Annotated in this window: 47 protein-coding genes and 2 pseudogenes; 20 read left to right on the top strand and 29 right to left on the bottom strand. The window is 57.2% G+C overall.

Annotated elements, in window-relative coordinates:
- Nucleotides 1–21: 21 nt before the first annotated feature.
- From M5B43_RS08775 to M5B43_RS08750, 6 genes are all read right to left on the bottom strand, one after another.
- On the bottom strand, nt 22–1,422 hold the full coding sequence (locus tag M5B43_RS08775) for a DUF1254 domain-containing protein (protein WP_248749721.1): 1,401 nt from the start codon (nt 1,420–1,422) through the stop codon (nt 22–24).
- Nucleotides 1,423–1,661: 239 nt separating this feature from the next.
- On the bottom strand, nt 1,662–2,027 hold the full coding sequence (locus M5B43_RS08770; RefSeq protein ID WP_248749851.1) for a response regulator: 366 nt from the start codon (nt 2,025–2,027) through the stop codon (nt 1,662–1,664).
- Between the two features lie 262 nt (nt 2,028–2,289).
- On the bottom strand, nt 2,290–4,497 hold the full coding sequence (locus tag M5B43_RS08765; RefSeq protein WP_248749720.1) for a hypothetical protein: 2,208 nt from the start codon (nt 4,495–4,497) through the stop codon (nt 2,290–2,292).
- Nucleotides 4,446–5,807: a hypothetical protein gene (locus M5B43_RS08760; RefSeq protein ID WP_248749719.1), complete on the bottom strand. Its 1,362-nt coding sequence runs from the start codon at nt 5,805–5,807 to the stop codon at nt 4,446–4,448. Before M5B43_RS08760 ends, M5B43_RS08765 begins: the two co-directional genes overlap by 52 nt.
- 305 nt (nt 5,808–6,112) lie before the next feature.
- Entirely contained in the window at nt 6,113–6,253 is a 141-nt protein-coding gene (locus M5B43_RS08755) for a hypothetical protein (protein ID WP_248749856.1), read from the bottom strand.
- A 135-nt stretch (nt 6,254–6,388) separates the two neighbouring features.
- Nucleotides 6,389–10,006, bottom strand: coding sequence for a hypothetical protein (locus M5B43_RS08750; RefSeq protein ID WP_248749718.1), 3,618 nt, complete (start codon nt 10,004–10,006; stop codon nt 6,389–6,391).
- A gap of 276 nt (nt 10,007–10,282) precedes the next feature.
- Here M5B43_RS08750 and M5B43_RS08745 point away from each other — a divergent pair, with 276 nt between their 5' ends.
- The 5 genes from M5B43_RS08745 to M5B43_RS08725 all read left to right on the top strand — a co-directional run bounded on the left by M5B43_RS08745 (nt 10,283) and on the right by M5B43_RS08725 (nt 16,850).
- Nucleotides 10,283–13,780 (top strand): response regulator, encoded by a 3,498-nt coding sequence (locus M5B43_RS08745; RefSeq protein ID WP_248749717.1) that lies wholly within the window; start codon nt 10,283–10,285, stop codon nt 13,778–13,780.
- A 15-nt stretch (nt 13,781–13,795) separates the two neighbouring features.
- Complete coding sequence (locus M5B43_RS08740; protein ID WP_248749716.1) at nt 13,796–14,611, top strand: protein-glutamate O-methyltransferase CheR; 816 nt, start codon at nt 13,796–13,798, stop codon at nt 14,609–14,611.
- Entirely contained in the window at nt 14,608–15,207 is a 600-nt protein-coding gene (locus M5B43_RS08735; protein ID WP_248749715.1) for a chemotaxis protein CheB, read from the top strand. Before M5B43_RS08740 ends, M5B43_RS08735 begins: the two co-directional genes overlap by 4 nt.
- Nucleotides 15,201–16,394, top strand: a complete 1,194-nt coding sequence (locus M5B43_RS08730) for a hybrid sensor histidine kinase/response regulator (protein ID WP_248749714.1) — start codon at nt 15,201–15,203, stop codon at nt 16,392–16,394. Before M5B43_RS08735 ends, M5B43_RS08730 begins: the two co-directional genes overlap by 7 nt.
- Nucleotides 16,395–16,472: 78 nt before the next feature.
- Nucleotides 16,473–16,850 (top strand): response regulator, encoded by a 378-nt coding sequence (locus tag M5B43_RS08725; protein ID WP_003217591.1) that lies wholly within the window; start codon nt 16,473–16,475, stop codon nt 16,848–16,850.
- Between the two features lie 272 nt (nt 16,851–17,122).
- Here M5B43_RS08725 and M5B43_RS08720 read toward each other — a convergent pair whose 3' ends face one another.
- The 4 genes from M5B43_RS08720 to M5B43_RS08705 form a co-directional block, all read right to left on the bottom strand.
- The gene (locus tag M5B43_RS08720) at nt 17,123–18,793 is read right to left on the bottom strand and encodes an ATP-binding protein (protein WP_248749713.1); all 1,671 of its coding nucleotides are present in this window, start codon (nt 18,791–18,793) and stop codon (nt 17,123–17,125) included.
- Entirely contained in the window at nt 18,790–20,292 is a 1,503-nt protein-coding gene (locus M5B43_RS08715) for an ATPase domain-containing protein (RefSeq protein WP_248749712.1), read from the bottom strand. Before M5B43_RS08715 ends, M5B43_RS08720 begins: the two co-directional genes overlap by 4 nt.
- Before the next feature lie 142 nt (nt 20,293–20,434).
- Entirely contained in the window at nt 20,435–21,493 is a 1,059-nt protein-coding gene (locus tag M5B43_RS08710; protein WP_248749711.1) for a tetratricopeptide repeat protein, read from the bottom strand.
- Nucleotides 21,494–21,569: 76 nt separating this feature from the next.
- On the bottom strand, nt 21,570–22,463 hold the full coding sequence (locus tag M5B43_RS08705; RefSeq protein WP_248749710.1) for a bestrophin family protein: 894 nt from the start codon (nt 22,461–22,463) through the stop codon (nt 21,570–21,572).
- A gap of 229 nt (nt 22,464–22,692) precedes the next feature.
- Here M5B43_RS08705 and M5B43_RS08700 point away from each other — a divergent pair, with 229 nt between their 5' ends.
- The 5 genes from M5B43_RS08700 to M5B43_RS08680 are packed head-to-tail and all read left to right on the top strand — an operon-like array spanning nt 22,693 to nt 28,248.
- Nucleotides 22,693–24,339 carry an AMP-binding protein gene (locus M5B43_RS08700; protein ID WP_248749709.1) on the top strand — a complete coding sequence of 549 codons (1,647 nt, stop codon included), beginning with the start codon at nt 22,693–22,695 and terminating at the stop codon, nt 24,337–24,339.
- Nucleotides 24,340–24,361: 22 nt separating this feature from the next.
- A complete protein-coding gene (locus M5B43_RS08695; RefSeq protein WP_248749708.1) occupies nt 24,362–25,129 on the top strand; it encodes an SDR family NAD(P)-dependent oxidoreductase in 768 nt (255 codons plus the stop codon).
- Between the two features lie 12 nt (nt 25,130–25,141).
- On the top strand, nt 25,142–26,326 hold the full coding sequence (locus tag M5B43_RS08690; protein ID WP_248749707.1) for an acetyl-CoA C-acyltransferase: 1,185 nt from the start codon (nt 25,142–25,144) through the stop codon (nt 26,324–26,326).
- Nucleotides 26,327–26,335: 9 nt separating this feature from the next.
- Nucleotides 26,336–27,463: an acyl-CoA dehydrogenase gene (locus tag M5B43_RS08685; RefSeq protein WP_248749706.1), complete on the top strand. Its 1,128-nt coding sequence runs from the start codon at nt 26,336–26,338 to the stop codon at nt 27,461–27,463.
- A gap of 11 nt (nt 27,464–27,474) precedes the next feature.
- Complete coding sequence (locus tag M5B43_RS08680) at nt 27,475–28,248, top strand: enoyl-CoA hydratase (RefSeq protein WP_248749705.1); 774 nt, start codon at nt 27,475–27,477, stop codon at nt 28,246–28,248.
- Between the two features lie 118 nt (nt 28,249–28,366).
- On the opposite strand, the gene M5B43_RS08675 is transcribed toward M5B43_RS08680, so the two are convergent.
- The 12 genes from M5B43_RS08675 to arnC form a co-directional block, all read right to left on the bottom strand.
- Nucleotides 28,367–29,518: an acyl-CoA dehydrogenase family protein gene (locus M5B43_RS08675; RefSeq protein ID WP_248749704.1), complete on the bottom strand. Its 1,152-nt coding sequence runs from the start codon at nt 29,516–29,518 to the stop codon at nt 28,367–28,369.
- 3 nt (nt 29,519–29,521) lie between these two features.
- Complete coding sequence (locus tag M5B43_RS08670; RefSeq protein ID WP_248749703.1) at nt 29,522–30,625, bottom strand: enoyl-CoA hydratase/isomerase family protein; 1,104 nt, start codon at nt 30,623–30,625, stop codon at nt 29,522–29,524.
- A 133-nt stretch (nt 30,626–30,758) separates the two neighbouring features.
- Nucleotides 30,759–31,469 (bottom strand): HPP family protein, encoded by a 711-nt coding sequence (locus tag M5B43_RS08665; RefSeq protein WP_248749702.1) that lies wholly within the window; start codon nt 31,467–31,469, stop codon nt 30,759–30,761.
- Between the two features lie 164 nt (nt 31,470–31,633).
- Entirely contained in the window at nt 31,634–31,822 is a 189-nt protein-coding gene (locus M5B43_RS08660; RefSeq protein WP_283099424.1) for a type VI secretion system contractile sheath small subunit, read from the bottom strand.
- 321 nt (nt 31,823–32,143) lie between these two features.
- Complete coding sequence (locus M5B43_RS08655) at nt 32,144–33,766, bottom strand: glycosyltransferase family 39 protein (RefSeq protein ID WP_248749700.1); 1,623 nt, start codon at nt 33,764–33,766, stop codon at nt 32,144–32,146.
- A gap of 3 nt (nt 33,767–33,769) precedes the next feature.
- Entirely contained in the window at nt 33,770–35,149 is a 1,380-nt protein-coding gene (locus M5B43_RS08650) for a UDP-glucose/GDP-mannose dehydrogenase family protein (protein WP_248749699.1), read from the bottom strand.
- Entirely contained in the window at nt 35,146–35,559 is a 414-nt protein-coding gene (gene arnF / locus M5B43_RS08645; protein WP_248749698.1) for a 4-amino-4-deoxy-L-arabinose-phosphoundecaprenol flippase subunit ArnF, read from the bottom strand. Before arnF ends, M5B43_RS08650 begins: the two co-directional genes overlap by 4 nt.
- Entirely contained in the window at nt 35,556–35,903 is a 348-nt protein-coding gene (arnE, locus tag M5B43_RS08640) for a 4-amino-4-deoxy-L-arabinose-phosphoundecaprenol flippase subunit ArnE (RefSeq protein WP_248749697.1), read from the bottom strand. The genes arnF and arnE overlap by 4 nt, the downstream gene beginning before the upstream one ends.
- A complete protein-coding gene (gene arnT / locus M5B43_RS08635) occupies nt 35,900–37,555 on the bottom strand; it encodes a lipid IV(A) 4-amino-4-deoxy-L-arabinosyltransferase (RefSeq protein WP_248749696.1) in 1,656 nt (551 codons plus the stop codon). Before arnT ends, arnE begins: the two co-directional genes overlap by 4 nt.
- Entirely contained in the window at nt 37,552–38,436 is an 885-nt protein-coding gene (gene arnD / locus M5B43_RS08630) for a 4-deoxy-4-formamido-L-arabinose-phosphoundecaprenol deformylase (RefSeq protein ID WP_248749695.1), read from the bottom strand. The genes arnT and arnD overlap by 4 nt, the downstream gene beginning before the upstream one ends.
- Complete coding sequence (gene arnA, locus M5B43_RS08625; protein ID WP_248749694.1) at nt 38,436–40,427, bottom strand: bifunctional UDP-4-amino-4-deoxy-L-arabinose formyltransferase/UDP-glucuronic acid oxidase ArnA; 1,992 nt, start codon at nt 40,425–40,427, stop codon at nt 38,436–38,438. Before arnA ends, arnD begins: the two co-directional genes overlap by 1 nt.
- The gene (gene arnC / locus M5B43_RS08620; RefSeq protein WP_248749693.1) at nt 40,424–41,458 is read right to left on the bottom strand and encodes an undecaprenyl-phosphate 4-deoxy-4-formamido-L-arabinose transferase; all 1,035 of its coding nucleotides are present in this window, start codon (nt 41,456–41,458) and stop codon (nt 40,424–40,426) included. The genes arnA and arnC overlap by 4 nt, the downstream gene beginning before the upstream one ends.
- Before the next feature lie 467 nt (nt 41,459–41,925).
- On the opposite strand from arnC, the gene M5B43_RS08615 reads away from it, so the two are divergent.
- Together M5B43_RS08615 and M5B43_RS08610 are read left to right on the top strand one after the other, a co-directional pair.
- Nucleotides 41,926–42,741 carry a M949_RS01915 family surface polysaccharide biosynthesis protein gene (locus M5B43_RS08615; RefSeq protein WP_248749692.1) on the top strand — a complete coding sequence of 272 codons (816 nt, stop codon included), beginning with the start codon at nt 41,926–41,928 and terminating at the stop codon, nt 42,739–42,741.
- A gap of 114 nt (nt 42,742–42,855) precedes the next feature.
- The gene (locus M5B43_RS08610; protein WP_248749691.1) at nt 42,856–43,770 is read left to right on the top strand and encodes a tyrosine-type recombinase/integrase; all 915 of its coding nucleotides are present in this window, start codon (nt 42,856–42,858) and stop codon (nt 43,768–43,770) included.
- A 5-nt stretch (nt 43,771–43,775) separates the two neighbouring features.
- Here M5B43_RS08610 and M5B43_RS08605 read toward each other — a convergent pair whose 3' ends face one another.
- Entirely contained in the window at nt 43,776–44,039 is a 264-nt protein-coding gene (locus M5B43_RS08605) for a DUF2790 domain-containing protein (protein WP_248749690.1), read from the bottom strand.
- Nucleotides 44,040–44,150: 111 nt separating this feature from the next.
- Nucleotides 44,151–45,353, bottom strand: coding sequence for a multidrug effflux MFS transporter (locus M5B43_RS08600; protein WP_248749689.1), 1,203 nt, complete (start codon nt 45,351–45,353; stop codon nt 44,151–44,153).
- Nucleotides 45,354–45,692: 339 nt separating this feature from the next.
- Here M5B43_RS08600 and M5B43_RS08595 point away from each other — a divergent pair, with 339 nt between their 5' ends.
- From M5B43_RS08595 to M5B43_RS08585, 3 genes are all read left to right on the top strand, one after another.
- Nucleotides 45,693–46,292, top strand: coding sequence for a hypothetical protein (locus M5B43_RS08595; protein WP_248749688.1), 600 nt, complete (start codon nt 45,693–45,695; stop codon nt 46,290–46,292).
- Between the two features lie 687 nt (nt 46,293–46,979).
- Complete coding sequence (locus M5B43_RS08590; RefSeq protein WP_248749687.1) at nt 46,980–47,966, top strand: tyrosine-type recombinase/integrase; 987 nt, start codon at nt 46,980–46,982, stop codon at nt 47,964–47,966.
- Nucleotides 47,967–48,027: 61 nt separating this feature from the next.
- Entirely contained in the window at nt 48,028–48,462 is a 435-nt protein-coding gene (locus M5B43_RS08585; protein ID WP_248749686.1) for a hypothetical protein, read from the top strand.
- A 10-nt stretch (nt 48,463–48,472) separates the two neighbouring features.
- On the opposite strand, the gene M5B43_RS08580 is transcribed toward M5B43_RS08585, so the two are convergent.
- From M5B43_RS08580 to M5B43_RS08565, 4 genes and pseudogenes are all read right to left on the bottom strand, one after another.
- Nucleotides 48,473–48,760 (bottom strand): nucleotidyltransferase domain-containing protein, encoded by a 288-nt coding sequence (locus M5B43_RS08580; protein WP_248749685.1) that lies wholly within the window; start codon nt 48,758–48,760, stop codon nt 48,473–48,475.
- Nucleotides 48,760–49,401 carry a hypothetical protein gene (locus M5B43_RS08575; protein WP_248749684.1) on the bottom strand — a complete coding sequence of 214 codons (642 nt, stop codon included), beginning with the start codon at nt 49,399–49,401 and terminating at the stop codon, nt 48,760–48,762. The genes M5B43_RS08580 and M5B43_RS08575 overlap by 1 nt, the downstream gene beginning before the upstream one ends.
- Nucleotides 49,398–50,090: an HNH endonuclease gene (locus tag M5B43_RS08570; protein WP_248749683.1), complete on the bottom strand. Its 693-nt coding sequence runs from the start codon at nt 50,088–50,090 to the stop codon at nt 49,398–49,400. The genes M5B43_RS08575 and M5B43_RS08570 overlap by 4 nt, the downstream gene beginning before the upstream one ends.
- A 565-nt stretch (nt 50,091–50,655) precedes the next feature.
- A pseudogene (locus M5B43_RS08565) lies at nt 50,656–51,126 on the bottom strand (IS3 family transposase); the annotation flags it as partial.
- A gap of 95 nt (nt 51,127–51,221) precedes the next feature.
- Here M5B43_RS08565 and M5B43_RS27240 point away from each other — a divergent pair.
- Together M5B43_RS27240 and M5B43_RS27235 are read left to right on the top strand one after the other, a co-directional pair.
- The gene (locus M5B43_RS27240) at nt 51,222–51,851 is read left to right on the top strand and encodes a helix-turn-helix domain-containing protein (RefSeq protein WP_283099420.1); all 630 of its coding nucleotides are present in this window, start codon (nt 51,222–51,224) and stop codon (nt 51,849–51,851) included.
- A gap of 40 nt (nt 51,852–51,891) precedes the next feature.
- Nucleotides 51,892–52,284, top strand: coding sequence for a transposase (locus M5B43_RS27235; protein ID WP_283099419.1), 393 nt, complete (start codon nt 51,892–51,894; stop codon nt 52,282–52,284).
- A 5-nt stretch (nt 52,285–52,289) separates the two neighbouring features.
- Here M5B43_RS27235 and M5B43_RS08555 read toward each other — a convergent pair.
- Nucleotides 52,290–52,535, bottom strand: a pseudogene (locus tag M5B43_RS08555) (transposase); the annotation flags it as partial.
- Nucleotides 52,536–53,028: 493 nt separating this feature from the next.
- On the opposite strand from M5B43_RS08555, the gene M5B43_RS08550 reads away from it, so the two are divergent.
- From M5B43_RS08550 to M5B43_RS08540, 3 genes are all read left to right on the top strand, one after another.
- A complete protein-coding gene (locus M5B43_RS08550) occupies nt 53,029–54,216 on the top strand; it encodes an ABC-three component system protein (RefSeq protein ID WP_248749682.1) in 1,188 nt (395 codons plus the stop codon).
- A 74-nt stretch (nt 54,217–54,290) separates the two neighbouring features.
- Entirely contained in the window at nt 54,291–54,917 is a 627-nt protein-coding gene (locus M5B43_RS08545; RefSeq protein ID WP_218833833.1) for an ABC-three component system middle component 1, read from the top strand.
- On the top strand, nt 54,914–57,286 hold the full coding sequence (locus M5B43_RS08540; RefSeq protein WP_248749681.1) for an AAA family ATPase: 2,373 nt from the start codon (nt 54,914–54,916) through the stop codon (nt 57,284–57,286). Before M5B43_RS08545 ends, M5B43_RS08540 begins: the two co-directional genes overlap by 4 nt.
- Nucleotides 57,287–57,671 lie beyond the last annotated feature (385 nt).

Below are 57,671 nucleotides of genomic sequence, written 5' to 3'. Positions count from 1 at the left end.
ACGTTGCTCTTGCTTGGGCGGTTATTTCAACGGTGTCAGCGGCGGCAACGTCCACTGGCCGTTAGCCACCTCTGGCTTGGGCAGGTAAATTCGCAGGATCGCGTAGAACGGACCGGGTGGCGCCGGCAACCAGTTGCTCTGCTCGGCCTTTGGTGGCTCGTGGTGCTGCAGCGCCAGGGTCAGGCCGCCGTCGGCGTCGAGCTTGAGGTTAGGCAGCATCTGCGAGTTGATTTGGTAGCGTTTCTTGTGGTTGGGCACCAGCAGTTTGGTCTTGCCCTCGTACATGGTCAGTGACCAGAAGGCATCGGCGGGCGGCAGTTGGTCCTTGGCAAAGTGCACGGTGTAACTGTGGCGTGCGCCGTTGGCGGGTTTGCCTTCACTGTCGACCACGTAGTTCAAGTACGTCGCTTCATCGGCGGAGTGACTGAAAATACCCAGATCGGCACCGGCGTAGCGGTACAGGTAATTGTTCTGCAGGTGGTCGCGGCTACCGTACAGGTCAGTATTGGACACCTGGTGGGTGTCGACCTTGGCCTTTTTGAACGCAGCAAACTCGGCCCGGCCGTCGGCGATCCCGTCTTCCAGGGCTTTACGCTGTTCAGCCGTCAGTTGGTTGACCTTGAAAGGAGCGCCTGGGGCGATACCGATCTTGGCAAAGCGGGCCAGCAGGTCCTTTTCACTGTCCTGAGGCGCCGCGAAGGCCAGCATGAAGTTCAGGTAGCGGAACAGTTGCGGGCCTTCGGTCATGGTGGCCATGGGCTTGGGCCATTCGATCTTCGGCACCTTGGCTGGCGCGGCCTGCTTCACGTAGCTGCTCAGGGACTGCACTTTGTAACCGCTTTGGATCTGCTTGACCTTGCTCAGGTCCTTTTCATCAAACAGCTGTGTCCGGTACCGGGCATAGGCAATATTGCTTTCGCTGTAAAGCACGCGGTCGATATCGACCGGCTGCTGGCCCTTCCAGTCGGGACCGGCGATCATGTAATGACCACCATTGTTACCGGTGCTGCGGGTGCCCAAGTAGGCAAAGTTCTGGCTATAGAGGTCGATCAACTGAACCGAGTAGTAGCGGTTGTCTTCGACCTTGGGCAGGGTCAGCACCAGGGGCTCTTTGCGCAGGTCCATCCACACGAAGGAGTTGGCGGTGTCGGGGTTGGGGCTTGCCACCCCGGTTTCCTTGGGCGTAACGACCTGGGCGGTGTTGGCGATATGATTGAAAGGCGCCTTGAAGCGCGCGCCGCCTTTATCCACGGCCTGGGTGTAAAGCGTCTTGTACATCTCTACCACAGGGAAACCGTAGAGGTAGGCTTCCTTGGCGATGGCCCGCGCTTCGCTCGGGGTGGCCGTGAAGTCGGCCCAGGCGCCGGTGCTCATGAGTATCGAGAGGCTCGCCAACAGCAGGCGCGTCGGTTTTCCAATCATGTTGTTGCGTCCTTCCTGAGTGCTTTTTAAAGGGCGGGGAATCAAAACGCTGAGTTTCCAGTTTTATTTGCCGAACGTCACGTTAATCCCTGCAAACAAGCTGAACTGACACTATAGCCACTGCACATGTCGAGGTCGTTGCGAACGCGCAGAGGGCCTCGCAGGGGCTGCGATGGCCAATGAAGTCAAGACAGTCGGTGGCGTGCCGCGGTCGCTGGGTGGCGTCGAAAATGATCGGCTCAGGTAGACGGCAGTATCGATTTGACTTTGTCGCGCAACTGATCGATCGAGAAGGGTTTGCCAATCACGCTCATGCCGGCGGGCACATCGATGCTGTCGGCATAGCCGCTGGCGAACAGAATCGGCAGGGTGGCGCGCAATTCGCGGACTTTGGTGGCCAGTTCTTTGCCGTCCATATCGGGCAGGCCGACGTCGGTCATCATCAGGTTGATGATCTGGTCGGTATTTTCAACCATCTCCAACGCTGCCTGCGCATCCGCAGCTTCAAGCACCTCGAACTCCAGTTCTTCGAGGACATCGACGATCAGCATGCGCACAATGGCGTCGTCTTCGACTACAAGGATGGTGGAGGGCATAAAGGGTATTCCTGAAAAATGGAGAGAGTACGGGGGTTGCACAATCGACTGGCAGCTTACTAGTGAGTGTTGCGCTTGCATGCAAGTTCCCACCGGCATTGCCTATTGTGCTCATTGTGCCGCGTAAAGTCTCATGGGTGCATCGGTAGCTACACAAGTTATTCCCCTGTGGCGAGCGCTGCCCCCCCAGTTGTGTAGATACCTATGCTCATGGGTGAAACCTTCGTTGAAAAACAAGCGCGCCAACACTCATTGGCGCGCTGTACAGCCCTTACAAGGCAGCCTCTAACAGCTCTTTGTAAACGCTGTTGACCGTGTCCATATCGCTGGCGGCAAAAACGCTGGTTTCATAGACACTCCCTTCCTTACCCGTGCTGTGCGGACTTAAAGTTTTCCCAAGTCCGCCACTGTTGAGCGCTTTTTCCATGCCCTCCTGCATCGATTGCAACGTTGTGAATTTGGCCAACCCGGCATTGGGGTCGTAGAAAAACCAGCTTGTTTTGCCACCTTCGACCTTTATCCCCGCGATCATTGCATGGTCCTTGGTTGCGATTCTGATGGTTTTCGAGGTTGGGGAGTTGGTCAGTTCGTCGATGATCTCCAGGTGACCTTGCTGCTTGAAAGGTTTGCCCATGTGAAAAGCCGATTGGTCCCCAACGACCCGGTGTAAGTTCTGCATCTCCTGGATAAATTCAGCCGCTTTTGTGTCCGCCGGATTTCTCGCCGCGCGGTAGAGATTTTGCATCAGCTCGTCTTCTTTACCGAGCATGATCGCCAAGGCCATGAGGTTGGATAAACCTGCGCATTGGCCCTTGGATGTTATGTCAATACGCGCCAGATAATCGATCTGCGACACCGGGGTGAAATGCACATCGGGAGCGCGCACATCATTTTCCAGGAGCCATGATACGTATTTGGCCTCCTCGATTTTTCGCGCTGTGACTTCCCTCACCAGCGTGCCCATTTGTTCAGGGGGCAAGTGATTATTTAACGCAATATTGACTAAATCCTCGGAAGACATATTGGCATTAAAGCCTGGCAGGTCATGAGGAGAACCCTGAGCCAAACCTCGCTGATAAGCGGCAGCATTCGCCGGCGATTGGGCGTGGGTCAGAAGATGTCGAAAACCAGCGTTATGAGTGCCTGTGGAGCGGAGTATCATTGACGGCGCGCCCAAGGGCGAAAAATTCCTGATCGGCGCCCCAAATACGTTGTTCTTGACCATGTCATAGTGATAGTAGCGATTATTCCTGAATACGGCGACCGTACGGACGTTGCGGTCTGCAGCGGTATAAGTACCAATCAATGCGGTCCCGTGTTCCTTGCCCACTGCCTTGAGCACATCGTAACTGCCGGTAGCACCGCGCATTGCGTTCACGGCCTTGGTGGTTTTGTTTCCGAGAAACTGCAAGCCCTTACCGGCCAGCCGCACCCCTCCGACGGCTGCGTCAACCACCCCACCCAACGGGTTGAGGGCGCCGAAAGTCGCCCCACCGATGACCTTGACCGCGCGTGCGCTTTTGCTGAGGGTGGAAGCCGTGGTGCTGGCAATCTTGAGCACTTTACCAGCGGTTGCCACACCTGCCGTCAGGACGCCGAACAGGTCCAGGCCCAAGTCAAGCAGCCCCGAGCCAATGTTACCTGCACGAAAGTTTTGGACAGCGGAATAAAACGGCACCAAGTCCAGCAAAAAATTCTGGAACGCATCGGCCCGCTTCATATTCTTATCGTGGTAAGTGAGGCCCATCGCCTGTTGTCGGATAGCATCATCATCAAGATTGATATGCTCCACGTAAGCATCCGCGATGAGTTGACTGCGGGCAGAGCTGAAGCTGTCAGGTACTGGTTTGCCTGCCGATCCTGTTTCCTTGCCAAGCGCGTCCGCGCCCTTGGAAGGTTTGAACCCTGTGGTTTCGTAAGTGTTCTTGCCCTCAGTTCTCGTCCTGCGCTCTACGCTGTGTTTGGAAAGGCTTCGTATCGAGCCTTCGTTGAAGCTGATTTCATAAGCATTTGTCTTGCCGTCGCGCTCGATGCGCACCCACATCCTTTCGTCTTTTGGATGAACGGTTTTCGCAAAAAAACCCTCGCCTGCGACCGTGAGTTTTCGTTGAAAAAAACTGATCTTGCCCAACTCGAAGTCCTTTCGCTCTTCCAGGGGCAGTTGGGAGATAAGATGCCTTATGGCGGTATGCACGGCGACTTTCTTTTCCTTGATGGCCTCCTTGAACTCCTGAATGAACGACTCCCGCACACCAAATGAGGGGATGGCATTCAACGTGTCCAAAGGAATACGCGAATCATTGCTGCTGTAGCGAAGTGGTCCTTTCAAGTCCATCATCACGATGTCCCGAAGCGAGTGCGGCCCGACCGGGCCGGGTTCATAGTAGACGTCTCCCCACGGCCGGCGTCTCTGATACGACACGTGAATCAACCTTTTATCGTAGAGCGCCTCCAGGCCGGGAAAGCGCTCGTTGAGCACGGTGTCGGCTTTGAGCGCACGGGAAGGCAGGTCTTTTCGAACCCTTCAGTCGCCGAGGCCGTCAATGCAGTGCGCGCCTCGAATTCTCTGAGCAAGGCAGTCAGTTCTTCGGCGGTGTAGAGGTGATCGGCTTTTTTGACCAGCACGCCATGCACAACACCCCAGTCGATCAGCGCTTCACGTTGCGCATCGTGAGTGACTGAACCGTCGGCCAGGGTGGCGTTCTCGGCCTCGAGCATAACCTGTGCGAATGTCATGCTCGCCACCCGGCCGGGGGTCTGGGCTTCAATGGCCGCGGCGGCAACGGCCAGGTTGACCCAGGCCGGGCTGCCATAGGTCACGGTGGAGGGAATGTCCTTGATCAGGAACACCGGTGCCCGCGATGCCAGCAACAAATAAGCAGCAGCGCCGGCCAGGCCGGGGCTGGTCTTGCCTTGGGCTACCAAGTGCTTGGCCAACCCATCGACCACTTTGTCTGCGGTTTGGCCCCAGTGGTCTTCGTGGGCCAGATCGAAGCCTGCCACCAGGTTGCGGTTCGTCTCAGTGATGGACTCGGGGTCCAGCTGCAAGGTCATCGCTGCCAGGAGATGGTCCATGGCGCTGCTATCTGTGGCGACGTGCTGCATACCTTCTTGCAGGCTCTTGCCCAGTAATTGCGCTTGGGGAGAACTGATCAGTGCGTTCACGGTTTTGACCGAATCGCCCAAGACCTCGGGCGCCAGGGTGGTTTGCCTGCGTAAATACTCCAGCAACGAACCAGGGGTTTGCTTGACGGTTGGCTGATTCGGCGCAGTGGCGTAGTCGAGGGCCAGGTTGCGCAAACGCTGCTGGTCATCGGCGCTCATCGGCACGGGCCAGCCCAGTGCGCCCTCCAGGTTGCCCAGGGGATGAATCTGGGCGCGGTCGAGCACCGCCACCGAGAGGCCGGACACCTTGAAGTGACTGTTCGGTAACGGCAGCCCGAGGCTTTGTATAAATGACTCAAGCGTGGTGCGAGCCCCCAACACGGCGCGAGCCGCCGAATCCGGATGAACCTCCATCGAGGTGGCTTTGAGCGCCGCCAACACGTCATGGGCGGGTGCGTCCGGGCCCAGGCGCTGGGCGATCTCGGCCAAGGCATTGCCGAGCGTCTTCAAATTGTGACGGGTGCCCAGCTGCTCGTTGAGATCAAGGTTGCTGACCTCGGTAGTGCCCGGGAGTTCGAGAGGTTCTGGGGGCGTGAGCGGTGTGTGTGGGAAGGAGATGATGGGGGGCGGCTTAGGTAAATGTGCAAAGATATCAGGCTGATGATTTTGCAATATTGTCGTCATACAAAGCACCTGGTTCGGAAAGAAAATTCACGTGTGCCTAAGACCGCTCGCGGGTCCAAGCACGTATTGATGTGTGTGAAGAAGCTTTGGCGAGGTTCCGAACCTGCTTCGTAACACTGTATGAGACTCACCTTCGATGCCCTGGCCCGACAGGCAGGCGAGCAGACTCAGGGCCGCCTGGACACGTGTGTTTAGACGGGGGAGCGTGCCTGGCACCCCTGAACGCGCAGAAGGTGACAAGGCCGCCGATTCGCGGTGGTGAGATCTGTTTCAAGATACTCGGGGCTGCCAAGCAACGCCCACAGTCAGCGCGCCAGGCCCATGCGGTCGGTAGGTTTTGCTTCCAGATCAACGCACAAACATAGCGTCAGGGCCTTTGCTGCATCGGCGGCTTCAAGCACCTTGAACGCCAACGCTTCGAGTACATCGACAATCAGCATGCGCATGGGGTGGGGCATTGCGAAGGGAATGTGAGCAAATCTCGCGTTGAGTGCAGCGCATCGCGTTCGTGGCGTGTATAGGGAGAGAACGTCAATGGCAGTGCGCAACAATGCCATTGACGCAAGTGACTCAAACGAAGGTCAAAGATTTGCGTTGATCAGGGCGTACGGGTTGTTGTACGGCACGGTGTCGGTAAAGCTCTGTTCTTTGAAATAACTGACGTTGAATTCCGGTACGCCGCTGGCAACGTCGACAGGATTAAGCGTGCCGGCGGACCACCCGCTGTTCAAAGAGACTTCCAGCCCTCGGCGCATTGAGGCTTCATCCGGGAATGTCGCCAATCCGAAGTTGGGGTTAAAGAAAAACCATTCCTTCTCGTTGCTTGGGGTCAGGGTGACGCCTGCGAGCAGCCCATGATCTTTGGTGCTGATCGCCAAGAGTGTCGGAGGTGTTGCCTTGCCGAGTTCGTCGATGATGCCGGTGTGCGGTAGTTGGCTGAAGGGTTGCGTGCCGTGATACTGACCACTCAGCACCTGATGCATTTGGTTCAGTTCTCTACGAAAGGCTTTGACGTTGGGGTCGTCAGCATTCCCCACTGCTTTCATAAAGTTATTGATGAACTCATCCCTTCGGCCGTGCAGGATAGCCAGCGCCATGGTATTCACGATGGCTGCACACTCTCCATTTGAAGCCAGGTCCGTTTGGCTGAGGTAAAGGTTTTGCGGCATCGCGTAGGCTTTACCACCTTGGGCAACCATCTCATTTTGAAAAGCTTTGTAGTGCTCAAGGCTAGTGTGCGCCATGCGTTTCTGTATCTCCTTGGCCAATGTGCCTACTGCTTCAGGGTCAGTGACCTTCGTGACCGCCAGATCCCTTATTTCCGATTGCTTCATCGTCGGGTGATAGCCTGGGATATCTTCGGCCCGGCCCGAGTCAAAGCCTCGCATGTAGGCAGCGCTATCATTTTTCTGGGCGGTCTCTAATGTGTCTCTGAACATCCCGCGGCTGGTGGTTGGATTGGGCGCAGCATACCTGGCTAGCCAGTCAATGAAGTTGCTGTTTATCTGACCATTGGCGGCAACCGTTGCAGGTGTGAAATCAACCAGTGCAGCTCCGTAAGGTTTCTGCACGATCGGGCCATAGGCGTGCCACTTGCCGTCTCGAAACACAGCACCGCCTTCGACCGTCTGCTCTGCCACCTTGTAGGTGCCGATTGCGACGATGCCTTCCTGTTTACTGGCGGCTTTAAGCAGGTCATAACTACCCGTTGCGCCTTTGAGCATGTTCACGCACTCGGCCCCCTTAGTAGCCATTTTATGTAGCAGGGTCCCAACCCCCGTTATCCCGCCAACCAGCCCGCCGAGTACGTTGAGTGAATCAATTGCCATTGCGCCGAAGAACTTTGCTGCCTTCGCGGCCTTGGCGCCGCCGCTCAAGGCCCGCCCGCCCTTGAGCGCGGCGTTGCCGGCTTGCGCAGCTTTGCCCACGCCAAAGGTGAGGAATCCTAAGGCATCGAAGGCCAGGTCAAAGACTGCGTCCCCATAGTTGCCTTGTCGAAGGTTGTCAACGGCAGACCAAAATGGAATCAGATTGAGCAGGAACTCACCCACCTGGCTATCGCCCATCCGATCATGTTCGAAGGACGTAACGCTCTTGGCGTAATTGAGTAACTCCTTACTGTCGAGGTCCATTTTTTCCAAGTAAAAATTGGCAATCGCATGGGTTCGGCTGGAGTCGAAGCTATTGGGAATCGCATCACTGGCAGGTTTTTCTGCAGAGTCAGGGGCGGGCGAGTTAGTGAAAGGGTGATAAGACCTTGATATCGCGTAGAGCTGTTCTGCGGCCTCATTACTTTTTTCAAGGGGGAGCAGGCCAGGGAAGTCTGAGATGCGCTGGTTTTTTTTCTCGATACTGCCGGCGCCGCCGCTGGTGCTGATGTGGTAAAGGTTTTCCACGCCCTCTCGGGTGGTTTTCACGTACAAGGTACGGTCACGTTTCACCAACTCTAATCGACCGTCCTTTGTTTTGCGGTAGTCATCGCAGTAGAAGTATTCAAGTTTGCCGAGTTCAAAATTTTTGCGATCCTCCAATGGCAACTCGCTGATCAGGTGTTTGACCATCCCATGGTGGCCTTTCTTTTGAGCCGTTATGGCTTTTTCATATTGGTCCGTGAAACTCGAGGTGACGTCGCACTTTTCGGTGCGTGCAAAGCGGTTGAATGCATTGATCGGAATCCGTTTGTCGTGGGTGACCCATGCCCAATCCGCCTCTAGAGGCTTGCCCTCCAGCAGAATATCGAGCATGGAGCGGCCTCTCGGATCACCGCGACCATTCCCGCTGAAACGCTTGGCCAATACTCGGGCTTCGAAAACCGCCGGATCAACGTCGGGAAACTCAGCTTTCAGGCAGTCAAGCGCCATCTCAGTGCGATTGGGAATGGGGACTTGCAGGGAAGATGAGATATTCATCAACGTTTCTAGATGATTGTTGTAAGCCTCCCTGACCTGTTCGATTTGCGAAGGTGTCGGTTCGATGTTTTCGCGACTCAGCAGGTTTCGGGACACACCCCATAGTATCAAGGCATCGCGTTGGGCCGCTTGAACGGCGTAGGTATTGGCCGGGAGGGGCTCGGCTGCAATCAGCACTTGGGCATAGGTCATGCCGGGGACCCGGCCAGGCGTGTGGGCTTCGATTTTAGCGGCGGCGATGGTCAGTTGCGTCCACAGGGGACTGCCGAATTTCACACTGGGGGGGATGTCTTTGATGAGCAGTTGTGGAGCCGCCCGGGACAACAAGAGGTGCGTCACCAGTTTCACGTTATTCGGTGTCGCTCGGTTTTTCTGGATGAGGTGAGCACTCAGCTTTTCAAGCACGGATGAAGGGGATTGCCCCCATTGCTCGGGGGCCGCCAGGTCGAAGTCGGTTATTTTGTTGCTGACTTGCCCTCTGATGCTCCAGACGTCCAGCACGGTGTGAATAGCGGCCAATATATAGTCGTACACACTGGTGTCTGATGAGACGCCACCCAAGTGCGCTTGCAGGGCTCGCCCTAATTCCTGGGCCCTGGGCGAGTCGAGTAACTTCAGCAACGCCGCGCTAGGGTTTTGCAGGTCGCTTTGTGTCACCGAACTGCCGTTCAGCAAATATCCCAACGTGCCCTTGTCAACGTCCGGTAGCGGCAGGCCGGGTATGCCCGTGTTGTGACTGAACATGAACTGGTAGATCTTTTGCTTATCCTGCTCTGTCATCGGTATTGGCCAGGAAAGTGCTCCACCGAAATTTCCCAGAGGGTGCTGCGCGGTTTTTTGCTCCAATACGCGTGCGAGCGCCCTGGCGTCATCGATTTGACGTGGCAAATCAAAGCCGAGGTCGGTGATGACGGTAGCCAGCGTTGGCGGCGTAGTGTGCGCTGAGGCGTAGGATGAATCCGGGTGAGGTTCCAGAGTGGTTTTGTTCAACCAGGATAAAAGCGCGTAATCAACCCAGGTTTTGGGAACCTCAACGTTCATCCTTCTTGTAAGGCTTTTAGTCACCGAGGGGTCAAGCTTCTGAAGCAGTTCAGCCACTTTCCGCACATTTTCCTGGTCTGCCAGTTGTCTGCGCAGGGTGGCGGGAGTCGGCGTTTGAGCCGCGGGAGTGGAGTGGGCATTTGTCGCAGCTGGCGCGCCTGAGGCGCTTTGTGCTTCCGGTTCAGGGGCTTTGACAACAGGGAGGACGGGGACGTCTACGGAGTGTCTTGCTACAAGAGTCATGCTCATTGGGGGGGCCTTGGTGGGTCAAAAAGGACGCCTTCCAAAAGATCTTCCGTGTTCCTGAGGCGCACTTATGAGTGCCAGGGCAGCCGAAGTACGTTCCGATTCCGTTCCGGGCATTTGTTTGAACGTATGTAAATGAGCTGATGAAATAGGCCTGACTCCGTACGAAACTCGTCACGCACTGAGCAGGCAATCGCTTCAAATCAACGCACAAACATAGCCTTGACCCTTGTTCTTCGGGCAAACTTCCCTTTTTCCGCACCTGGCCAAGGCATGCCCATGACTCCTGCGTCGTCTGTCGATGAAAAGAGCTTTCGTAAACTCCTGAGCCGTAACGTGGCCCTGCCGCTAAGTGTGGGCGTGCTCAGCGCAGTATTTTTCGTCGTGCTGATTACCTATTTGCTGTCGGTGATCCAGTGGGTGGAGCACACCGACCGAGTCATCAATAACCTCAATGAAACGTCCAAGCTCACGGTCGACCTGGAAACCGGCATGCGTGGTTTCCTGATCACTGGCGATGAGCATTTCCTCGACCCGTACGAAGTGGCCAAGCCGCGGATCATTGCCGACCTGCGTAACTTGCAGGAGCTGGTAGCGGATAACCCCCAGCAGGTGGATCGCCTCAAGCGCTTGGAAGCGTTGCAGATCGAGTGGAACAAGTACGCTCAGTCGATGATTGACATGCAACGTGAGAACGGCGACTACCGCAACGCGGTCAAGGCCGGCCGTGGCAAGCGTCTGACCGATGAGATCCGCAAGGAATACGATGATGCGGTGGCGATGGAGCAGCAGTTCCGTATAACCCGCAACGAAGATGTCACCCGTACCACCGTGGTCAGCGTCACGCTGTACCTGGTGTTTGTACTCGGGTTAAGCGGCTTTCTTGCCTATGTCGGCAGGAAGAACTTACTCGCACTTTCAGAAAGTTACAGCGCAAACATCCTGTCGCAACAGAAGATAGCGCGACGCCTGGAACAGCAAGCCTGGTTGCGCAACGGCCAGACTGAATTGGCTGAGCAAGTGCTTGGCCAGTTGAGTCTGAACATGCTCGGTCGCAATATTCTGCAGTTCTTCGCCCAGTACATGGGCTCGGCTGTCGCGGCTCTCTATGTGCGCGAAGAACATGGTGGCCTCAAGCGCGTGGCCACTTATGGCTTCTCCCGCGAGCAGGAACAGCAGGAACAGTCGATCTACAGCGACGAAGGCATCGTTGGGCAGGCCGCCCAGCTCGATCGCCTGATTCGCCTGGACGATGTGCCGGTGGACTACTTCAAGGTCAGTTCCGGCCTGGGTGAAGGCTCCACGCGCAGTGTGCTGGTGATGCCAACCAGCGATGACGACCGTGTCAACGGCGTGATCGAGTTGGGCTTTCTGCGCCCGCTAGAGGAGCGCGACGTTGAGCTGCTGGAACTGATCGCCGGCAATATCGGCACCTCTATTGAAGCCGCCCGTTATCGCCAGCGTTTGCAGGAGGTGTTGGCCGAGACCCAGCAGCTCAACGAAGAACTGCAAGTGCAGCAGGAAGAACTCAAGACCGCCAATGAAGAGCTGGAGGAGCAGTCGCGCATCCTCAAGGAATCCCAGACCCACCTGGAAACTCAGCAAGCGGAACTTGAACAGACCAACGAGCAGTTGGCTGAACAGACCCAGACCCTGGCCGAGCAGCGCGACGCCATGGACCGCAAGAACGTCGAGCTCAACCAGGCGCAACTCGAACTGGAAGACCGCGCCGATGAGCTGCAACGCTCGAGCAAATACAAGTCTGAATTCCTTGCCAACATGTCCCACGAGCTGCGCACGCCGCTGAACAGCTCATTGATCCTGGCCAAGTTGCTGGCGGAGAACCCCCAGGAAAACCTCAGCGCCGAGCAGGTCAAGTTTGCCGAGTCGATTTATTCGGCCGGTAATGACCTGCTCAACCTGATCAATGACATCCTGGATATTTCCAAGGTGGAAGCCGGCAAGCTGGAAGTGCGCCCGGAGAACTCCAGTGTCGTGCGCCTGGTGGATGGCCTGCGTGGCCTGTTCGAGCCGCTGGCGGCTGAGCGCAAGCTGGGCTTCCAGGTGGAGGTACAAACAGGTGCGCCGCCCCTGCTGTTTACCGATCGCCAGCGCCTGGAGCAGATCCTCAAGAACCTGCTCTCCAACGCGATCAAGTTCACCGAACAAGGCGAGGTCAGCCTGACGGTGTCCCGCGCACCAGGGGAGGGCGTTGCCTTTACCGTGCGCGACTCCGGGATAGGCATCGCCCAGGACCAACAGGAAAGCATCTTCGAAGCGTTCCGCCAGGCCGATGGCACGTCCAATCGGCGTTACGGCGGCACCGGCCTGGGCCTGTCCATTTCCCGCGATCTGGCCACGCTGCTGGGGGGCTACATCAGTGTGACCAGTGAGCCGGGCAAGGGCAGTATTTTCACCCTGGTGTTGCCGGAGCAGTATGTCGAGCGCGAGGCCGATGCGCCGCCGATCGAGCAACCCCGCCAACCCGTGGTGGTCCCGGCACCTGCACCCGTGAAAGTTTCGCCGTTGTCGGTGGCGGACGCCCACCTGATCCCGCGCTTTGCCGATGACCGTGACAAAGCGCCGTTCAGCACCCGTTGCATCCTGGTGGTGGAAGATGAGCCGAACTTCGCGCGCATCCTCTTCGACCTGGCCCATGAGCTGGGCTACCACTGCCTGGTCGCTCACGGTGCCGACGAAGGTTACAGCCTCGCCGAAGAATACATCCCCGATGCCATCCTTCTGGACATGCGCCTGCCGGACCATTCCGGGCTGACCGTGTTGCAGCGTCTCAAGGCGCACGCCAATACCCGCCACATCCCGGTGCACGTGATCTCCGTGGAAGACCGTGTGGAAGCGGCCATGCACATGGGCGCCATCGGTTATGCGGTCAAGCCGACCACCCGCGAAGAGCTCAAAGACGTGTTTGCACGCCTGGAAGCCAAGCTGACCCAGAAGGTCAAGCGTGTACTGCTGGTGGAGGATGATGACCTGCAGCGTGACAGTATTGCCCGCTTGATCGGCGACGATGACATCGAAATCACCGCCGTAGGCTTTGCCCAGGAAGCCCTCGAACTGCTGCGCAACACGGTCTATGACTGCATGATCATCGACCTCAAGCTACCGGACATGCTCGGCAACGAGCTGCTCAAGCGCATGGCCACCGAGGACATTTGCTCGTTCCCACCGGTGATCGTCTATACGGGACGCAACCTGACCCGCGACGAAGAGGCAGAGCTGCGCAAATATTCGCGCTCGATCATCATCAAGGGCGCCCGTTCACCCGAGCGTCTGCTGGACGAAGTCACGCTCTTTCTGCACAAAATCGAATCCCAGCTGTCACATGACCGCCAGAAGATGCTCAAGACCGCACGCAGCCGCGACAAGGTCTTCGAGGGGCGCAAGATCCTGCTGGTGGACGACGATGTACGTAATATCTTCGCCCTGACCAGCGCCTTGGAACACAAAGGCGCGGTGGTGGTCATCGGGCGTAATGGCCATGACGCCATCGATAAACTCAATGAAGTCGACGACATCGACCTGGTGCTGATGGACGTGATGATGCCGGAGATGGACGGTTACGAGGCCACCGCCTTGATCCGCCAGGACCCGCGCTGGAAAAAGCTGCCGATCATCGCCGTGACGGCCAAGGCCATGAAGGACGATCAGGAGCGTTGCCTGGCGGCAGGTTCCAACGACTACCTGGCCAAGCCGATTGATCTGGACCGTCTGTTTTCGCTGATTCGCGTATGGCTACCCAAGATGGAGCGCATCTAAGTGGAGCAGTGTTTTTTGGACAAAAGCAGCGATATCGAGCTGCGCCTGTTGATTGAGGCGATTTACCTCAAGTACAGCTATGACTTTCGCGACTACTCCGGCGCGTCGGTTAAACGGCGCGTGGCCCATGCATTGCGCCAGTTCGACTGCGCGACCATTTCCGCGCTGCAGGAGCGGGTGCTCCACGACCCATCGGCCTTCATGCAGTTGCTGCAATTTCTGACGATCCCGGTGAGCGAGATGTTTCGCGATCCGTCGCACTTCCTGGCCATTCGCCGGGAAGTGGTGCCTCTGCTCAAGACCTACCCGTCGATCAAGATCTGGATTGCCGGCTGCAGCACGGGCGAGGAGGTGTACTCCATGGCGATCCTGTTACGTGAAGAAGGGTTGCTGGAGCGTACGATCATCTACGCCACGGACATCAACCCGGCGTCCCTGGATAAAGCCAAGCAAGGCATCTTCTCCCTGGAGAATGTGCGCGCCTACACCGCCAATTATCAGCAGGCCGGCGGTCAACGTTCGTTTGCCGACTACTACACGGCGGCTTACGATTACGCGATCTTCGATAAAAGCCTGCGCGAGAACGTCACCTTCGCCGATCACAGCCTGGCGACGGATAGCGTCTTCTCAGAAACTCAATTAATTTCATGTCGTAATGTATTGATTTACTTCAATAAAAAATTGCAGGACAGGGCGTTTGGATTGTTTCATGAGTCGCTGTGCCATCGCGGCTTCCTGGTGCTGGGCAGCAAGGAAACCCTGGATTTTTCCGCCTACAGCAAGCAATTCGAACCCTTGGTCAAACAGGAACGGATCTACCGAAAATCATGAGCGGTGTCGCAACCAGCCCGATTCGCGGGATTGAAGCCATCGTCGTCGGCGCTTCCGCCGGCGGCGTCGAGGCGTTGCTGACTATTTTCAGCGGTCTGCCTGAAGGTTTCGGCGTGCCGATCATCGCCGTGCTGCATTTGCCGGATGAGCGCCGCAGCCAACTGGCGGAAGTCTTCGCACGACGCCTGCGCATCCCGGTGAAAGAAGCGTGCGACAAGGAAACGATCGAGGCGGGCACCTTGTATTTCGCCACGCCCGGTTATCACTTGTCGGTGGAGCTGGACCGCAGCCTGTCCCTGAGCCAGGAAGACCGGGTACACCACTCCCGCCCGGCCATCGACTTCCTGTTCGCCTCGGCCGCCGATGCCTATGGCCCAGGCTTGCTGGCGATCCTGTTGACCGGCGCCAACCATGACGGCGCGCGCGGGTTGGCCCATGTCAAGCAATCGGGCGGCAACACCGTCGTCCAGGACCCCCAGGAAGCGCGAATTGCCGTGATGCCCCTGGCCGCCCTGGCGCTGCACACGCCTGACCATATTCTTCCTTTGAGCCGTATCGGCTCATTGCTGGCTTCCCTGGAACCCCTCCCATGTTAAGTACTGTCCAGGCCAAACTGCTGATTGTCGACGATCTGCCGGAAAACCTGCTGGCCCTCGAAGCGCTGATCAAGCGTGAGGATCGCCAGGTCTTCAAGGCATTGAGCGCCGACGAAGCGTTATCCCTGTTGCTGGAACATGAATTCGCCATGGCGATCCTCGACGTGCAGATGCCCGGCATGAACGGTTTCGAGCTGGCCGAATTGATGCGCGGCACCGAGAAAACCAAAAATATCCCGATTGTGTTCGTCAGCGCCGCCGGCCGCGAACTCAACTACGCCTTCAAGGGCTATGAAAGCGGTGCGGTGGACTTCCTGCACAAACCGCTGGATATCCACGCGGTCAAGAGCAAGGTCAATGTGTTCGTTGACCTGTACCGCCAGAGCAAGGCGATGAAGCTGCAAGTGGAAGCCCTGGAGCGTAGCCGCCGCGAGCAAGAGCTGTTGCTGACGCGCCTGCAAGCCACCCAGGCCGAGCTGGAGCAGGCCGTGCGCATGCGCGATGATTTCATGTCGATTGTCGCCCATGAAGTCCGTACGCCCCTTAACGGCCTGATCCTGGAAACCCAATTGCGCAAAATGCACCTTGCCCGGGACAACGCCGCCGCGTTTACCCTCGACAAGATGCACGCCATGGTTGACCGCGATGAGCGGCAGATCCAGAGCCTGATCCGCCTGATCGAGGACATGCTGGACGTGTCGCGCATCCGTACCGGCAAGCTGTCGATTCGCCCGGCGCGTTTCGACCTGGCGCAACTGGTGCGCAACCTGGTGCAAAACTTCGCGCCGCAAGTGGCCGCCGCCGAGTCGTCCATGCAGTTGGTCGCCGATGAACCCGTCGAAGGCTATTGGGACGAGTTCCGCATCGAGCAGGTGGTGACCAACCTGCTGACCAACGCCTTGCGCTATGGCGCCAAGAGCCCGGTGGATGTACGCGTGTATACCGAGCATGGCGAGGCGCGCGTCGAAGTGCGTGACCGAGGCATCGGTATCAGCGAAGACAACCAGAAGCGTATTTTCCAGCAGTTCGAGCGGGTCTGCGCTAACCATGCCACTTCGGGCCTGGGGCTGGGGTTGTTCATCTCTGAGCAAATCGTCGCGGCCCATGGCGGCACGATCGAGGTCGAAAGCCGCATAGGCGAGGGCGCCTTGTTCCGGGTGTGCCTGCCACTTCAGGCGCCGCAATGAAATCAATCGTCAGCTGGACGCAACCTCTGCGTGACCCGATGGTCGTAACTGCAGCAATTGACCGGACAAAGGCTTCCCATGAGTGAAGATGCACAAGATGTCGTTCTGATCGTCGAGGACGACGAATCCATTATGTTTGTGTTGGGTGAATACCTGGCGGGCTTGGGCTATCGGGTCTTGAAGGCGATCGATGGGGAGCAGGCCTTTGAAATCCTCGCAACCAAACCGCACCTGGACTTGATGGTGACCGATTACCGCCTGCCGGGTGGGATTTCCGGCGTGCAGATTGCCGAGCCTGCGATCAAGTTGCGCCCGGAATTGAAAGTGATCTTTATCAGCGGCTACCCGCAGGAAATTCTCGACTGCAACAGCCCGATCACGCGCAACGCGCCGATCCTGGCCAAGCCGTTTGATCTGGATACGTTGCAGGAACATATCCAGCGTTTGTTAGCCTGATAACGCGGCGTCAAACCAGGGCGCCGCGCATTCCATCGGCTTAAGCTTCGAGCTTCTTGGCATTGGCGCTGAGCTCACTGCCAGGCGTATAGGCGAACTGCCAACCTGCTTTGACGGAATTTTCCTGGTCGATGCCGATTTAAGTGTTTTTTTCATGCGTTGCTCGTGAACGTTTCGTGGAAAAAACAGGCGTCGATTCCAGCTTTTCTTTATGAAGCCGTGACAATTAGTTGCAACACGGGTGTTGTCGCGAGCGTAGGGACGCGACGCATCTACGCCTGGATCATCTCCCGCACCTTCGCCGTCAACAAATCAAACGTAAAGGGCTTGGTGATCAGCTGCATCCCTGGGTCCAGGAACCCGCCGCGCACCGCAGCGTGTTCGGCATAACCGGTAATGAACAAGACCTTGAGCTCGGGACGGAGCTGGCGGCCGATTTCCGCCAACTGCCGACCGTTCATCCCGGGCAAACCGACGTCGCTGATCATCAGATCAATGCGCTGATCGGATTCTATGATCGGTACCGCCGTATTCGCATCGGCGGCCTCGACAAACCCGTAGCCCAGCTCGTTGAGCACTGCGCTGACCAACACCCTGACTGCGGGGTCATCCTCGACGATCAACACCGTTTCACCCGCATTGGCGAAGGGCAGTAATGTCGGGTTGAGGGGTTGCTGCGTTTTCATTTCGCCAACAAAACGCGGCAGGAACAGACTGACGGTGGTGCCTTTGCCGACTTCGCTGTGGATCGTCACATGGCCACGGGACTGGCGAGCAAAGCCATAGATCATCGACAACCCCAGGCCGGTGCCTTGGCCGATGGGTTTGGTGGTGAAAAACGGATCGAATACGCGGCCTATCAAGTGATCCGGGATACCACAGCCGGTGTCGCTGACGCTCAGCTCCACATAATCGCCGGGCGTCAAGGTGCCATAGGCGGCGGTGAACACGCTGTCCAGGTGGCGGTTGGAGGTTTCAACCACCAACGTGCCGCCGCCGGGCATGGCATCACGCGCGTTGATCACCAGGTTGAGCAGGGCGCTTTCCAACTGGTTGGGGTCCGCCTCGGCAGTCCAGAGCTGTTCCGGCAGCCGCATGTCGAGGGCGATGCTTTCGTTGATGCTGCGCGCCAGCAACTCGCCCATGGATATCACCAACTGGTTGATCTCCACGGGTTTGGAATCCAGCGACTGGCGGCGGGAAAACGCCAGCAGGCGGTGGGTCAGGCCGGCCGCGCGGTTGGCCGAGGTGACGCCCAGGTCGATCAGGCTATCGAGGTCATCCAGTTTGCCCCGGGCCACACGCCTTCGCAGCAACTCAAGGCTGCCGATAATCCCCGTCAGCATATTGTTGAAGTCATGGGCGATGCCGCCGGTCAACTGCCCGACGGCTTCCATTTTCTGCGATTGGCGCAGGGCTTCCTCGTTGTTGCGTAGCTGCGCCGTGCGTTCTTCCACTTGCTGCTCCAGGGTTTCCAGGGTGCGTTGCAAGCGCAGTTCACTTTCGCTCAAGTCAATCAACCGGTCGCGGGCCTCGTATTGCCGCCGGCGCCCACGCAGGGCCGCACTGACGAGACTGATCAGTGTGACCGGATGAAACGGCCGCTCCAGAAACGTCACGTTGCCCAGCAAGCCACTGAGGTGGGATGACCCGTTTTGCTCGCCGCCGCCGTGATGGGTCATCAGCACAATGGGCATATCAGACCAGGCGGGCTGTTGCTGCAAATACCCCAGCAGGGGCTCAAGGTCTACGCCACGCAGCGCTTCGGCGGCAATGATAAGCAAGCCGGCACCTTGCTCGAGTGCCTCGCACAACAGCGTCAGGTTGCTGGCAATGATGCCGTTATAACCGGCCTGGTTGAGCATCATCAGCGCCAGGGAGCCATCACGGCCCATTGGCGCCAGCACGATGGCGCGCTCGGAGACGGGAGACGGGCCTGTCACTGTCCCTCTTCCTTGAGCAGGGGCGAGCCGGTGCCCGTGAAGGTCGGTATGCCGCGCAACACGCCCTGGAAGTTATCGAGGGGCTCACCCACGGTCATGCCACGACTGTCGATACGGTATTCGCGAATCGTCGATTCATGGGTGCCGGTGCGTTTTTTGATGATGGAAATGGCGCGACGCACCTTGCCCAATGCCTCGAAGTAACGCAGCAGAATGACGGTGTCGGCCAGGTAAGTAATATCGACCGGGGCTTGCATATCGCCTACCAGGCCATGCTGGGCGACGGTCATGAAGGTCGCCGCACCACGGCGGTTGAGGTACAGCAGCAACTCGTGCATGTGCAGGATCAGCGCGTTTTCTTCCGGCATGGCGGCTTGGTAACCGTTGATACTGTCGATCACCACGGTTTTGATCCCGCGTTCATCGACGCAGCGCCGCACGCGATGGGAGAACTCGCCGGGGGACAACTCGGCAGCGTCCACCTGTTCGATGAGTAAGTTGCCGGTGGCCTGCAAGGCGGCGAGGTCAATGCCTATGTTTTTCATGCGCTCGAACAACAGGCCCAACTCTTCATCGAAAATGAACAGCGCGGCTTTTTCGCCACGGGCCACGGCGGCGGCGGCGAAGATCATTGAGATCAGTGACTTGCCGGTACCGGCCGGGCCCAGGATCAGGCTACTGGAGCCCGTCTCGACACCACCCCCCATCAGCGCATCCAGTTCACGGATGCCGCTGCTCAAGGTCTGACGGACGTAGCCACCGCGGTGTTCGGCGGCCACCAGGCGTGGGAACACGTGGATACCGTCGCCCATGATGGTGAAGTCATGAAAACCACCGCGGTATTTCTGGCCACGGTATTTCACCACACGCACCCGACGGCGTTCGGCGCCGTAGGCGGGGGTCAGTTCCTCCAGGCGAATCACCCCGTGGGCCACGCTGTGCACGGTTTTATCCAGGGATTCGGTGGTCAGGTCGTCCAGCAGCAGGACCGTGGTGTCGTAGCGCACAAAGTAGTGTTTGATCGCCAGGATCTGCCGACGGTAGCGCAACGAGCTTTGCGCAAGCAGGCGGATTTCAGAAAGGCTGTCGATCACCACGCGGGTGGGTTTGACCCGTTCGACCACTTCGAAAATCTGCCGCGTGGCCTCGCCCAGTTCCAGGTCGGAGGAGTACAGCAGGCTCTGTTGGTGATCCGCGTCCAGCAGGCTCTCCGGCGGGGTCAGCTCGAAGATGTGGATATGGTCATTCAGATGCCAGCCGTGGGACTCGGCTCCCTGGCGCAATTCGCGCTCGGTTTCGGACAAGGTGATATACAAGCAACGTTCACCGTTTTGCGCGCCGGCCTGTAGAAAGTGCAGCGCGACGGTGGTCTTACCCGTGCCAGGTTCGCCTTCCAACAGGAACAGGTGGCTGCGCGATAGCCCGCCGGAAAGAATGTCATCCAGACCTTCAATGCCGGTGGCCGCCTTTTCACTGAACAGCGCTGTGGATGTAGACAAGAAGTGCCCTCGGTCACGTACAAGTAAAGGAGCGCACCGCCGTGGTGCGCCATATTTACTTGACCGTGGTGGCCTGTGGCGGTTCAACGTTTTGCACTATTTGTACAAGCCAGGGCGACTTGTACGGGTTTTGGAGACGGGTCTATAAGCCTTGCTGCAACGCCGGATCGTCTGGGTTCTGTTGCTCCAGCTGGGCGAGCAACACTTGGACGTTCTGTAGTTGCCCCGTTTCTTTCCAGTAGTTGACCAGCAACACACGGGCTTTGCGGTTGGCGGGGTGACGCTGGACGATGTCTTCCAACTGACGCTGGGCCGCTTCCAGTTCCTCCTGAGCGTGCAAGGTCGTGGCCAGGTCGTAACGGTAATCCTGGTTGTCCGGCTCCAGCTCCACCGCCTTGGACAGGCCGAGCAGGGCATAGGGGCGTTCGCCATGGTGCAGCAACCACATGCCCAGCGCGTGTTGCAGGTAGGCTGACTCCGGGTGTGCCGCCAGTTGGCGTGCCAGCAGTTGGCGCGACTCTTCGGTCTTGCCTTGCTTGTCCAGCAATTCGATCTGCGCTACCACGGCTTGCAGGTTGTCCGGTTGCAAACGCATCGCCTGCTCCAGGGCATTTTGCGCATCCGGCAGCAGGGCACTGTGGATGTACAGGCGTGCCAGTTGAATCCAGCCTTCGGCGGTTTCCGGCTGGGCCTTGAGCTGGGTCACAAACTCATCGAGCACTTGCTGCAATGGCCCGAAATACAGGCCCAGAGTGTCCGGCGACAGACCGAGCAAGGCGTTGGCGGCGGTAAAGCGCACGTCCTGTTCGGGGTCATCCAGTACCGGGCCGAGCAACAGGGTGCGCTGGCCGCTGGGCACCAGGCCGACAATGCTATGAATCGCCGCTTCACGTACCAGCGGGGATTCATTGGCCAAGTCCTTATCTGCCAGCTTCAGGGCTTGTGGGCTGGGGTAGTTGGGCAATTCCGCATGCAGGGCAGCACGGCGTTCAGGGGACAGGTCCGGGCGGCCCAATTGTTGATACAGCACGCGTGCCGCCCCTGGCTCACCGTTATGCGCCTGTCTCAAGGCTTTGGCGTAACCATGGGCAATGGCCGGCGGCACCGCCACGGGGGCGGAGCGGGAGAAAAACCAGGTGACCAACACAATCAACAACAGGGCGCACAGGCCGATGATGGAGTAACGGCGTGACTTTGACATGCAGGCGTCCGAAGGCTTAAGCAACTATTACAAAGCCATCAGCTTCGGCCAGACCAGGGCGAGTGTCAAACCGGCGTCAAGTCAACACGTATTCCACCGGCTCCAGGGCCGGGGGCAAGTCGCTTTCGCCGACGGCGGCAAGGATTTCGCGCTCCAGGGTGCGCACGATTGCATTGCATGGCAGGTCGTTTTCGTCGAAACCAAACGGGTCTTCCAAGTCACCGCCGATTTCATCGAGGCCAAAGAAGGTGTAGCTGACGATGGCAGTGAATACCGGTGTCAACCAGCCCAGCGGTTCGGCCATGGCAAACGGCAACAGAATGCAAAACAGGTAAATGGTGCGGTGCAGCAGCAGGGTGTAGGGGAACGGCAACGGCGTACTCTTGATCCGCTCGCACGACGCCTGCACCTGGCTCAGGCCGACCAGCCGTGTTTCCAGTTGGGTGTAACGCCAGTCGCTGATCACGCCTTGCTCGGCCAATGAGGAAAACCGTGCCCCGAGTGTTTGCAGCACGCTGTCGGGAAGATTGGGGTGGTTCGCTTGCACGGCCGTCCAGGGGCTGATGGCACGCGCCTCGTCTTCATGGCGCAAGCGTGCGACCAGACCATGAGCAAAGCCGCACACGCCACGCAACAGGCTGGCCCGCACGGCCGTGTCGCCCAGCACCTGGGTTTCACGAATCAACGAACGCACCTCAATGACCATTTGCCCAAGTTGCTTGCGGCCTTCCCACCAGCGGTCGTAGCAGGCGTTGTTGCGAAAGCTCATGAAGATCGACAGCGACAACCCCAGCAAGGTGAAGGGCGTGGCGTTGACCTTGGAGAAATAGGCGGGGTGCAGGGTTTCCACCAGTACGATCACCGAAGCCAGTAAGGTGACCATCAGGCTGCGCAAGGCGATGCGCTTGGCAATCGACCCCTTGAGGGAAAACAGGATGCCTAGCAGGTTGGGTTTGGGGCGGACAATCATCGCAGGGAAACTTCTTCGGTGGCGCAAGCGCTGAGGTTAGAAGGTGGCGGGCAGGGCGTCCAATCACTTGCACTGACGGGGTCATCGGCGAGATCAATGATTGGCCAAACCAGTCAGCCATGTTGATGGCTTTGACCATTGTCGCTCAAACGCTCTAGAGCGACTATTTCAAACACGATTCACTGCCTCAAAAACATCCTGACAATAAAAAACAGAAGGATTTGAAGCCATGCGTGAGTATTTGGCCGCCACGACCGAGTTCGATTACCAGCACACCGCCGACGCCGCACTGGCCGGCAACCTGCAGGCCCTCAACGCCTGCGTGGAGTGCTGCGACCGGCACGCACTGCCCGGGCGTATCGCGTTGTTCTGGGAGGGCAAGGACGGGCGCAGCGCCACCTCTACCTTTACCGACCTCCAGGACCAGGCCGCATGTTTCGCCAATTTTCTCCTGGCCCAGGGCGTCAAGCGTGGTGACAAGGTGGCCGGCTTGCTACCGCGCACGGCCGAATTGCTGGTGGTGGTGTTTGCCACATGGCGCATCGGCGCCGTCTACCAGCCGCTATTTACTGCCTTCGGCCCCAAGGCCATTGAACACCGCGTGAACAGTTCCGGCGCCGCGCTGGTCGTCACCGATGCGGTGAACCGTCCCAAGCTCGCTGAAGTAGCAGGTTGCCCGACCATCGTGACCGTCACCGGTGCCAAAGGCGAGGGCCTGGTACGCGGCGACTTCAGTTTCTGGGCCGAGTTGAACCACTACGCCAACGTCTGCGAGCCGGTGTTGCTGGGCGCAGACGACCCTTTCTTGCTGATGTTCACGTCGGGCACCACCGGTCCATCCAAAGCGTTGTCGGTACCGCTCAAGGCGATTGTCGCGTTCCAGAGCTATACCCGCGACGCGGTAGACCTGCGCCCTGAGGATGCGTTCTGGAACGTGGCGGACCCCGGCTGGGCCTACGGCATCTATTTTGGTGTCACCGGGCCGTTGTCCATGGGGCACCCGATTACCTTCTACGATGGCCCGTTCTCCCTGGAAAGCACCTGCCGGGTCATCAACAAATACGGCATCACCAACCTGACCGGTTCGCCGACTGCGTATCGCCTGCTGATTGCCGGTGGCGAAGCGTTTGCCCGTTCGATCAAGGGCAAGTTGCGGATTGTCAGCAGCGCCGGCGAGCCGTTGAACCCGGAGGTCATCCGCTGGTTTGCCGACAACCTGGACGTGACCATCCACGACCACTACGGGCAGACCGAACTGGGCATGGTGTTGTGTAATCACCATGGCTTGGCACATCCGGTGCACGTCGGCTCAGCGGGGTTCGCCTCGCCAGGGCATCGCATTGTGGTGCTGGATGACGACCATCAGGAATTACCCGCCGGCCAACCCGGCATTCTGGCAATCGACCGCGAACAATCGCCGATGTGCTGGTTTGCGGGGTATGACGGCGTGCAGACCAGGGCCTTTGTCGGCAAGTATTACCTCAGCGGCGACACGGTGGAACTGAACCCCGACGGCAGCATCAGTTTTGTCGGGCGCAGCGACGATGTCATTACGACGTCTGGTTACCGCGTGGGCCCGTTCGACGTGGAGAGTGCCCTGGTTGAACACCCGGCCGTTGTTGAAGCGGCGGTGGTGGGTAAGCCCTGTCCTGAACGCACCGAGCTGGTCAAAGCCTTCGTGGTGATCAGCGAACACTACCGTGCTACCCCGGAGTTGGCCGAAGAACTGCGCCTGCATGTGCGCAAGCGCCTGGCCGCCCACGCTTACCCGCGAGAAATCGAATTCGTCAGCGACTTGCCCAAGACCCCAAGCGGCAAGCTGCAACGCTTTATTTTGCGTAATCAGGAAATGGCGAAGGCACAGGCCATCGCTTGATCCGCTATTCAAGGAAACCATGATGCAGATTGAAAACAAGGTATTTCTGGTCAGTGGCGGTGCTTCGGGCCTCGGTGCGGCCACCGCTGAAATGCTCGTGGCGGCGGGTGCCAAGGTGATGCTGGTGGACCTCAATGCCGACGCCGTGACGGCCAAGGCCCGGCAGCTGGGGGCCAACGCCCGCAGCGCCGTGGCGGATATCAGCCAGGAAGCGGCGGCCGAAGCGGCGGTGCAGGCCGCTGTGGCGGCGTTTGGCGGCCTGCATGGCCTGGTGAATTGCGCCGGTGTCGTGCGCGGCGAGAAGATCCTCGGCAAGGCCGGCCCCCATGGGCTGGCCAGCTTCGCCCAGGTGATCAACGTCAACCTGATCGGCAGCTTTAACCTGCTGCGCCTGGCCGCTGCCGCCATCGCCGAAACCGAAGCGAATGCCGAGGGTGAGCGCGGGGTGATCATCAATACCGCCTCGGCGGCGGCATTCGACGGCCAGATCGGCCAAGCGGCGTATGCCGCCTCCAAAGGCGCAATCGCCAGCCTGACGCTGCCCGCCGCGCGTGAACTGGCGCGCTTTGGTATTCGGGTCATGACCATCGCCCCGGGTATTTTCGAAACCCCAATGATGGCCGGCATGACGCCTGAAGTGCGCGGCGCCCTGGCCGCAGGCGTGCCGTTCCCGCCACGCCTGGGCAAACCGACCGAGTACGCCGCCCTGGTGCGGCATATCATTGAAAACAGCATGCTCAATGGCGAGGTCATCCGTCTCGACGGTGCCTTGCGCATGGCTGCCAAGTAAGGAGGAGTGTTCATGAACGATCCTATCGTTATTGTCAGCGCCGTACGCACGCCCATGGGCGGTTTCCAGGGTGATCTCAAGGGGCTGACCGCGCCGCAACTGGGCTCGGCCGCCATTCGCGCCGCGGTCGAACGTGCCGGTATCGCCACCGATGCCGTCGATGAAGTGCTGTTTGGTTGTGTGCTGCCGGCCGGGCTTGGCCAGGCGCCGGCACGTCAGGCGGCGTTGGGCGCTGGGCTGGACAAGGCCACCCGCTGTACGACCCTGAACAAGATGTGCGGCTCCGGCATGGAAGCGACGATCCTTGCCCACGATTCACTGCGTGCCGGCAGTGCCGACGTGGTGATCGCCGGCGGCATGGAAAGCATGTCCAACGCGCCGTACCTGCTGGATCGTGCCCGTAGCGGCTACCGCATGGGCCACGGCAAGGTGCTTGACCACATGTTCCTCGACGGCCTGGAAGACGCCTACGACAAGGGCCGCCTGATGGGCACCTTTGCCGAAGACTGCGCCGAGCACAATGGTTTCACCCGCGAAGCCCAGGACGCGTTCGCCATCGCCTCCCTGACCCGCGCACAGGAGGCTATCAGCCATGGCCACTTCGCCGCCGAGATCGTCCCGGTGCAGGTCACTGTCGGCAAAGAGCAGAAAACCATCCTGCATGATGAGCAACCACCGAAAGCCAAGCTGGACAAGATCAGCAGCCTGAAACCGGCCTTCCGCGAAGGCGGCACGGTAACGGCGGCCAACTCCAGCTCGATCTCCGATGGTGCGGCGGCGCTGGTGCTGATGCGCGAATCCGACGCTCAGAAGCGCGGCCTCAAGCCCTTGGCGATGATCCATGGGCACGCTGCGTTTGCCGATGAGCCGGGGCTGTTTCCGGTGGCGCCGGTGGGAGCAATCCGCAAACTGATGAGCAAGACCGGTTGGAACCTCGACGAGGTGGACCTGTTTGAAATCAACGAAGCCTTTGCGGTGGTCAGCCTGGTGACCATGAACAAGCTGGAAATTCCCCACAGCAAGGTCAACATCCACGGCGGCGCCTGCGCCCTGGGCCATCCGATCGGTGCCTCCGGTGCGCGGATCCTGGTGACGCTGTTGTCGGCTCTGCGCCAGAAGGGCCTCAAGCGTGGTGTTGCCGCTATCTGTATCGGCGGTGGCGAAGCCACGGCCATGGCTGTCGAATGCCTGTATTAAGGACGTTATATGCTGCCCAATGACGAACAACTGCAAATCAGTGACGCCGCCCGGCAATTTGCCCAGGAGCGCCTCAAGCCTTTCGCCGCCGAATGGGACCGCGAGCATCGCTTTCCCAAGGAAGCCATCGGTGAGATGGCCGAGCTGGGCTTTTTCGGCATGCTCGTGCCGGAACAGTGGGGCGGTTGCGACACCGGCTACCTGGCCTACGCCATGGCCCTGGAAGAAATCGCCGCTGGTGATGGTGCCTGCTCGACGATCATGAGCGTGCATAACTCGGTGGGCTGCGTGCCGATCCTCACGTTCGGCAATGACCAGCAAAAAGCCCAGTTCCTCACGCCCCTGGCCAGCGGCGCCATGCTGGGCGCCTTCGCGTTGACCGAGCCGCAGGCCGGTTCCGATGCCAGCAGCCTGAAAACCCGTGCACGCCTCGAAGGCGATCACTATGTACTCAATGGCTGCAAGCAGTTCATCACCTCCGGGCAAAACGCCGGGATCGTGATTGTGTTTGCGGTGACCGACCCGACAGCGGGCAAACGTGGGATCAGTGCGTTTATCGTCCCCACGGATTCGCCGGGCTACACCGTGGCACGGGTGGAGGACAAGCTGGGGCAGCATGCGTCCGATACCTGCCAGATCCTGTTCGAGGACGTGAAGGTGCCGGTTGCCAACCGTTTGGGCGAGGAGGGTGAGGGCTACAGGATCGCCCTGGCCAACCTTGAAGGTGGCCGCGTGGGCATTGCCTCCCAGTCGGTGGGCATGGCCCGTGCGGCCTTTGAAGCCGCCCGCGATTACGCCAGGGAGCGCGAAAGCTTCGGCAAGCCATTGATCGAACATCAGGCCGTGGCCTTTCGGCTGGCTGACATGGCCACGCACATTGCCGTCGCCCGGCAAATGGTGCATTACGCCGCAGCCCTGCGCGACAGCGGCAAGCCGGCCTTGGTCGAGGCGTCCATGGCCAAGTTGTTTGCTTCGGAAATGGCCGAGAAAGTCTGCTCGGCCGCCTTGCAAACCTTGGGCGGTTACGGTTACCTGAGCGACTTCCCCTTGGAGCGGATCTACCGCGATGTGCGGGTCTGCCAGATTTACGAAGGCACCAGCGATATTCAACGCATGGTCATCTCACGCAATCTTTAAGGAGCCGATACATGAGTTACGAAACCATCCTGCTTGACGTCCAGGGCCGTGTCGGGCTGATTACCCTCAACCGTCCACACGCGCTGAACGCCTTGAACGCGCAACTGGTCAGCGAGCTGAACCAGGCATTGGACGCCCTGGAAGCCAACCCCGAAATTGGCTGCATCGTGCTGACCGGCTCGAAGAAAGCCTTCGCTGCCGGCGCCGACATCAAGGAAATGGCCGAGCTGACCTACCCGCAGATCTACCTGGACGATCTGTTCAGCGACAGCGATCGTGTCGCCAACCGCCGCAAGCCGATCATCGCCGCTGTCAACGGCTTCGCCCTGGGGGGCGGTTGTGAACTGGCGCTGATGTGCGACTTCATCCTGGCCGGCGATACCGCCAAGTTCGGCCAGCCGGAAATCAACCTTGGCGTCCTGCCGGGCATGGGCGGCACCCAGCGCCTGACCCGTGCGGTGGGCAAGGCCAAGGCCATGGAGATGTGCCTGACCGGGCGCTTCATCGATGCCGTGGAAGCAGAGCGTTGCGGGATTGTGGCGCGTATCGTGCCGGCCGATGAACTGCTGGAAGAGGCGCTGAAAGTCGCCACGCTGATCGCCGGCAAATCGGTGCCCATCAGCATGATGGTCAAGGAAAGCGTCAACCGTGCGTTTGAAGTGAGCTTGTCCGAAGGCGTGCGCTTTGAGCGCCGGGTGTTCCATGCCGCGTTCGCGACACAGGATCAAAAGGAAGGCATGGCGGCGTTCGTCGCCAAGCGCGCGCCGGAATTCAAAGATAAATAAACAGTCGCCATAACACTGCAGGCAAGCCCTGATGCCGGTCAGTTAATAAGGAGAAAGGCTAAAAAGTAACCTGTGGGAGGGAGCTTGCTCCCTCCCACAGTGTTTTGTGCTGTACGGGTCAGAGTGGGTAGTTCTTCAGCTCCCGGGCAATCACCATCCGCTGAATCTCGCTGGTCCCTTCGTAAATTTGCGTAATACGCGCATCCCGGTAATAACGCTCCACCGGGTAATCTTCCAGATACCCATAGCCGCCATGAATCTGCATCGCCGAGGAGCAGACCTTCTCGGCCATCTCCGAGGCAAACAGCTTGGCCTGGGACGCTTCCGACAAGCACGGCTTACCGGCACTGCGCAGGCGCGCGGCGTGCAGGATCAGCAGGCGTGCGGCATTCAGCTGGGTTTGCATGTCTGCCAGCAGGTTGGCCACGCTCTGGTGTTCAATGATCGGCTTGTTGAATTGCACGCGATCGCGGGCATAGGTCAGCGCGGCTTCAAAGGCTGCCCGGGCAATGCCCAATGCCTGGGCGGCGATTCCGATACGGCCACCTTCCAGGTTGGACAGGGCGATGGCCAGGCCCTTGCCGCGCTCACCCAACAGGTTGGCTTGGGGCACGCTGCAGTGGTTGAGGGTCACGGCGCAGGTGTCCGAGGCACGAATGCCCATCTTGTGTTCAGTACGGTCGACCACAAACCCCGGTGTATCGGTGGGCACCAGGAATGCGGAGATGCCTTTCTTGCCCAGTTCCGGGTCGGTCACGGCAAACACGATGGCCAACTTGGCGCGCTTACCATTACTGACAAACTGCTTGGCGCCATTGATCACCCATTGGCCATCGCGCAGTTCTGCACGGGTACGCAGGTTGTGGGCTTCGGAGCCGGCCTGCGGCTCGGTCAGGCAGAAACAACCGATGGCTTGGCCGCTGGCCAGCTCGGCCAGCCAGGTGTGTTTTTGTTCATCGGAGCCGTAGTTGAGAATCGGCCCGCAACCCACTGAATTATGGATACTCATCAGCGCGCCGGTAGCGCCGTCACCGGCGGAAATCTCTTCCACGGCCAGGGCATAGGCAACGTAGTCAACGTAGTTGCCGCCCCATTCTTCCGGAACCACCATGCCGAGCAGGCCCAACTCGCCCATCTTGGCCACCAGTGCATCGTCGATCCAACCGGCTTTTTCCCAGGCTTGGGCATGGGGCGCGATTTCGCCACGGGCAAAGTCGCGCGCCATGTCACGGATCATGACTTGTTCTTCTGTGTATTCAATATCTTGCATGGCTTATTTCTCAATCTGCACGAAGTCGCGGAAGAAACTCTCGATAGAGGTGGCGTCCAGCTCCTGGACGGTTGGTGGGTTCCAATGAGGGGTTTTGTCCTTATCGATGATCAGGGCGCGAACCCCTTCGATCAGGTCGCCGCGCACAAACCATTGGCGGTCCAGGTGCAGTTCGAGCGCAAAACACTGCTCCAGCGGCAGGTGACGGCCCTGGCGCAGCATTTGCAGGGTAACGGCCATCGCCAGGGGCGAGCGGGTTTGCATCAGGTGGGCGGTCGCCAGCGCCCACTCATGGGTGTCGGCGACGGTGACGGCCTGCAATTGCTCGACGATGCTCGGAATGTCCGGCAAGGCGAAGAAATGGTCGATGACCGGGCGCAACGCCGCCAGCGGTGCGTCGGGCAATTGCTGTACGGCCAATTTAGCCAGCACTCCCTGCAGATCCTTGAGTGGCGAGTCGTGCCAGTGCAGCCGATCGAGCTTGTGGTCCAACTCGGTGAGTCTGACGCTGTCGATGCACCAATCGGCCAGCCCGCAATACAGTGCATCCGCAGCGCGAATCTGCACCCCGGTGACGCCGAGGTAAGTCCCCAGTTCACCGGGAATCCGCGACAGGAAATAGCTGCCGCCCACGTCTGGGAAGTAGCCGATGGCCACTTCTGGCATTGCCAGGCGACTGCGCTCCGTGACCACCCGCAGATCAGCGCCTTGCACCAGGCCCATGCCGCCGCCAAGGACGAACCCGTCCATCAATGCCAGCACGGGTTTACGGTAGTGGTGGATGATCAGGTCGAGCGCATATTCCTCAACGAAGAAATCTTCGTGCAGGGTGTCGCCATTCTTGAAGCTGTCGTACAACGAGCGGATGTCGCCGCCGGCACAAAAGGCTTTCTCGCCGGCGCCGCGCAGCACAACGGCATAGACCTGAGGGTCATCGGCCCAGTCCTGTAGCTGTGCCGTCAGGCGGCGGACCATGTCCAGGGTGATGGCATTCAAGCCAGCGGGGCGATTGAGGGTGAGGTGGCCGATATGGTTGCGGACCTCGGCCTGCACCTCGTCCTGAAAAATGTCGCTGTGGCTTGCTTCGGATGAAACCTGAGCAGTCATCACTCACTCCCTGCTTTTATTGTTCTTTATCAAGATGTTCGCGGGCGAACCTTCTCGCGATCGTACCAGTGCAAATTTGCCCAGTACAACGTGGAATCATGCAGGTCGTTTTTGCATTTATGCAGCAGCGCGCTCAGGCCGAGCGGCTGGCCAACACTTCGCCGATGCTGCGCCGCCGTGCATGGCCTTCGGCGGCATGGATCAGTTGTTCCAGTGCGGTCGGCTCTACATCGTAGAATTGCTCCATCTCGGCCAATGCCTGTTTGAGATCGGCTGCGGTAATAGTCGGGTCGGTGATGGGGGGCGTGCTGCCGATCACCACGGCGGGCGACTCGGCAAGGCCCTTGGGATAACGCGTGCGGGTCGCATTGTTGTAGGCCAGCGCACACACCAGCAAGGCACCAGCGCCAAGCATGACCGGCGCCAGTTCGTGCCAACCGAGGGCAATGGACGCAGGGTCAGCCAACACCAGGGTCATGGCCAGGCCACCGGCCGGTGGGTGCAGGCAACGTAGCCAACAGATCAGGATCACCGTCATGCCTGCCGCCAGGCAGGCGCTGCCCAAGGTCCGTCCCAGCACGCGGGCGACGAGCAATGCCACAACCCCCGCGCATAAATAACTGCCAATAATTGACCACGGCTGGGCCAGCGCCCCCGAAGACACGGCAAACAGAAGCACCGCCGAAGCGCCGAGCGGGCCCAGCAGGTGCAGCGCGACGTCCATGCCAAACACGTGGGCGCATGCCCAGACACTGAACATCGTGCCCAAGGCCATGCCGATGGCAGCGCGGCTCCATTCGGTGGGGCGGGTGTTGATAGCAGCGGGTAACCAGCGAGCGAGCATTGAAAAGGGGTCCTGAAACGACGGGCGAAAAAAAAGGCTTGCCTGGTTTCCCGGAAAAGCCTTTGAACGTTCCACTATTGGGGGAGGAACACTGCGCAGTGTGCCGATCCTGGCCTGACGGCGCCACTGCATATTAATGCGGTTCAAGTGCAAAAATTATGTATCTAACGCGCTTCGCCCAATGGCATCGAGCTGGCCGGGTAGGGCACTGGGGTGCTGATTTTGCCCAGCACCCGGCAATCGGTTTCCTCGTTGAACAGATGCTTTTGCAGGTTTTCCTGGAGCTGGCGATCGTTGGCCAGCGGTCCTTTCAAGGCGACCAGCGCATCGCGTAACGCCATCAAACGGTCCAGTCTCGGTAAAGGTACATTGAACAGTTCCTCTCGCACGGCATTGTCCTCTCAATGAAGTAGGCCGCCACACAGGGCCGACCTACCACGTCCTTGTTGTTGTGGGGTACTCAAACCCGGGCCCGTAGAGATAGGCCCTGGTGCGGGGTGGTAAATAGTTAATGCACCTGGCAAGCGAGTCTACATTTGGGTTCCAAGCACCGGAAGGGAAAGTGCACCGGCCGTTACGCAAAGGAATGTAGGGTTTTTCTTTGCACTCATAATGAAAAACGCCCACTGGTTGAAGAGTGGGCGTTCTTTCTTACGAGGTCGCTGGAAACATGCTCAAGGAGTGGCGGTTTTTTCCAGGTGCAGCAACACATAAGGGTTTTTGTCGAACTCGCCAGTCAGTGTCGGCGCGATCGAACGCAGGTGAGGATCGGTCAACCCTTCGAAGTCAGCCTGGCTCATGACCAACCACGCGGGGGCCTGAATGGGTTTGAGTTCGGCGGGTAGCTGGGTAAACAGCGGGACCTTATCGCAATCGAAGTTGACCATGAACTTGATCGCTTTCGCATCTTTGCCCAAGGCGTGCAGTACCAGAGGTGCCGGTTGTTGCAGGATCTGGGCTTTGACCGCGAGGGTGAACGTGCGGGTGTCGTAGAGCGTACGCTCCATGGGCTCAACCACAATGATGTAGGTTGCCCAAAGGGCCAGCACCGCCGCCAAGGCGGAACCGAACGGACGTAGCCGAGACTTCAGCAACGTCAGCAGCGCCAGTACCTGCAGCACCCCAAGCACCCCGAACATCAACCCGAGGCTGGCCAGTTGCTCTGGGTAGCGTCGCTGCGCAACCACCAGGCCGATCGCCAGCAGTGCCGGCAACAGCGTCCAGATAACCAGCATCAACCCGCGCAGGCCGGCAAACAGCCGCCCTTGAGTCACCTGGAAGGGGTACGCGGCAATGATCGCCGCCATCGGCAACATCGGCAGGATATAGCGCGCCTTTTTGGCCTGGGGCACTGACAGGCCCACCATCACCAGCAAACCGGCCGCGGCGCAGTACAGCACCAGTTTCAACGCCGGGTCCGGTGTTCTACGGCCCCCCATCAGCACGGCCAGCAACACCAGGATCGCTACGGGATAGGCCAGGGCATAGTTGCCCATGGAACTGGTGAAGTAATACAACACGCCGCTGGAGCCTTCGGTGCCATCCATGCGCCCGAGGAACTGCATGCGAATGACGTCCTGCATGAAGACTTCGCCGCCGCTGAGCTTGGCCAGCAGCAACAGCAGGCCGACACACGCCGCCAGCAGTGCCAATGCCAACAGCCCAAAGCTGAACAGTTGGCGCCATTGGCGGTTGATCAGGTAATAGCTGCACAGCACGCCGGTTGGGATCACCAGGCCGATCGGGCCACGAATCGCAAAACCAAGAATGAGCAGCAGGAACAGCCAGTGCAAACGCTTGGCCGCACCGAAATGATCATGGGCATAACCCAGGTAGAACACGGCCAAGGCGACAGCGGCGAGCATCTGGTCCAGGGAAACCGCGCGGGTTTCGCTGATAAAGGTGCTGCTGAGCAGCAACATCGCAACACTCAGCAGGCCCCAGCGCGGGGAGTAGGGCGCGGTGAGGCGATACACCAGCACCACGATCAACGCTGAAGCGACCGCCGTGGGCAACCACGCCGTCAAGCTGGTGACCTGGCCCAACGGCAAGGACAGCAGCCAGGTCAGCAGGGTCGAGGTCGCCAGATAGTCGGCATACGGCTGGCCGTAAGTGGTGGGGAAAAAGCTCGGCCCATGGCGCAGCATCTCCTGGGCAAACAGCACGAAGCGCGAATCGAAGCCGATGACGGCCTGATGCCAATTGCCGACAATGAATAACACCAGCGCCAAGAGCCCCAGCCCCAGTGACTGGTGACGGATCATTGCATTCAGCAGGGGCGGATGAGCTTTGTTCACGTGTCAGTCTTCCTTGACTTGAGGTGCCCAGTTTTGCTGGGGAATTGGCAGCTCGCAGGAGTCGCCACGGCCCATTGGGAAATATTTGAAGCCTTTGCGCGCCAGACGCTCACCGTCGTACAGGTTGCGGCCGTCGAAGATCACCGGGTTTTTCAGGCGGTCCAGGATCAGGTCGAAATCCGGCGCCTTGAATTGCTGCCATTCCGTGCAGACGATCAACGCATCGGCGCCGCTCAAGGCGGATTCGGGGGTACCCAACAGGGTCAGGCGGGACTCGTCACCGTAGATCCGCTGAGTTTCCTGCATCGCCTCCGGGTCAAAGGCGCGCACATTGGCACCGGCTGCCCACAAGGCTTCCATCAGCACGCGGCTCGGAGCATCACGCATGTCGTCGGTGTTGGGCTTGAAGGCCAGGCCCCACAACGCGAAGGTCTTGCCCTTGAGCTCGCCCTTGAAGTAAGCGTTGATACGCTCGAACAGCTTGCTCTTCTGACGCTGGTTGATGGCTTCCACGGCTTCCAGCAGGTCGCTGGAGCAGTTGGCTTCCTTGGCGCTGTGGATCAGGGCGCGCATGTCTTTGGGGAAGCACGAGCCACCGTAGCCGCAACCCGGGTAGATGAAGTGGTAGCCGATGCGCGAGTCGGCACCAATGCCCAGGCGTACGGCTTCGATGTCGGCGCCCAGGTGTTCGGCCAGTTCGGCGATCTGGTTGATAAAGCTGATCTTGGTGGCCAGCATGCAGTTGGCGGCGTACTTGGTCAGTTCGGCGCTGCGCAGGTCCATGAAGATGATGCGATCGTGGTTGCGGTTGAACGGCGCGTACAGGTCGCGCATCACTTCACGCACTTCTTCACGCTCGCAACCGATGATGATGCGGTCCGGACGGCGGCAGTCGGCAACCGCCGTGCCTTCCTTGAGGAATTCCGGGTTGGAGACGATATCGAATTCCAAGTGGCGGCCCGCCACGTGCAGGTTCTTTTCGATGTGCGCGCGCAGTGTGTCGCCCGTGCCGACGGGAACGGTGGACTTCTCTACCAGAATCACCGGTTCTACACGATGGCGGGACACGGCGTCACCGACCGACAGCACGTATTTCAGGTCGGCCGAGCCGTCTTCATCCGACGGCGTACCCACGGCGATAAACAGCACTTCACCGTGTTCAACGGCGAGTTTTTCGTCGTAGGTAAAATGCAGACGCCCGCTTTCCAGGTTTTCCTTGACCATGGCTGCCAGGCCCGGCTCGAAGATCGTCACGTGGCCTTTCTGCAGCGACTCGACCTTGCTCTTGTCAACGTCCATGCAGATGACATCGTGACCGACTTCGGCCAATACGGTGGCCTGCACCAGACCGACGTAACCACTACCAAACACACTGATTTTCATGGGGCATTCCTGGGACTTGTGGTGCTAGCACGACGAGAGTTAATAACCAATACACCGAGGATGACCAAGGCCACCCCCAGGGTTTTTGAAAGCGAAAAATGTTCGTTGAACACCGGCAGGCTGGCAGCCAGCAGGTAGACCAGCGCATAGCTGATGCTGAGCAGCGAATAGGCGCGGCCGAGGGGCAGGTCCTTCAACGCACCGAGCCAGCACAGCATCGACAGTGCATAGGCGATGATCGCCAGGATCACCACGCCCAAGGCACCGAGGTCGATGGTGTTACTGTTGAAGGCCGTCAGCCACTCGGCGGGCAACGGTAGGCGGGTCATGCTCCAGCGCATGCCCAATTGAGCCGCACTGACCAGGCCGACGCTGCCCAGGGCCAGGGTGAAACCTCGCACCCGGCTCATACCTGGCGCCCCAGCAACACGACACCGGCGATGACCAGCGCCACCCCCATCCAGTGCCGGCCATCAATGTGTTCATGAAACACAAAGCGCGCCATCAGCGTAACCAGTACAAAGTTCAGGCTGAGCATCGGGTAGGCAATCCCGACCTCCAGGCGCTGCAACACCAGCAGCCACACCAGCAAACCCAGGCCCAGGCAAACCAGTGCCGACCATAACCAGGGCGAGCGCAGCTTCAGCGCCCAACCCTGCGGCAGGTCACGCCAGCTTTCCACCGCAAATTTTTGCGAGACTTGGCCCATGCACGTGAGTAAACAGGCCGTCAGCAACAGAAGCAGGGTGATCATTGCGTAACCTGCGGGAAGATCAGAATCACGATATTGCCTTGTTCGTAGCGCTTGCCATCTTTGGGCAGCAATTCGACTTCGGCGACTTCGTCCTCGCCCTTGACCCGCATGACCACACCCACGGCGCCTTGCTTGCGTGCGTCGCTCATCCATTGCTGGACTTGGCTGGGGTCGATCTTGCGATGGGCTGTGTCCGGGTAGGCAATGCCGTATTTCACTTCACCGACGGTGTTGTAGAGGGTTACGTCCGGCCGTGCCAGGCGCCATGACAGCGCCGATGCCGCTCCCAGGTCGTTGCTCAGCAGCGCGCTGGTCGGTTGCAGCTCCTGCAAATGATCGATGATGAACTGGTCTGGCGTCTTGTTATAAACCACCGAGTGCGGCAGCGCGGCAGGGACGAGCGCTACCAGCAACCAGCTGCCGACAACGGGTGCGGCCCAGAGCGTCAAGGGGCGTGCGGCTTGCAACAGGTTGGCGAAAATCCAGCCGAACAGGAAGGTAAACACCAGCACCAGGCTCAGGGTTTCTTCACCGTGCGCGTAGACAGGGTTCTTCAATTGAAACCAGCTCAAGGCCAGCAACCCCAGCACGCCAATCACCAGGTTCAACCCGCCGTTGATGCGCAGTGCGCGACCCTGGCCCTGGGCCAGTTTGTCGGTCAAGGTCGAGCCCATCAACAACGCCAGGGGCACCAGGCACGGCATGATATAGGAGGGCAACTTGCCCTTGGCCAGGCTGAAGAATGCCAGGGGCATCAGCAGCCACAACAGCAGGAACGCGGTCTTGGGCAGGCGTTTTTCCACCCACGCCTGTTTGACCGTGGACGGCAGCAGGGCGACCCACGGCAGCGAAAAGGCGACCAGCAGCGGCAGGTAATACCAGAACGGCTCGGCGTGCTGTGCGTCTTCACCGGCGAAACGCTGGATATGCTCGTGCCAGAAGAAGAAGTTCCAGTAGTCAGGCTCTTGCAGGTGTACGGCTAACGCCCATGGCACGCTGACCACAATGGCCACGAGCACCGCCACGACGCCGTAACCGAGTAATTCGGTAAAACGCTTTTGCCAGAGAGCGTAGGGCAGGGCGATCAACACCGGCAGCAGCCAGGCCAGGAAGCCCTTGGTCATGAAACCCATGCCGCAGGCGAAGCCCAGCAACGCCCAGGACCACAAACGGCCACGACGGGTGGTGCAGTCGAAGCAGAACCACAACGCGACGCCGGTCAGGTTGACCCAGAAGGTGAACTGCGGGTCCAGGTTGGCATAGCCGCCGAGCAATGCCACGCTGACAAAGCTCATGTACAGCACGGTGCTGACCAGGCTTTTTTGCGGGTTGTTCCACAGCCGACGGGACACCAGGTAAACCAGGACAATGCTCAAGCCGGTGCTCAAGGCTGAAGCAAACCGCACGCCGAACAGGTTCTGCCCGAAGATCGCCTGGCCCAGCGCGATCATCCAGTAGCCCGCTGCGGGTTTTTCGAAGTAGCGAATGCCCATGAAATGCGGCGAGGCCCATTTGCCGGTCAGCAGCATTTCCTGGCTGATCTGCGCATAGCGGGTTTCATCGGGGATCCACAGGCCGTGGGTGGCCAGTGGTAGCAGGTAGAACAGGCCAAACGCCAACAGGAGCAGGGGCAGTGCCCAGCGCCGAATCATGCCTGCTGCACTCCAAGCCAACCCTCGCGGCCGCTCAACACACCGCGCACCAGTTGTTGCTGGGGCAGGGTGGTCACATCCGCGGGCAACAGGTCGCCCAGGGGGGTGAAGTGGATGCCGCGCTGTTTGGCCTGGGCCAGCAGTTGGCGAAAGTCATCAGCCATCAGAATCCCTTCTACTTCTGCGTGGATCGTGTAGACATTCAGCTTCGACTCGCTAAAGCGGTCAAGAATGAAGCTGTTGAACTCTTTGGCAGCCACCACCGGCCCGACGACTTCGTCGAAGGTCGGCAGGTCTACCGGAATTTGTGGGGTGCCCGCGCTGCCATCGGCCAAGGTCGGTCGAAACAGGCTGGTGCCCCGGCAATCACTGTTGTAGCGAAAGTTGAAACTTTGTTTGGCTTGCACCACGCGCTCGTCGGCACGCCAACCGGCGGCCGCTGAGCAATCGATACGCTCGCCAAGGATGTCGCTCAAGGTGTCCACACCGCGTCGAATCTGCTCGATCAGCTGTGCGTCGCTCCAACGCCCGGTGTTGGCCTGCCAGCCATGGTGATCCCAGGCGTGCAGGCCGACTTCATGCCCGGCGGCCTTGGCCTGGCGCATCAGGTGCCCCAGGTCGCGGCCAATCGGCTTGCCTGGCCAGGCGGTGCCGGCCAGCAAGATGTCCCAGCCATACAGGCCGGCGGCATTGGAGCGCAGCATCTTCCACAGGAATTGCGGACGGATCAGGCGCCACAAGTGGCGCCCCATGTTGTCCGGCCCAACGCTGAAGAAGAACGTCGCTTTGACCCCGGCTTCATCCAGGGACTCGAGCAACCGAGGCACCCCTTCACGGGTGCCTCGATAGGTGTCGACGTCGATGCGAAGACCTGCCTGCATTACTTCTTGTCCGCGATTTCGAGCATGGCTTCACGCAGGAAGAAGTCGAGCGTGTTGCCGATGGTTTCGCTCATCTCTACGGTCGGCTCCCAGTTCAGCAGGCGCTTGGCGTTTTCGATGCTTGGTTTGCGGTGTGCCACGTCCTGGTAACCGGTGCCGTAGAACGCCTTGCTCTCTACGTCGCGGAAACCGGCGAACGGAGGGAAGTTGCCGCGCAGCGGGTGAGCTTCGAACTGACGCAGCAGTTCTTCGCCCAGCTGACGAATGCTGGCTTCGTTTTCCGGGTTGCCGATGTTGATGATCTGGCCGTTGCAGGCATCGTTGTCGTTATCAATGATGCGTGCCAGGGCTTCGATACCGTCAGCGATGTCGGTGAAGCAACGCTTCTGCTCACCACCGTCGAACAGACGGATCGGGGTGCCTTCCACCAGGTTCAGGATCAACTGGGTGATTGCACGGGAGCTGCCGATACGCGCCGAGTCCAGGCGGTCCAGGCGTGGGCCCATCCAGTTGAACGGACGGAACAGGGTGAACTTCAAGCCCTTGTCACCGTAGGCCCAGATCACGCGGTCCAGCAGTTGCTTGGAAACCGAGTAGATCCAGCGTTGCTTGTTGACCGGGCCGACCACCAGGTTGGAGGTGTCTTCGTCGAAGTACTGGTCCTGGCACATGCCATACACTTCGGACGTCGACGGGAAGATCACGCGCTTGTTGTACTTGACGCAGTAGCGAACCAGTTTCAGGTTCTCTTCGAAGTCCAGCTCGAACACGCGCAGCGGGTTACGGGTGTATTCGATAGGTGTAGCGATGGCTACCAGCGGCAGGACCACGTCGCACTTCTTGATGTGGTACTCGATCCACTCGGAGTGAATGCTGATGTCGCCTTCCACGTAGTGGAAGTTCGGGTGGCTGCGCAGGCGCTCGATAGCGTCGGAGCCGATATCCAGGCCGTAGATTTCGTAACGGTCGTCACGCAGCAGGCGCTCGGACAGGTGGTTGCCGATGAAACCGTTCACGCCCAGGATCAGTACGCGGGTACGGCGTGGCTTGCGGCCGGACTCGGCGCCGCGCAGTACGGAACCGTCCACCAGGCCCAACTCGTCGGCCAGGGAAGGGCCGGCCAGGTACAGGCCGTTTTCGTTGCGCTGGCCGAACTTGACCACCAGGGAGTCTTCACCGCAGGCGATGCGCAGCGGGTTGACGCTGATCACACGGCCTGGCGCCAGGCCTTCGTTGCCCTTGATGACGTCAGCTTGCCAAACGATCAGTTTGTGCTCGCCAACAGCGCAGAAGGCGCCCGGGTACGGTTGGGTGACCGCACGAACCAGGTTGAACAGCTCTTCAGCCGGTTTTTTCCAGTCCAGCTTGCCATCGGCAGCGGTGCGGCGGCCGAAATAGGTGGCCTGGCTTTCGTCCTGGGCGGTTTCAGCCAGCTTGCCTTGGGCCAGTTGTGGCAGGGCGTCGCGCAGCAGGTTGGTGGCCGCGTCACGCAATTTGGTGTGCAGGGTCAGACCGGTATCCGTGCGGTCGATAACGACTTTCTGCTGGGCCAGGATCGCGCCGGCATCGGCACGCTTGACCATACGGTGCAGGGTCACACCGGTTTCAGTTTCGCCGTTTACCAGTACCCAGTTGGCCGGAGCGCGGCCACGGTATTTAGGCAGCAGTGAACCGTGCAGGTTGAACGCGCCCTTTTTGGCGGTCGCCAGCAGCGCTTCGCTCAGCAGGTTGCGGTAGTAGAACGAGAAGATGTAATCCGGGTTCAGCTTGGCAATGCGCTCGATCCACAGCGGGTGGTTGGCGTCTTCCGGTGCGTGCACCGGGATGCCATTGCGGGCGCAGAGTTGAGCGACGGAACCGTAGAAATTATTTTCCTTGGGGTCGTCGGCATGGGTGAACACGGCAGCAATGTCGTAGCCGGCGGTCAGCAGGGCTTCAATGCCTGCACAGCCAATATCGTGATAAGCAAAGACAACAGCTTTTGAATTCATGACGAAACCTGATCGGAAGGAGAAGTGGAAGTGTGAGAAGTTGCCAGACCGTCGACCACGACAACTGGCGCAGGTGCTGCGGGTTGGTTACGCAGCACTTTTTCAATAAAGAACCGTGGACGGGCACGGACGTCACTGTACATGCGTCCCAGGTATTCACCCAAGAGGCCCATGCCAATGAATTGACCACCGGTGAACACGAACAACACGGCAAACAGCACGAACGTGCCTGAACCGGCCCATTCGGCACCGAAGACCAGGCGCAGGAACACCAATGCAAACGCAAAGAGCACGCCCAGTGCCGCCAGGCTGAAGCCGACGATGGACAGTAAGCGCAATGGGGTGGTGGTCATGCAGGTCAGCAGGTCGAACATCAGGCTGATCAAGCGCATGGCGCTGTATTTCGATTCGCCGTGTTCACGCTCGGCGTGGTGCACCAGGATTTCCGTGGTGTGGCGGGCAAAGCCGTTAGCCAGGATCGGAATAAAGGTGCTGCGCTCGCGGCAGGCCAGCATCGCGTCGACGATGGTGCGGCGATAGGCGCGCAACATGCAGCCATAGTCGGTCATGGCCACGCCGGTGGAGCGTTGTACGGCCAGGTTGATCAGGCGCGAAGGCCAGCGGCGGAAGGCCGAGTCCTGGCGGTTGTTACGCACGGTTGCGACCACGTCGTAGCCCAGGGCCGCTTGCTCTACCAGGCGCGGAATTTCTTCCGGCGGGTTCTGCAGGTCGGCATCGAGGGTAATCACCACGTCGCCACGGCACTGCTCAAAGCCGGCCATGATCGCCGCATGCTGGCCGTAGTTACGGTTGAGGATGACCGCCACCACGTTGCTGCCTTCTTCAGCGGCTGCGTCTTCCAGCAATTGGGCCGAATTGTCGCGACTACCGTCATCCACCAGGATGATTTCGTATTCGTAGGCCAGTTGCTTGCAAGCTGCCGTCGTGCGACGCAGCAATTCAGGCAGGCTCTCTTGTTCGTTGTAGACCGGGATAACGATCGACACGCAATGAATAGGGTAGGGTTTCAAAGATTCATGACCTCGGGGCTAGAGCAATTGGAGCGTGAAAACAGCATTAATCAGCCGGGTGAACAGCAGGCTGATTAAACGTAGCGTGGGGTTGCGGCATTCATTCGACTTTCCTGAAGACGGGCACTGGTTTCTTCCATGGTGAGCAGAGTAAAGACGAAAATCGTGAAAGGTAAAGCGTAATCAACAGGTTAGTCGGTAAAACGCGGTTCGTTCTCAAGTCCTTCGTCCAAGATTAAGCGCAAAAATGTTGAACGAATATGAAAGGCAGATGAAAAACTCGTTTATTTGACAGGTAGACAGCCAGGGTTCAGCTAAGTGACTGAAGCGCCAGGGGATACCTTTGCCGGGTAAAAACAGTCGCTATTTTCCTAGGGTGCCATCAGCCACCCACTTTATTCAACAATCTTCTCTGCATTGCCCCTCAAGTGCCGGTAAAGTAAGCCATCTCTTGCCAGGGTACTCGGATGAATAGTGTGCAGCTTTTATGCGGCCAGTTGCGGCCCGCGCTGATGGGATCGTTGATGGGGCTGTTGATGACCGTGGGCTGTGCCACGACCGTACAAGCCGACGACGGGGTTGCACTCACCCCGCTCGAACACGTGCCGGATGGCGTCGAGGTGCGTGGCAAGCAGGTCGCCGCCTATACCTGGGACGACCGCCAAGGCAAGAATCTGCTGGTATTGGCTGAACAAGTCAGCGAACGTGACGATGATGGCACCCAGTCTGCATTTGTCTATGCCGCCCAGTACCTGCTGGACGGGGAGCACCCCAAGCGCGTCTGGATGCTTTACGACGACGTGCAACACTGCCAATTCGACGCAGGGCTGCGTTTTGATCGGTCGGCCACCCAGGTCACCGACCTTTTGGGCGACGGTAATACCCAGGCCACGGTCGGGTACTCGCGCACGTGTACCAGTGATGTGAGCCCCAATGAGTTCAAGCTGATCATGCACGTCGGCAAGTCCGAGAAGTATCGCCTGCGGGGTGTTGATCGCGTGGGGGCCAGTTGGTGGGACGAGGACGCCGGCGCCCTGCGTGGTATGCCGCTGCCTACCGACTGCAGCGTTGCGGCACAGCAGGCATTGGTCAGCCAGTACAAGGAGCAGGGCACCGAACTGCCGCTGCCGGGCTGCTACAGCGAAGAGAAAGATTTTGCCAAGGCCCCGGACGCCTACCTGGCGTTCATGCGCCAGCATTGGTTTGCGCTGATGCAAAAGCAGGACGCAGACTGGAGCCAGTCCCAGACCCAACCCCAGGACGCCGCCGAGGATGATCAATAGCCGCCTTTTTGTGCCAGGGCTGATCCTGCGTTAGACTCAGCCTTCGCCAATCCACTAAATAAATCGATTAATCAATAGGTTGACCGATGTATTTAATCCAAAGGCTGATCTACCTTGACTGAGTCTATCCGCAACCCGCTGACCTTCTACCTCACCCGCCTGTCGCCTTCGAGCCAGCTGACCATGCGCTACGTGCTGCAGGATGCCGCCGACCGCCTGGGCTTCGAAGACATCAACCTTGAAGAAATCGACTGGCATTTGCTGCAGCCCGAGCAGGTGATTGCCCTGGTCGCGGCGTTGCGCGAGGACGGCTACGCGCCCAATACCTCGTCGCTGTATGTGAATGCAGTGCGTGGGGTGATGAATGAAGCGTGGCGCATGAGCCTGATCAGCCAGGATCATCTCTTGAAGATGCGTTCAGTCAAGGCCGCCAGCGGCACGCGCCTGGGGCAGGGGCGTAACCTGCGTCGTTCGCTGATCCGCGAAATGATGGAAGTCTGCGCCGCCGACCCACGCCCCCAGGGACTGCGGGATGCCGCGGTGATCGGCATTTTGTACGGCTCAGGCATGCGCAAGTCAGAGTCGGTCAACCTGGACCTGGCACAGATCGACTTCGGCGAACGCAGCTTGCGCGTGATCGGCAAGGGCAACAAGGAGCTGGTCAAGTACGCGCCGGACTGGGCGTTTGCCAAGTTGCGGGCTTGGCTGGAGTTTCGGCGTGAGCACCTCAAGGAAGGCGAGCAAGACGACACCTTTCTGTTCAATCGTATCCGCCGAGGCAGTCATATCACGCGGGAGCGCATCACCAAGCATGCGATTTACTACATCGCCCGTCAGCGGGGCGAACAAGTCGGGGTGAAGATCATGCCCCATGACTTTCGGCGCTCGTTCATCACGCGGGTGATCGAGGAGCACGACTTATCCATCGCACAAAAACTGGCGCACCACACCAATATCCAGACCACCGCCGGTTATGACGTACGTGATGACAATGAGCGGCGTCGGGCAGTGGACCGGTTTGACCTGTAAGCCACTCAGCTGTGCGGGCAGGCATCACCCATCCGTACGTAGTCCAGCTCGTGACGCACCCCCTGGCTGTCGACATACACCACATGCCCTTTGACTGGGCCGCATGTGGTCGACGCTGCGTTGGCGCTGCGCACGGCCTTGGCGATGTCGAGGTCTTCGGCATAATCGTCGGCCTGGTTGACCGACGTATTAGCCCCCGGATTGGGGTTGCCCTGGGCAGAGGCGAGGGCGCTGAACAGGCTCAGCACTGCAATGAGTAAGTAACGCATGACGACCTCCAGCACCCTACGGTGACGGTTTGACGGTGGTCGCCATTCTATAAAGCCTGGCTGCGAGCCAGAAGGGATTGCGGCCGATAACGGGTATCAGCGAAAACAATGTCAGGAACGAGCGCCTGCCAGATGGGCCGGCAAGCGCCGCAAGGTCCACAGCGTTGTCAGCATCGCGGCGACAGCGCACAGTGCAATACCGAGCAGCATGGGCGTCGGGGTATGGTCGGCGAACACACCGACCACGCTCATGGACACCGCCGCCGTAATCATCTGGATAGCACCGAGCAGCGCCGACGCTGAGCCGGCGACCGCCCCGTGATCCTCCAGCGACAGCACGCCGGCAGCGGGCAGCAGCAGGCCGAGGAAGCCAAAGCCGACAAACAGCAGCGTCATCATTATGGCCAGGTGGCCGCCCCACACAGTGGTGGCCGCCAGCACTGTCATCACCGCCGCCACTGCGACCACCGACCAACGGATCAGTCGCGCCAGGCCAAAGCGTGCGCTCAGGTGCGCCGTCAGTTGGCTCATGGCAAAGAACGACGCGGCATTGAGGGCAAAGCACAGGCTGAATTGCGTCGGTGTCAGGCCGAAATATTCGATATACACGAACGGTGCGCTGCCGATAAACACAAAGAAAGTGGCCAGGCCGAAACCGCTGACGACCGACAAGCCGATAAACACCGGGTCGCGCAACAATGCCCCATAGCTGCGGATCGCACTGCCCAGGGTTTTGCCCAGCCGCCGCTCGGCCGGATGGGTTTCGGGCAACTGCACGACGGTCATCACCAGGCACAGCACGGAAACGACCGCCAGCACGGCAAACACTTCGCGCCAACTCCAGAGTGAAATCACCACACTGCCGGCCAGAGGGGCCAGGATCGGCGAAATACTCATCACCAGCATCAGCAGGGCCATCAGGCGCGCGGCTTCATGGCCGGTGTAAAGGTCGCGAACAATCGCTCGGGGAATGACCATCCCGGCGCATGCGCCAAAGGCTTGCAGGGCACGGAAACCAATCAGCGCTTCGATCGTGGGGGCCAGGGCGCAACCGACGCTGGCCACGGCGAAAATCACCAAGCCTGCATAGATGGGCGGTTTACGACCGAATACATCACTGATCGGCCCGTAGAACAATTGGCACACGCCAATGATCATGAAAAACACGGTCAAGCTCATCTGCACGGCGGCGGGCGACGCTTGCAGGCTGGCACCCAGGGTGGGCAAGGCGGGCAGGTAGCTGTCGATGGCGAACGGGCCAATGGCGGTGATCAAGCCCAACAGCAAGGCGAGGTGGGCGATACTTCGAGGCATGGGAGTTCCCGGCAGCAGCAAAAGATCGCCAGCTTAGAGAGTGGTACCTGGGGGGACAAGGTAGTGATTACAGAGTCTGTACATTTGTAGCGGCGTCAGACCGTCGGCGATGGCGGCATACAATAGCCGGCAGTTGCTTGGCTTAGCTCAACTAAATGAGTATTTAGTTGAGCTATATTAATGGGTTGGCTATGGAGGAGGGTAGTTCATTAGGTGAACCAGAAAACATTTCAGGCTTCACACACTGGATAAATGACAGATCGAAGCTACCCTCACCAACGATAGTGATCTTAATGATTTCCACATACCTGTTAACTATCTGGGCAGGAGCCAAGAGACATGACTGGAGAAGATTTGATTAAGGCTATAACTGACAACGCAACACTCATGGGTTTGACGAATTGTCCTTCGGTGTCAGTCCAAATGAGCTGCGCTGTTTACGGGAAGGTGCAAGATGACGTTGGGAGCGACGTCATCACCAATAATACGAGCATGAAGTACCAAATCGATCAGGCACTTTTATTTCGTGGTGAGCACTCGCAGACAGCTGTTTGGCACTTTCTAATTACGGGAACAGCGGTTCATCACTTTGTGGTTATCCCTTGGTTCAAGCAATCAGTCGGGACGGTGTATACGGTATTTATGGCCTATGAGCATACAAAGGGTGCCATGTATGGCTACTCGGTGGATAAGTATGTCAAGCATACCAGCCCAGCCCCTGGCGAGATTAAAGGTTACAAGGCCGTTTGGACGGACAACGTCCTAAGCGCCATGCTCTCTGACTTACTCACTCAAAAAAATGCTTGGGAAGAATATTTCGGTAATGTCGGACCCGCTCAGGCAGATAAAATCTACTACTTTAAATACAAGACAACAGCACTAGACTCCGCAGTTTCCAACGTAAATCAATACAGTAAGATCTGCCAGAAGACTACTTGACCCTCCTGGCGACTGCCTCACGCTTGGCCTGCGTTTACCCAAGGCCCATCTCCAGTTATTGATAGGCGGGTGGGCCTTGGCCAGCAGTTTCTTGAGTTTGGGATTCTCCGGCTTTTGCAGGTACACAGCTACCTGAAAGCAGCCCAGTTGCTTGACGCTCAAAACTTGCCGCACGCAGCACAAGTCAATGCAGCCATGATTGGCTGACACTGTTTTATGCCGTTCCTGACCAGATCCTTTGCAGCCTGGCCTTGGACAGCCAAGAAGATTGCTTTGAGAGATACTGCAATGTATTCACCAACAGCCGGTATCCGTATGAGTCCGACAGCGCGAAATTTTCTGACTCGATTCTTATGAGGATGTTGGGGTGGACGCTGGCCAACGTGGTTGGTTATCACAAGGAGCGCGGATCGCAGGATGCATTCATCGTGAGTTACATCGCCAAGCAGCAAGCTGGACCAGGCGATGCGTAAGAGGCAGTGCCTGCCTTCAAATCTGACCACCAGAGCCTCCCTGGCCCGTATAGAAAGGTTCGCATAATGTATATTATGTTAAACGAGGTGCTATGCCAGAAATGTTCATAAGCCTCTTAAGGCACTGATTCGACAAACCCGCTTCTGACGTCCAATCTCTCAACGGGCCATGTCCTTCGTGTTCATGGCGAGCCATTCAATGAGGTGGCTGCCGATGAAGCTGATTCAGTGCCGTTTCTCTTCAGGTCAGCGTGTACCGCTGCTCGTGCAGTCTGGTAATGCTAAGCCGTTGCCCATACTCGTTCCGTTCATCTACGTTCAACTCAAGCTCAGGTACCGCGCTTACAATACGGCGGCGGCACATCTGCGCGCGATCCAGACTTTCTACACCTATGCCAAAAGCCGGGAGCTGGATATCGATGAGGCTATCTTAGCCTGTCACTTCGAGGCGATTCTGGCGCTACTGGACGGTTACGCTCTCTGGCTCCAAAGCGGCCGCCAGGCCGATAATCTGGTTGCCCGAATTGGCACATCTGCAACAGCATCTCTTCCACAGATTGATCCGCGCACCCGTGACCAGTACCTGCGGCTGTTGAAGCAGTACCTGTCCTGGTCTGTTACCCGATACATCCCGCGCGCTCGTCAGAACTCAACCACTCTGGCTAACATCGAGGTGGCATTTGCAGATGTCGCCGACGTCATTGAACGACGATTTGAGAGCCATATCATCAATGTTCGTCCCAACCACATTCGTTACCGCAGCCTGACCGATACTCAACTCCAGATCGTCCATACACTGATTCGCCCGGGCGCCGCGGAGAATCCGTTTCCTGAACGTTTGCAACTGCGTAATTGGCTAATGATTGAATTGCTCTTGGAGACCGGTATCCGTCGCGGAGAGCTTCTGAAGCTCTACACCACAGATATCAATAATGGTTCTCAGCACGCCTATGTCAGCATCAATGATCGCGAGCATGATCCGGGCGACCCCCGCGTTGAAGAGCCTGCGCTGAAAACACACGGACGAACCGTAGGTATCTCCGCACAGTTGTATGAGGTCTACGAGCGTTATATCCAGCATGAACGACGCCCTCTGCGTGACGGTAAACCAATGAAATTGTCGTATCGTTATTTGTTCATCATCGTGGCCGTCCGCTATCGATCCGCGCATTGTCCAATGTGCTCGATCGACTGTTTCTGACCATTGAACTGGCGCATCCAGGGTTGTCGACTTCGTCGTAGCCGACGGAGACTCCAATGTTTTGATCGATGCCAAGGGCGTAGATATGGCTCAACGAGGGATGGCAGCACTTAGGCGAGGAGATGTTCGCCGAGCCACTCAGACCTCCTTGATCAAGGCGTTTAAGCAAGGGCATGAGGTGGCCGCGCGAATGGCAAAAATTGGTAACGTACACCCAGTGATACGCTCTCGTTCCTCAACGTATTTGCTGGCCGTTACCTGCAAGGAGCTCTACATCGGCAACGGGATCACCCTAGCCGGTGTGATTGGAGAATCGGAGATCGCCAAGATCCGAGCGCAATACGATCCTTGCCACCTGTTCCCCGAGGAAAACATCTACTTCCCCGCAATTCAGGAATTTGAAGAACTAATGAGCCTAGTGGGAAGCGGGAAAATTGTGTTGCCGGGCTCCGCGCGCGGAGCCCCAGAGGTTGCTAAAGATCGACCCCACAGCTGAGCGCACGCATTTACTCGGAACTGGCCAACCGTAAGAGTGCGATACATCCCTCCCGGGTCACAAATTGCGTGTACTCAGCTTCCTCTGGCAGCATATACAGAACATCCAGCGGTAGCTCCGCACCCGCCAGCTTCAACTCCTGCTTCAGTTGAACGAGCGGGTCGCCTGACGGGCCGACGACCAATATGTCGAAGTCGCTTACGACTCCACGCAATGACGAACCGAACATGAAGGGTTCAAAAAGTCGCAAAGACGGGCACGCCTTAAGAAGATGGCGCGCCACGTCCACTGCAGTCATCAGCCCTTCTGCAGGGTTGGCTTCAGGTCTTCCCATTTGAGCACCTTGCATCCCAACTCCCGCCCAGCTTCAATTGCGCTAGGCGTAGGCGATCCGTTCGGGTTTATGTTCCAGGCGATATCAATGGCACCGAAATCGTTCCAAAGACTACGAACCTGCTCGGCTATTGGCTCGTATTCCAAGATCATCCCTATCCTGAGTGAACGCCCACCTACGAGCGTCACTGTGACAATGCGGTCAAATTCTCGGTCAACGACCATCACACAACGAAGCTGGTCAATCAACCGGAATGCAAACGCGTATGCTTTATGGGAGGCGCGCTTAACCGAGCCCTTCGGGATTGCCGACGAGAGCGTGCCTATGCTTCCCCAACCAATGGAATTGGACTCCACATAAGCGATTGCACCTCCCTCCCAGACGCACTCTTTACGATAACCGCAAAGAAAGTTCATACCAGGACACTCTCGATGATATTGGGAGGCCAACTCAGTCGTCATCCTGTCAGTATCGGAGACGACTGCCAGAACCTCGGGCTGTTCGCGAACCTCTACGCGGATCGCTTCTCCGCCGGCATGCTCTGCCGAGATCACGCCGCTCCCGCCGCGAAGATTTTCAAGCGCGTATTTCAACTGCCATTTCATGCAAAGATTCCGTCCATTTCTCCAGGATAGCGAATCGCCCTTCCGGGCACGTCGCACACGTGACGCTCAACAAGACCGCGAACATGCTCCAGATATTGCGCGAAGACTTCATGTTCAGCACCGGTCATGAGATGCACATTCGCATTCGTGATGGCTTGGATGCGGAAGTGATTGGGCAGAATCACATTCCTCATTCGATGCGTCCATGTCTTCGCTGACTCTGATTCCGGATCATATTCAAAGCTTGACCCATCACAGGGTGCCAAGATGCGCCAGATAGCTTTGTTCTCAGCCATGGCGGCAACAATGACATTCCTGACTTGAGCGCGGTCATCGTAGGTGCGTATGCCTTGCTTGGTAGCCAGCGCTGCGAGGTGGTTACTCTTCCAGGTCAGCAGCGTGCTGCGGCTGTACGCGGCCGCATTCTTGTCAATCAGCGTATGACAGCCAGGGCACAGCAGAAGTAGGTTCTCCACTGTATCGGCTTCAAACTCTCCGTCTGGCCTCTCGTCGTGGCGCGGGCCCTTTTCACCATGCGGAATCACATGCGCCATTTCGGCGATGTGCTTTTCTCCGCCCATCTCGGCGGGGAAAAGAGGTTGCAGGCAGTCCGGTCGCTGGCAATGTCCCGCTGCGTCAGAAAAGAGCCGGAGTCTGATTTCGAGAGGTATGTGTTTGCGCTGCGCCATATCCGAACACCTAGAATCAATACACACAGAGTAGCTGTGAGCTGCTCCATGTCATAGCCCTGCCGTTCCTCTTTGAAGGCAGGCTTGTTGGTACTGGAGTCGACCGCGAACGCCGGAGCAAGCGAAATTGGATTTTTCGCACTGGCCTTCATAGTCGGCTTCAACGTCGACAAGTTCGTGGCGAAAATTGAGGAGGTCGCGAAGGCGGTGTGGGACATTGATAAAATCCGGAGTGGACAGACTCGGGCTGGTGAGGTGGAGCCGGCCAAACCGCCCACTCCAACCTCCCCTCAAGCTTGAATTAGGTTCTTGCTTGGGAGTTTGATGCGGCAGGCTCACTGCCTGCCGCCGAGACTTCGCCAGACAGCAACTCAAAGCAGATTTGGCAGGAGAATCTTCAGTTGTAGGAAGACAAGCTGTTACTGCGGGAGCAAAATTGACCCAACGGCTGACTATTCACTGACCCAAGCGCTCGTTCTCCGAGCCCGATCAGAGGTGGATTTTGAGAAGGTTACTATGGGTCAGCTGTGTACCGTTACGTGGGTCAAATTCGCATCAGCGGCAACAGCCAGCCTTCATACGTACGAATATAGGTGATGTCGGTGACCCAAACCTTGTTGGGTTCCACGACATCGAACTGGCGCTTCAGTAAATTGGGTGAGGCGACCGCTGGCTTACCGCCGTATTTGCCAGGACGGCGTCGATACCCTATCTGAGAGCGCAGACCTTCAAGACGCATCAGCCTCGCCACACGATGCCGACCACAAGCTTCACCGACCTCGCGCAGGTCGTCATGGATTTTGCGATAGCCATAAACTCCGCCGCTCTCCAGCCACGAGTGCTTGATCAAACCCAGCAATCGCTGGTCGTCTTTAGCGCGTGCAGATTGCGGCTCAGACAACCAAGCGTAATAACCACTGGGATGGACTTTCAGCGTCAGGCAAAGCCGTCGAATGGAATAGTCGCCCGCGTGCTGCTTGATAAAGGCGTACTTCAGCCGCACTCCTTGGCAAAGTACGCGGCGGCCTTTTTTAAGGTTCTTCACGGAATCCCGGGAAACACAGAAACAAGAACGCCGATTTGATTGATGATGTTCGTGCGAGCAAACACATCTAACAAACCGGCGTTCTTATGCGCGATATTAATACTTTCCTTCCTTTTTGGGAGGGCTTTTCTGTCGTCACGATCAAACCTGACGGCGATGCCCTTCAAATCGATCTGATCCCTCAGGCCATGCGATTTCCCACCTGTGGTGGCTGCCAAAAGCTCTGTTCAACAACTCATGAGTACTGCGATCGTGTCGTGCGTGACTTGCCGATCCTTGGCCATGCAGTCCGCCTCAACGTGCAGCTCAGGCGTGTTGGCTGCCGTGATTGTGGCAAGCGCATGGAAGCCGTCAGTTGGCTGGATCGCTACGCCCGCATGACGCGCCGGCTGGCAGAGGCCGTTATTCGAGCCTGCGAACGCCTTCCTACACTGCATGTTGCAGAGATGTTCGGGCTGCACTGGGACACCGTTCGGTTGCTGGAACGGCGCGCGCTGCAAGCGGCGTTGAGTGCCTTACCCAAGGCCCAACCACGGCGCTTGATAATGGACGAGTTCGCGTTATTCAAAGGTCATCGCTACGCCAGTGTGGTGTTGGACGCTGATACCCGGCGAGTGCTTTGGATTGGCGAAGGTCGCAGCCGGGCGGCGATCAGGCCCTTCTTCGAAGAGCTGGGGCCAGAGGGGTGCGCCCGAATTGAAGCGGTAGCGATATGACAAGCCTGCCCGAAAGGTCATCAAGCAAGCGCGATGGCTGTTGCTGCGCAACCCGCAGAGCCTGAAAACGCCGGAGCAACAGGTGCGTTTGGAGGATCTGCTGGCGGCCAACCAAGCGTTGATGACGGTTTATTTGATGAAGGCTGAGCTCAAAACGCTGTGGACGCCGAGCTCCGCCTGGGGCTGGCGATCAGCCTGGCAGCAATGGCTGCGCCATGCTCAAGAAAGTGAGATACCGGCTCTGATCCAGTTTGCCAAACGATTGAAGGGTTACTGGCGGGGCATCCTCAGCCGTGTTCGTTGGCCGATGCATACGGGACAGTTGGAAGGTATCAACAATCGAATAAAGGTCATTAAGCGGATGGCGTACGGTTACCGGGACAGCGAATTCTTTTTCATGAAGATCAAGAGCGTCTTTCCCGGTAATCCGTGAAGAACCTTTTTTAAGATGTCTCGCTCTTCAGTGACCCGCTTGAGTTCCGCTCGCAGACGACGCAGTTCAGCGTGCTGATCATCGTCTTGCTGCCGTTCTGCCTGAGGTTTGCTGTAGCGCTTTATCCAGGCATAGAGGCTATGCGTCGACACGCCAAGACGCACCGCCACATCAGCGACAGGCAGTTTCTTTTCGGTCACTTGATTGACCGCTTGGATTTTGAATTCTTCGGGATAACGTGGGTTGCTCATGGCACCTCCTGATTGGCCTCAGTTTAAGGCAAAGAGGTGTCTACGAAACCCGGGGCGATTCATCTCGATACGCTTGGTGACAAGCTAGGCGTAGTAGTGCTACACCTTAAAATCCCCTCACGAAAGATGGCATTATGCTACCCAGTTAGCCTAGTATTGGGTTTCGCGTAGGGAGGCGCTGAGGCACAAGCATTCGATAGCTCCACCCGCGCACTCATTCAGACATTGGTGCCGGAGATTTTGTTAATGGCTTTCGATGCATCACCCTCTTGGAGTGGTTTCAACTACCAGGGAAAAGTAGCGCTTTATTATGCCTTAGTCCTGATAAATAGAGAAACTCCCGACACAGATCTCTCAGCATATAGCCTTATGCTTGAGTCAACAGAAGACTTTGAAATCAAGAGAAACGATGAATCGATCTCAATTCATCAAGTGAAGGCTTACAATAAGAGTACCTTCGAGAAATACTCAAATGCGCTAATCGAAATTACTCTTGAACTCTACAAACAGCCAACCGTCTCTGGCTTCGTCCACACTTGGAAGTGTCATCAACAACAGACCCAACTTCACTTCTTTGATCGACTCTATAAAAAACGACCTAATCTTCATTTGTAATGAGTACCAAGATAGCGCTGACAAAGTTGCTACGACGATAGGGAAAGCGGCTTCAGACTCAAAGAAAATAACAAAAATCTCAGCGATTTTACGTTATGCATTTCCTACTAAGTCGGCGGATGAACTGTACGCCATTTTAGAGGAAATTCTTATCCAAAAAAATGATGCCCTGAGCAGGGTTGCGAGCTACGAGTATGACGACAAGAAAAAATATTGCGACCTAGACGACATCAACAAAAAAATAAAAAATCAAATCAGTCTTGCCTTCCAAGCTCGCAAAAAAATCATTACCGACGATCATCTTGACAAGGCCTTTCACCACTACCTCGGCATGATCGACAGGCATATTATCGATCGCCACAAAACAAAAGCCAAAGAAAATAAACTTTCGATAAGCATTGATTCGCTGATTCTCGTACTAGAGACCGACTTGGAAGACATCAGCAAGGACTATCTGGCATACAAATTCAAGGAAAGATTCTCATATCAAATCGATCAATACATGAGTGACGAAGTAGATTATCCTGACGCAGGCAATGATCAACCCTGTAATCTTCAGGCTGCTTGCGCCATTTTGCTTGCATTACATCCTCGTGAGCTCTGGGAGCATTATCGAAGCTTTTCACCCCATTTGCTCCTGGATGATGCAAGTAACACAAGTAACGCTTTCACTTATAACGATGAGGGCATACGTCTTTACCTGCTCAAGATTCTACACTCTGTAGACATCGCCAGCTCTGCACCAAACGCCGCACGCTATCAGTTCACCTATCGTTCCAGCACGCCCCCATTCCAAAACTTTCTTCCCACCACTATTACAAACAATGGGCGGTTTGATTTAACCTCAAAGCAGATGCACTCGAACCCTTGCTTGTCCGAACTCTTATACGAAATTGAAAACTTGATTCATTGCGGAGAAACAGATCACATTTTCTACCCGGATGCTGAAAAAAATACCGAAGCGCCAATAGAGATCGATGCTGATCAACGCTTGAAAAGAACAGAGACATTCAAAAGCATTAGCGTTATTCCACTTAATAAAGCCAAGATTAAGCTAGCCAAATGATAAATCTGATAAATAACATCATTTCTAACAATGGCTATCAACGGATTGACCTCGATCTCGATGAGCCGGGTTTTATGATCACGCTTTTTAAAGCCAGTGACGAGAGCAAGCAAGAATACTTCGTCTCGCTCCGAGCCGAAGAGCAAGACAATAAAGTGGCCATGCTGCTTTTGGAAGAAAAAGCTCAAACTATTTTTGAAAAAATTCGAAACTCAGGCAAAACTGAACGATTCTTTGAAAAGAACTGCACGATGATTGTGTGCCATGAAGCGATAAAAATCAGTAAAGAAACAATATTTTCTTTGGAAGAAGACCCCTACAACTTCAAGAAAAATGTCCTAACCTACTCCACGGGTGAATTGCTAGCCTTGCAGACCTATCTTTCAAGCAACGGGCTTGAAGAGATAACCAACGATGTCATCAATAACATCTTGAATGCTAATGGGGGCAAAAATTTCCTCGAATTCAAGCAGAGTTCCACAAAGGGCCTGTATTCGATAGTTCTTAAGACCACCCTCAAACTACCCTTCCTAATCTATACTCCTCAAGAGCAAAAGCTTAGCAATCTTGCATTAGACATTGAAAATAACCTCACACCTGGACTTAATTCAATCTACAAAGAAATCATTTCCATAGAAGCCGAATGGAATGATGAAAATATATTAGATGAAGTGATGAAAATCTGGAGTGTCGAACTATGATATTCTTGACCAAAATTACGTTGGTGAATTTTAAAATTTTCGGCGGCGAACCTTACTCTATTGACTTCGAAGGGAACAAGCTGATCCTGTTGGATGGGCCGAATGGATATGGTAAAACTTCGGTATTTGATGCCGTCGAGTTAGCGCTAACTGGAAATATCAGCAGACTCATCACCCTGGATAACCGCCAAAACCCTGCAGACATCGTTGTAGCACATAGAAATGCTTCTTCGGTTGAAATATTGTTAGAGTTCAAAGACGAAAACTCCAACACAAGAATTTTTCAACGAAAACTTAAAAGCAATATTACCGGCCCCTCGAAGCGAATAGCGAGATTCGCAGAACTGTGGGAGCTCAATGAGATCATCGATGGCAGTGCCGAGCCGGCAAAAAAAGATGTTCTTGAACAATTTTTTGACAGCAAAGATTTTGCCAGAGACTTTTTGCTATTCCATTATGTGCAGCAAGAAGAAACGTCAAGATTCTTAAAAACAAACAATGAAACTCAACGTGCAACTGAGCTTGCGCAGCTTTTTGGTGACACCCGTGAAGCTGACGAAAACCTAGAAAAACTTACCAGCGCACAAAGGAAAATCAACGTCGCTAAAAAGTCAATAACTAATCGAATCTCTGAACTTCAGCGCTTGTACCATCTCGATCCCGAGTTGGCAATCACAACTGAGCCGGCAGAGTCACATCAGTATGCGTTCCCTTGGCTGTCCGAGAACAACACCTCCCCTTATTGGGATTTTGAAACAATAGTCGAACTGACCGAACAAAGGCTGAGCGCATCTCTCGCCGAAATTGAAGCCATAAAATGGCTAGTAAGCCACAGTGACTTCTACTTGAGAAATCGCCATTATCAGTCAGCATTGCACCAACGCAACCTGCTTGAGCTTTACGTAGGCTATGCTAACACACACCTGAACTACCATGGCTATCAAGACTATAGCAAGACCTATCAGGAAGTTAAGAACTCATATGATATCCTTCAACAGGAAGACATTAGCGACATACTTAAAAATTCCCGCTTAGAAAATCTTTACACTGCGCTCAAGCTGCCTGGTAGAGCTGAGTTCCGTGATGCCTTGACATTACTCAACACCTTAATTTCAAAAAACAAGGGTGTAAGTTCAGTCTACACAGAAATCCTGAACCACCACTCCAAACTGTCTCCCGCTTTAGACGTCACCCCTACCGAAACTTCATGTTTCTTCTGTGGCCACGACCATAACACTCACGACGCATTGAAAGCAGCTGTCGAAAAACATGGCGACTTACTCCGTAGTGAGCTTTCAGATAAAGATAAAGCAACCGTAGCTGCTCGGGAAAATTTCTCCAAGCACCATCTAGCAGATTTGCTCAACGCCTGCGAGGTCTACTTAGAAATAAATGTAGAACCTAGCCAGACTGACCTGAACAAACTTGCAGAGGCATTTGCATCTAAAGATCGCTTAGAAAATATACGGCAATGGCTGATAACCGAGAACATTGAGCATGAAGACCTCCTCGCTGAGGACTTTCCCGTCGCGGCTCGCGATAGATACATTGCCGAAGCGACAGATGTATTGTGCGAAAGAATAAGAGCGCTAATCGGGCCGGCACCAGAAAACTTTTACGAAACCCATACATCATCAACTCTAGACCGTATCTTCAAAGATTATTTCAACAAAACCGCTGAAAGGCTAACAACCTACCCGATAGATCTCCTCACGCAGAAAGAAACTTACATAAAAGAACAGTACGGCAACGACATGAGAGCGCATGCTGTTGAGCTGCAAAAGCTTCAAAAAAATGACTCGCTTCTTGAACGAGCACTCTCCGACACTGGAGACCTCATTACTATTGTCAGATCTCAGATCAGAAAATATAGAAAGGATCTCATTACAGATATTGAAATCCCCTTCTATATTTACTCAGGAAAAATCCTCCAAAGCCACCAAGCTGGAATAGGACACGGCATATTCATTAAAGATCCAACAGGTGAGGATGAGCTAAAAAATGTGCGACTAGTCTCGGATTGGAAGAGCGACCACGACATTCTGAATACAATGAGTTCAGGGCAAATTTCTGCTGTTGTAATCGCATTGACGTTAGCATTGCACCGTGTTTATTCCAAAAAATTCGGAACCATCTTAATCGATGATCCAGTCCAGACGATGGATGACATCAACATGTCTTCATTGGTCGAGCTGTTACGCAACGACTTCCAAGACAAGCAAATCGTGCTCTCCACTCATGAAGATAAAGTTGCAAGATACTTCACATATAAATACATCAAGCATAGCGAGAGCGTCAAAATCGTGAACCTAATGCAGCGCAGAGAATATGTACCAAGCAATAGGTTCAAATACAGCACGGACTCCTAGTTAAAGCTCGCTAGTCGTCCTTAGATTGCCGGTGCCCTTGTACCGCTTTTCCTGTGTCCCCTACAAAAAATCTCTGTGTTGATGGAGATCTTACCGTCGGGGACGGGCTGACAGGCAAAAGCGGTACGTCAACCGGAGGGGCGCACCGCTGCAATCTATTGCTGTCAGCGATGTTCGTTTAGGTTGCGTGGACGAAGCAACTGGACTGGGACCGTCAGAGGTTGGGGCGACGAGGGTAAGGACGGCGGAGAAAACTAGGTCTATGAACATCAATCGATGAACAGGCGCGTTAATTTCTAGAGCGGTTAGCCAGTAATTTCAGGCTCATGAGCCGCTTATGAACATCTGACATCGCCCATAAGTTCAATGTAAGCGCTCCATAAAC

Origin of the sequence: Pseudomonas sp. MWU15-20650 (assembly GCF_023242475.1) — a bacterium.
In the GTDB taxonomy this organism is placed as follows: Bacteria; Pseudomonadota; Gammaproteobacteria; order Pseudomonadales; family Pseudomonadaceae; genus Aquipseudomonas.
This window is presented reverse-complemented; position numbering and strand designations above follow the sequence as displayed.

What these genes read in the sequence shown, in the direction of transcription:
- M5B43_RS08775 (WP_248749721.1), bottom strand. Translation starts at nt 1,422, where the DNA reads ATGATTGGAAAACCGACGCGCCTGCTGTTGGCGAGCCTCTCGATACTC.
- M5B43_RS08760 (WP_248749719.1), bottom strand. Translation starts at nt 5,807, where the DNA reads ATGACGACAATATTGCAAAATCATCAGCCTGATATCTTTGCACATTTA.
- M5B43_RS08755 (WP_248749856.1), bottom strand. Translation starts at nt 6,253, where the DNA reads ATGCGCATGCTGATTGTCGATGTACTCGAAGCGTTGGCGTTCAAGGTG.
- M5B43_RS08750 (WP_248749718.1), bottom strand. Translation starts at nt 10,006, where the DNA reads ATGAGCATGACTCTTGTAGCAAGACACTCCGTAGACGTCCCCGTCCTC.
- M5B43_RS08745 (WP_248749717.1), top strand. Translation starts at nt 10,283, where the DNA reads ATGACTCCTGCGTCGTCTGTCGATGAAAAGAGCTTTCGTAAACTCCTG.
- M5B43_RS08735 (WP_248749715.1), top strand. Translation starts at nt 14,608, where the DNA reads ATGAGCGGTGTCGCAACCAGCCCGATTCGCGGGATTGAAGCCATCGTC.
- M5B43_RS08730 (WP_248749714.1), top strand. Translation starts at nt 15,201, where the DNA reads ATGTTAAGTACTGTCCAGGCCAAACTGCTGATTGTCGACGATCTGCCG.
- M5B43_RS08725 (WP_003217591.1), top strand. Translation starts at nt 16,473, where the DNA reads ATGAGTGAAGATGCACAAGATGTCGTTCTGATCGTCGAGGACGACGAA.
- M5B43_RS08710 (WP_248749711.1), bottom strand. Translation starts at nt 21,493, where the DNA reads ATGTCAAAGTCACGCCGTTACTCCATCATCGGCCTGTGCGCCCTGTTG.
- M5B43_RS08705 (WP_248749710.1), bottom strand. Translation starts at nt 22,463, where the DNA reads ATGATTGTCCGCCCCAAACCCAACCTGCTAGGCATCCTGTTTTCCCTC.
- M5B43_RS08700 (WP_248749709.1), top strand. Translation starts at nt 22,693, where the DNA reads ATGCGTGAGTATTTGGCCGCCACGACCGAGTTCGATTACCAGCACACC.
- M5B43_RS08695 (WP_248749708.1), top strand. Translation starts at nt 24,362, where the DNA reads ATGCAGATTGAAAACAAGGTATTTCTGGTCAGTGGCGGTGCTTCGGGC.
- M5B43_RS08690 (WP_248749707.1), top strand. Translation starts at nt 25,142, where the DNA reads ATGAACGATCCTATCGTTATTGTCAGCGCCGTACGCACGCCCATGGGC.
- M5B43_RS08685 (WP_248749706.1), top strand. Translation starts at nt 26,336, where the DNA reads ATGCTGCCCAATGACGAACAACTGCAAATCAGTGACGCCGCCCGGCAA.
- M5B43_RS08680 (WP_248749705.1), top strand. Translation starts at nt 27,475, where the DNA reads ATGAGTTACGAAACCATCCTGCTTGACGTCCAGGGCCGTGTCGGGCTG.
- M5B43_RS08675 (WP_248749704.1), bottom strand. Translation starts at nt 29,518, where the DNA reads ATGCAAGATATTGAATACACAGAAGAACAAGTCATGATCCGTGACATG.
- M5B43_RS08670 (WP_248749703.1), bottom strand. Translation starts at nt 30,625, where the DNA reads ATGACTGCTCAGGTTTCATCCGAAGCAAGCCACAGCGACATTTTTCAG.
- M5B43_RS08665 (WP_248749702.1), bottom strand. Translation starts at nt 31,469, where the DNA reads ATGCTCGCTCGCTGGTTACCCGCTGCTATCAACACCCGCCCCACCGAA.
- M5B43_RS08650 (WP_248749699.1), bottom strand. Translation starts at nt 35,149, where the DNA reads ATGAAAATCAGTGTGTTTGGTAGTGGTTACGTCGGTCTGGTGCAGGCC.
- arnF (WP_248749698.1), bottom strand. Translation starts at nt 35,559, where the DNA reads ATGAGCCGGGTGCGAGGTTTCACCCTGGCCCTGGGCAGCGTCGGCCTG.
- arnE (WP_248749697.1), bottom strand. Translation starts at nt 35,903, where the DNA reads ATGATCACCCTGCTTCTGTTGCTGACGGCCTGTTTACTCACGTGCATG.
- arnT (WP_248749696.1), bottom strand. Translation starts at nt 37,555, where the DNA reads ATGATTCGGCGCTGGGCACTGCCCCTGCTCCTGTTGGCGTTTGGCCTG.
- arnD (WP_248749695.1), bottom strand. Translation starts at nt 38,436, where the DNA reads ATGCAGGCAGGTCTTCGCATCGACGTCGACACCTATCGAGGCACCCGT.
- arnA (WP_248749694.1), bottom strand. Translation starts at nt 40,427, where the DNA reads ATGAATTCAAAAGCTGTTGTCTTTGCTTATCACGATATTGGCTGTGCA.
- M5B43_RS08615 (WP_248749692.1), top strand. Translation starts at nt 41,926, where the DNA reads ATGAATAGTGTGCAGCTTTTATGCGGCCAGTTGCGGCCCGCGCTGATG.
- M5B43_RS08605 (WP_248749690.1), bottom strand. Translation starts at nt 44,039, where the DNA reads ATGCGTTACTTACTCATTGCAGTGCTGAGCCTGTTCAGCGCCCTCGCC.
- M5B43_RS08600 (WP_248749689.1), bottom strand. Translation starts at nt 45,353, where the DNA reads ATGCCTCGAAGTATCGCCCACCTCGCCTTGCTGTTGGGCTTGATCACC.
- M5B43_RS08595 (WP_248749688.1), top strand. Translation starts at nt 45,693, where the DNA reads ATGACTGGAGAAGATTTGATTAAGGCTATAACTGACAACGCAACACTC.
- M5B43_RS08590 (WP_248749687.1), top strand. Translation starts at nt 46,980, where the DNA reads ATGAAGCTGATTCAGTGCCGTTTCTCTTCAGGTCAGCGTGTACCGCTG.
- M5B43_RS08580 (WP_248749685.1), bottom strand. Translation starts at nt 48,760, where the DNA reads ATGACTGCAGTGGACGTGGCGCGCCATCTTCTTAAGGCGTGCCCGTCT.
- M5B43_RS08575 (WP_248749684.1), bottom strand. Translation starts at nt 49,401, where the DNA reads ATGAAATGGCAGTTGAAATACGCGCTTGAAAATCTTCGCGGCGGGAGC.
- M5B43_RS08570 (WP_248749683.1), bottom strand. Translation starts at nt 50,090, where the DNA reads ATGGCGCAGCGCAAACACATACCTCTCGAAATCAGACTCCGGCTCTTT.
- M5B43_RS27240 (WP_283099420.1), top strand. Translation starts at nt 51,222, where the DNA reads ATGCGCGATATTAATACTTTCCTTCCTTTTTGGGAGGGCTTTTCTGTC.
- M5B43_RS08545 (WP_218833833.1), top strand. Translation starts at nt 54,291, where the DNA reads ATGATCACGCTTTTTAAAGCCAGTGACGAGAGCAAGCAAGAATACTTC.
- M5B43_RS08540 (WP_248749681.1), top strand. Translation starts at nt 54,914, where the DNA reads ATGATATTCTTGACCAAAATTACGTTGGTGAATTTTAAAATTTTCGGC.